This window comes from Bacteroides sp. AR29, from assembly GCF_900217715.1.
Classification (GTDB): Bacteria; Bacteroidota; Bacteroidia; order Bacteroidales; family Bacteroidaceae; genus Bacteroides; species Bacteroides uniformis.
Window position 1 is genome coordinate 1 of the sequence record NZ_OBMS01000016.1, and the last position, 57,671, is coordinate 57,671.

Consider the following 57,671-nt stretch of genomic DNA (forward strand, 5'->3'; position numbering starts at 1 on the left):
TGACCTCTTCCTTGTGAACCTTGATGCCAAGGAACGACCCATCCTGCTCGATATAATAGAGGACCGACATGGGCGCAAGTCCATCATCATCACCTCGCAACTGCCAACGGACAATTGGTATGATGCAATCGGAGACCCTACAGTAGCAGATGCCATTATGGATCGTATTATACATACGGCGCACCGGATTGAGCTGACAGGAGAAAGTGTCCGTAAAATGGCTGCATACAGAGGGAAATAAACTAAAATAATAATAACCCCATCGGTCAAGACTTTTTAAGGGGGCATTGTTGAATGTTTTAAGGGGGCAGAATCGCTTGGTTTTAGGGGGCAGCTTACACTGGATTTTCCACTTGTTTTTCTACTGTGTCGGATCAGTTTGAAGATAATTGGAATGCTTCTGTTTGTGAGATGGATGCAGAAAGCTTGGCTGCTGCCATTGAGGATTTGGCGATAAATGTGGAGAAGCGGCAAAAGTATATCTCTAACTTGAAAAAAGAGAAACGGGATAATTCAAATGCTATAAATGTTTTGTATGAAGCAATAAATTCTTCTTTATGATGATAACAATATTCACTCCAGTTTATAATAGGGCATATATCATAAGTGCTTTATATCAAAGTTTATGTAAACAAACATCTATGGCATTTGAATGGTTGGTTATCGATGATGGTAGTACTGATAATATAAAGACAGTTATCCAACAGTTTATCGATGAAGCTAAAATTGATATACGTTTCTTTTCACAACCTAATGGGGGAAAGCATCGGGCTATAAACAGAGGGGTGTCGTTGGCTCGTGGTAGTTTATTCTTTATTGTTGATAGTGATGATTATCTGGAGAATTTTGCAGTGGAGCGTATCATACTTTATGCTGCTTCCATAAATGAAGACTATATCGGTGGATTATGTTTTAGGAAGAAGTACTATAATACCGGCAAAATAGTAGGAACCCCATTTCCTAAGCAGACTATTTTGTCTGATTCACTAATGATGTCGTATAAGTATACTGCAACAGGAGATAAGGCTGAGGTTTTTAAGACAGAAGTATTGAGTAAATATCCTTTCCCCGAAATCGATGGTGAAAATTTTGTTCCGGAAGCATTGATTTGGAACAGATTGTCATTGAAGTACAAGTTGCTCTTTATTGATGAAGGTATATATTATTTGAATACTTAGATGATGGGCTGACACATAATTTTAAAAAAAACCTTAAACGTAATCCTATTGGCTTTCAATTATACTATCGTGAATTATTAGGATATGATGTCGTGCCAATATTAGGCAAACTAAAAGCATTGCTAAGATTATTGCAATGCTATGTATATTCCATACAGAAATCAAAGTTGTAGTGTTATGAATGTATTATATGTAATTACAGGACTTGGTGTCGGAGGTGCGGAAGTTGTCACAATTAATTTGGCCAATACGTTTCATTCTTTGGGCAATAAAGTAGGTATAGTGTATTTGTCTGGGAGCAATCAGCATAAAGAAAAAATCAATAGTGGCATAAAAGTCTGGGGGCTTGATATGACCAAAAGCTTTTGGGGATTTGTGAAAGCACAAATTCTCATGAGGAGGATTTTGAAAGAGTTCAGTCCTGATGTGGTTCATGCGCACATGTTTCATGCCAATGTCTTTATGAGGTGCTGTCGTATTCATTATGCTATAGCATATCTGATTACTACTGAGCATAATAAAAATATTGAAAGTCGGTTTCGGATGTGGTTGTATAGAGTTACTGATAGATTAACCAATCTGAATACAAATGTTTCGTTAGAAGCTACTGATTATTTTGTTAGACAAGGGGCGTTTAAACGAAAAAACAGTATTGTGATGTATAATGGAATTGATTTGAAAAAATACACATCTTTTGTAACGACAAAGGATTTAAGGAAACAAATGGATATGGAATCCGATTTTATTTTCTTGAATGTGGGACGGCTTACCCATGCAAAAGATCAAAGTAATCTGATTCAGGCTTTTAAACGATTGGAATCGGAACAGCCGAATGTAAAATTATTGATAGCTGGAGATGGTCCGTTGCGTGAACAACTAGAAACGGAAATAGAGAAATTGGGGCTTTTGGGTAAAGTGTTGCTGCTTGGTGTGAAAGAAAATATTGTAGAATATTATAATATCGCTGATTGTTTTGTACTATCTTCTGCGTGGGAGGGTTTTCCTATGGTTGTAATAGAGGCTATGGCCATGAGATTACCAATTGTCACAACCGAGTGTGGAAAAGAAGCTTTGAATGACGATCGTTATGTAGTACCTATACATAATTCGGAAATGTTGTTTTGCAAAATGAAAGAGATATATAAGCTCTCTGCTGAAGAACGTGAAATGTTAAGCCAGAAGAATTATCATGCGGTACTAAAGTATGATCTAAACAAGATTTGTTCTTCATGGAATAAAATTTATTTGAATAATAGTTAGTCCCTTATAGTAAATTGAGAGACGTTTCTGTAGATGAAGAATATACTTCACATTGTGAATACTTCCTTTGTTATCCCTTATCTTTTAGGTAAGTAGTTATCGTTTTTACTCATAGTGGATAAGGAATATATTATTTATAGTCCTTCAGAAGAACTGAAGACTCTTTCAAAAGGATATAATTTTGAATATCAGATAGTAGATGTTTTAAGGAAAATTTCCATTTGGAAAGATTTGTAAGCTGTATGGGTAACGATAAAGTATATATAGAGCTATCCATACACCTGCGACTAAACAATTAATTAAGTTATAGGCTCATTAGTGTCCCGTTAAAATCGGGTGAAGTTAAAACTCTTCATAATGAAAAATCACTCTTGAAAATGAGAGAATTCGGATTTCTACAGAATACTCATAATGAATCTGTAATTTCAAATCCATTTTCTCTAAATTACATTGTTAACTTCTGTATATCTGCATAATATAGGATGTTCTAAAAAAATAACGGAACACTGTGCTGTAGGATATTGAAAACTATTCTTCAAAGGGATATTCTTATTTTATACTGTTGCTTTTGCATTTGTATTTTAAAATGTAAAAAGAATTCTGTGCTAAAAAACAATCTTACATGTCAAAAAAAATATTATTTGTAGACAACTCAACACGTTGCTTCTGCATTTTTCGTCTATCGGTAGCAAAGGCATTTGTTACTCAAGGATATGAGGCCTATGTGATGTCTCCTGCACCATATGAAGAATATGTAGAAAGAATACAAGAAGTAGGAATTACTCATATTCCTTATGAGATGGGTGCTAAGTTTTCGGCATTAGGAGATTTGAAACTATTGTTTTTATACTGGAACGTTTATAAACAATTGCGACCAGATTATGTAGTTCACTACACAATCAAGCCTAATATTTATGGGTCTTTGGCGGCAAAAGTAAATAAGATTCCTTCTTTGGCGGTGGTCCCGGGAACTGGTTCTGTGTTTCAGAATAGTGGCATAATATCTCGTATTGTATGGCTGTTGTATAAGTGTGCTTTTAAATACCCCCAGAAAGTGTGGGTACTGAATGAAGATGATTATCGGGCATTTCTTTTGAAAAAGATAGTTAGTAAGGAAAGGTTGGTGATTCTTCCAGGTGAAGGAGTCGATATAAATTTCTTTAGCTATAAAGAGTATAGGCGCAATAACCCTTTTATCTTTTTGTATATGGGACGGATGCTTCGTGAGAAAGGGGTGGAACTTATAGCTAAAGCGGTAAAACTACTTCACCAGAAAGGAATATCTAATTTTGAAGTACGATTGCTTGGGTTGGTTGACGGATTAAGTAAAGATGTGATTTCAGAAGAAGAGATTAGAAAATGGGAGAAGGAAGGTCTTGTGCATTTTTTAGGTTCTGTATCTGATGTGCGTCCGAATATTGAGGAAGCTGACTGTATACTTTTGCCTACATTCTATGGAGAAGGGGTACCTCGTTCTTTAATGGAAGCTTGTGCCATGGGACGTATGGTACTTGCTACGGATAATGTTGGTTGCAGGGATGTTATACAAGATGGCTATAATGGGGTATTGTGCAAGCCGAAGGATATTGAACATTTAGCCTTTAAAATGGAAATGATTTTAAATATGCCGGAATGGAAAATAAAGGATATGGGATTGAATGGGCGTAAAAAGATGATAGCTGAATTTGCTGAAAGTAAAATAGTGAAACGTTATTTGGAGGAGATATCTGAAGTTTAATTAATTAGTTTATCCTCAATATGAATATTTTGATTACTGGTATCCACGGTTTTGTGGGCTCCAATCTTGTTGTTGCCCTAAAGGAATGTCATAACCTTTATGGATTAGATATCATTACTCCCGAAAAAGAGGGAGTAATAAAGACTTTCTCTTGGAAGGATATTGAGACTATTTCTTTCCCGATGCAGAATCTTCCCCATTTTGATGCCATTATCCATCTGGCAGGCAAGGCACATGATACGAAGAATCAGTCTGCCGCTCAGGTATATTTTGATATCAATACCGGATTGACCCAAAAAATATTCGATTTCTTTCTGGAATCGTCTGCAAAGAAATTTGTATTCTTCAGTTCGGTGAAAGCCGCTGCTGACAGTGTATTTGGAGACATACTGACGGAGGACGTAATACCGGCTCCGGTAGGGCCTTATGGAGAAAGCAAGATAAGGGCGGAAGAATACATTCTCTCGAAACTAAAAAGGAGGGAAGAATTGAAGGTGGCTGATGGCAAGCAGGTGTATATCTTGCGTCCCTGCATGATTCATGGTCCCGGCAATAAGGGAAACTTGAATCTGCTTTACAATGTAGTGAAGAAAGGTATTCCCTGGCCGTTGGGAAGTTTTGAGAACAGACGCTCATTTACTTCGATTGACAATCTTTGCTATGTGGTGGAAGGATTGCTGGTGAAAAACGCAGCGAGTGGTATTTATCATATGGGGGATGATGAAGCCTTGTCCACAAATGAGCTGATATCTTTGATGTGTGTGGTTTTGGGGCGCAAGCCACATATCTGGAGGATGAATAAGCGGATGATGGAGTTTTGTGCCCGCCTTGGAACTTTGCTTCATCTGCCTTTGAATACGGAACGCTTGCAGAAGTTGACGGAGAATTATGTGGTGAGTAATGCGAAGATAAAGGCTGCCCTTGGCATTGACAAAATGCCGGTGAAGGCGGAAGAGGGAATCGTGAAAACGATAAAGTCGTTTGTTACTCATGTTTAACTATTATATACTGTGTTTGTTGTATGTCCATAAAGAGAGTAGATGCTTCGCTATGCTCTGCATGACGGATGCTAATAACATGAACAGGTCCTAATTTCTTACTTAAGATGTATTATTTGACAGTCTTGGTTCTGCTATTTCTGGCAGAACTTTTTTATTTTAAGATAGCAGATAAGTGCAATATCATCGACAAACCTAATGAGCGGAGTTCTCATACTAAAGTGACTTTACGCGGTGGGGGAATTATCTTCTACTTCGGTACATTGGCTTATTTTCTGGCGAGTGGTTTTGAGTACTCTTGGTTTGTGCTGGCATTGACTTTGGTGACGTTCATCAGTTTTGCGGATGACATAAAACCCACCAAACAAATAACAAGACTGCTTTTTCATTTCTCGGCTATGGCGTTGATGTTTTATCAGTGGGGATTATTCTCCTTGTCGTGGTGGTGGATACTCATTGCATTGATCGTTTGTACGGGCATCATCAATGCCTACAACTTTATGGATGGCATTAACGGCATAACCGGCGGTTATTCTCTGGTTATTCTTGCTGCGTTGGCCTATATCAATAAGGAGGTGGTTACTTTTGTGGAAGCGGATTTCATTTATACTGTTATCTGTTCCGTTCTTGTCTTCTGCTTCTTCAATTTCCGCAAGCGTGCCAAATGCTTTGCGGGTGATGTGGGTTCGGTGAGCATTGCCTTCATCCTTCTTTTCTTGATAGGAAGACTTATCATTGGAACGGGTGATTTCAGCTGGATAGTTCTTTTATCCGTTTATGGTGTTGACAGTGTACTGACTATCATTCACCGTCTGATGCTTCATGAGAATATCGGCTTGCCGCATCGCAAACATCTGTATCAGATAATGGCGAATGAACTGAAAGTTCCTCATGTAATGGTTTCTTCTTTTTACATGGCAGTGCAGGCAATCATAATCGTAGGATATATAACGTGCTTGGGTTATGGTTATTGGTATTTGGCAGGTATAATTCTTTTGCTTTGTTTTCTTTATATCTGTTTTATGAAGAAATATTTCGGATTGCACCAGTCTACGTGAGTAATGCTGAAATGATGATTAGTAAAATAATGAAAGGCGATGGAGACTAAAATCTCCATCGCCTTTCGTCTTATTTTTGAAATATAAATCGTACCTTTGTCATACACCAATCAGGTTATAATAACATGGAACAGATGCGTAAACTACCGATAGGCATACAGACTTTTGATAAACTTCGTGAAGGGAATTTTCTTTATGTAGATAAGACGGCTATGATTTATCAAATAGCATCTACTTCTACTCCTTATTTCTTGAGCCGTCCCCGTCGTTTTGGCAAGAGCCTGCTTCTTTCTACCTTTGAAGCCTACTTTCAAGGACGCAAGGAGCTGTTTCAAGGTTTGGCCATCGAACAGCTGGAAAAGGAATGGGAAGAATACCCGGTTTTGCACTTGGATTTGAATGCCCGGAAATATGAAACTGCTGCTGACCTGACGGCTATGCTTAATCAGTATCTGGAGAAATGGGAGCTGCTCTATGGTCAGGAGAAGAAAGACCGTAGTCCGGAAGAGCGTTTTGCTTACGTGATAGAGCAGGCATGCACGCTGACGGGAAAGCAGGTTGTTGTGCTGATTGATGAGTATGACAAGCCATTGCTTCAAGCGGTCTTGGATGAGAACTTGCTGGATGAGTATCGGAAAACATTGAAAGCATTCTACGGTGTCTTGAAGAGCGCTGACCGTTATCTTCGTTTTGTTTTCCTGACCGGAGTGACCAAGTTTGCGCAAGTAAGTGTGTTCAGTGACTTGAATCAGCTGAATGATATCAGCATGAAGTCTCCTTACGCTGCTTTGTGTGGTATTACCAAAGAGGAGTTGGTGAAAACCTTTCTGCCGGAACTTGAGAGACTGGCTAAACGAAGAGGGATATCCTTACAAGAAGTGATTGATTTGATGGAACGTCAATATGATGGTTATCATTTTCATCCGGAAGGTGTAGGAATGTTCAATCCGTTCAGTGTATTGAATGCTTTTGATGCAGAAGAGATGGGATACTATTGGTTTCAGACCGGTACACCTACTTACTTGGTTGACTTGCTGAAGCAGAGTGATTACGATATACGTCTATTGATAGATGGAGTGGAAGTGCTGGCTTCCGCTTTCTCTGAATATCGTGCGGAAACAAATAATCCTCTTCCGATGATTTATCAAAGTGGTTATTTGACCATAAAAGGGTATGATGATGATGTGAAGCTATACACTTTAGGCTTTCCAAATGATGAGGTTCGTTACGGCTTTCTGAATTTTCTGGTACCCTATTATACCAATGTATCCAATGATGAGACTGGTTTCCACATCGCTAAATTCATGCGTGAATTGAAGAGTGGGGATGTGGAGGCGTTTATGGAGCGTCTTAAGATATTCTTCTCCGGTATTCCGTACGAGTTGAGTGATGATACGGAACGTCATTATCAGGTTATTTTTCATGTAGTGTTTACTTTGCTGGGACAGTTCATCCGGTCCGAGGTTCGCAGCAGCCGCGGCCGTGCGGACGCAGTAGTTCATACCCCTACCGCTATTTATGTTTTTGAGTTCAAACTGGACGGTACGGCCGACGCAGCTCTGAAACAAATAGATGAGAAGGGGTATCTGATTCCTTATACCTTGGATGGCAGGAAATTAGTGAAAGTAGGTGTGAACTTCAGTAAAGAAACACGGAATATTGATGAATATATTGTCGTGGAGGAATAGGAACGAACAATCCTATATACGGAAAAGGCGATGGAGAATCAAATCTTCATCGCCTTTTCCATATTATAGTATTTCATTTTATTTCTTCATCCTCAGCACCCGTATTCCCGTCCACTTATTATTGTCTTTCAGCATTTGGGACAAGGGGACTTTGGAGACGACCACTTTCTTGTCGGTAGAGGAAGCGTGTACCAGCAGGAGTTTGCCATCTGCATAGAAAGCGATTCCCATGTGGGCTACGTCCAGCCCCGGAGTGTTGGTGGTGATGGCTATGATATCGCCGTCTTTAATCCACGGGAGACCATCGGCGGGAAGTTTGGCTTTGGGAAGATAGTGAATTTCCTTGCCGGACAAGGATTGTTCAATCTTCTTCATTTTGGCTATGTTCTCCGGAGAATTTGCCAGCTGCTTGTAGAGTTGGGGGTGGGAAGACATGTAGGAGATGGACAACCGTTCGGTGTCGGGACTCATGGCGCCCGTTACATCTTGAAGGAAGCCGTTGCGTACGCCATTGTTTATCCAGTCGGCAATATAATGCAGGCGGGAAGTGTACCCGTCGATTTTACCGTCACGGTAACGGATTTTTTGCAGGTTATCGGCGAAAGCGCTTTCCGAGATGTCTCCGTCGGCCAATTTGGGGGTGAGTGTCTCTGCCAGCACATATTCCACCAGCGTGGTGCAGTCTACCTCATCGCAGTTGATGACGAGTTCTTCGGGACCATCAGCCTCCAGCGTATGGGCTACGTATGGCACATCCAGATACTTTATTCCATTGCTCAACATATCTTTCCCTCCCTGGGCAGAAACGGAAGTTACCATGGCTGCGGCGCAGAGGGCGCTGAACATAAATTTAGTCATTGTTTTCATTTTTCTTTCTTTTGATTATTATTGTTCTTGAACGTAAAAAGGATGCAGCAAATTTACTACATCCTTTTTATAAAAGCTTAATCCGGAGGGATTAAATTCAATATTGCCGGATTAAATATTTATAATCCTCCTTTTTATCGAACGGAACAAGGGAGAAACCGTATTCAATGGCGTTCTCTTTGCCCGGACGAATCAGATAGGGCTCATGGGCGGTTGCGCCCCAACTGTCGTCTCCACCGACACCCATCATGCGGTAATCAATGAACAAATCGACCATCTTTTCCGGCAGAGGGTCGGTGAGGTGGCGGTGATGGGTCTTTTCGGTACGCGGAGCGCTGTTGTCAATCGTATCGCCGCTGTCCATACTTTCCAGGGGATAGTTGGAGGTGTTCAGCTCAAAGGTGCGGTCGGCGATGAGCAGCAAACCACGTTGCGTCTTATCGGTAAGGGCGCACCAATAGATGTCCGTGCGATGGTTGTTCTCCTGTGGGCGGACATACGGCTCGTACATATCCTTGACCGGGATGGCGTACTCTCCGATGAACTGGGAGGTACGGCGGTCTCGGTAATTCTCTTTCGGACCGCGACCGTAGTAGGTCAAGTCTGTAAAGCTTTCCGGCAACTGCATCCGCAGGCCCACACGCGGTATCATCGGAGCTTGGTCTCCTTCGGCCACGAACCGGTTGTCTACCTTGATGACTCCGCTGGCATATATCTTATAGGTGATGTCCCAACGGGCATCTGTCTGTGGAAAACGGTAGGTCACCTTTATTGTCGTGGCATTGCTGCCCGGAGTCACTTGGAAACTTTCGGCTTTTGGTTCTTGATAGCTTGCCTCTTTCCAGGCTTTGAGGCGGACGGGGAGGTTGGCTCCATAATCATTGTCCGTCGGTGCACGCCAGAAGAATGGGCGGGGACCTTGACCGTTCAGTATGTACTCGTGCTTCTTGTATAAATAGGAGGTGAGCAGACCGCTTTGCTTGTCGAAGGTGGCTTTGAAGTCGGGACCGGAGAACGCCACCAAATTTCCCTCTTCCTTAGAAGTGGCGGGCTGCTGTGCCGTAGCCTCTTTCTTGTAGAAAGTATGGACGTAGGTCTGTTCGCGTGCGATGACCGTGCCGGCCGGGAGGAAAGGCTCTGCCGTCTTGATGGCTGCATAGAACTCGATACGCACATCTCCCGTTGTCTGTTTCTCTTTGGGTATGCCGTTCAGGAAGCCGGTGGTTACCGTCTTGCCCGGTGCGGCATGGATATTTTCAATCTTGCCACGGTAGACTTCCTTTCCGTGGTCGCGGATGATGTAGTAGAAGTCGTACTTGTCGAGATTGGTGAAGGAGAAATCATTGCGGATTTTCACGGTGGAAGTCTGCTTGTCGAAATCAAGGAACTTGATGTTCTGGTATACTTTTCCCATCTCTTCTGTCTGCGGCTTGACACTGCGGTCGGGGTATACCACGCCGTTGATGCAGAAATTGCCGTCGGAGGGCGTGCCGTTCTCGCCATAATCGCCGCCATAGGTCCAGTATTTACGGTCGTCGTCTGTCTTGGCGGCAAAGCCCTGGTCTACCCAGTCCCAGATACAGCCGCCCTGGAGGATAGGATATTTCTCGATGATGTCCCAGTAGTCCTGGAAGTTGCCGAGGCTGTTGCCCATGGCATGGGCATACTCGCAAAGAATGAGGGGACGCGTCATCTCCTTGTTCCGGGCATACTTTTCCAGATAGGAAGGGGAAGCGTACATCGGGCAGTAGATGTCCGTATTCCATTCCAACAGTGCGCGTTCATACTGGATGGGACGACTGTCGAGCGTCTTCAAGGTGTTGTAGGTAACGTAGAAATTCAATCCGTTTCCGGCTTCGTTGCCCAGCGACCAGATGATGACTGACGGATGGTTCTTGTCCCGTTCGTACATATTCATGGTACGGTCGAGGTGGGCATTCATGAAGAGCGGATTGTTTCCCAGCGTGCCGCCTACACGCAGGTCGTAACCCATGCCGTGGCTTTCTATATTGGCTTCGTCGATGACGTAGATACCATATTCGTCACAGAGTTCGTAGAAACGTTCCTGCTGGGGATAGTGACAGGTGCGGACGGTATTGACATTGTATCTCTTCCAAAGCTCGAAATCTTTCTTCATCAGTTCTTCGGAGACATAGTGACCGGTATTCTCGTTGTGTTCGTGATAGTTCACGCCTTTCACGAGGATAGGTTGTCCGTTTACCAACAGTTGCTTGTCCTTGATTTCCACTGTACGGAAACCTACTTTGCAGCTTGTCGCTTCAATCACATCTCCGTTCGGGCGCTTCAAGCTGACGACGAGGGTATAGAGGTTGGGCGTTTCGGCTGTCCATTGCAGGGGTTCCTGGATGGTCTTCTTGGTGAATTCCACTTCCGTTTGGTCACCGCTGACCTGAGTAGAGGACTGGGCTATCTGCTGGTCGTTCTTGTCCAGCAGGCGGTAACCAACGACAAATGGGGAATTTTGTCCGCTTTCATTGGTAAACTGCACCTTTACCTTGAGGATACCGTTCCGGTAGTTCTCATCCAAAGGAGACTCCACCTTGAAGTCCGTGAGATGGATTTGAGGCTGGGCATATAAGTAAATGTCCCGTTCGATACCACTGATGCGCCAGAAGTCCTGGCATTCCAGATAGTTGGCATCGGAAAAGCGGTGTATCTGAATGGCAATGACATTCTTCCCTTTCTTGGCAATGGCGCTGACGTTGAAACGCGCCGGAGTCTTTGCATCTTTACTCATGCCTACAAACTTGCCGTTGAGGTAGTAGAAGGCTGCCCCGCGTACGCCGTCGGCACTCAGGAAAATTTCCTTATCGTCCCAGTCTCCCGGAAGAGTGAACTCGCGGCGGTAGGTGCCGGTGGGATTCCATTCTTGGGGAACGTATGGAGGATTGGGCTTGTCCCAATAAGGAGGATAGCCCGAAGAACAGAATTCATAAGGCTGGTTCACATAGATGGGCGTACCGAATCCCTGCAACTCCCAGTTTCCGGGTACATTGATGTCCGGCCAGCGGCTGGCGTCCACACGGTCCATCATGAAGTCCGTGGGGCGGTCGGCGAAGGTTTCCACATAATGGAATTTCCATTTCCCGTTAAGGGACAAGCGGAATGTTCCGTTCTTGCGGTCATTGATGACGGCATCAGCCTCCGTGACGTAGGAGGTGAACGTGCTGCGGGCAGGCTCCCGGTTGATGCTTGTCAGCTTGGGGTTGGTAATCTCTTCGTAGCGATTGTTCTCCTGAGCAGTCAGGCCAAAGGGAAACGCTGCGAGGCAAGTGAGTAAAAAATACTTTTTATTCATAATTGCTTTTATTTCTTTGTGGTAGGTTCAGAGACCGGGAATACGAGCCCTTCACGCAACCACTTCTCCAGTTCTTCCGTCCATTGACGCTTGTAGGTGAAGTTGTCCCGGAATCCCCAGCCATGTCCGCCGGTGGGGTAGGCATGCAGGCTGGCAGGTACTTTATGGTCGCGCAGGGCAAGGAAGTAACCGATGCCGTTGATGGGCGGCACTGCGTCATCGTCCGAAGAAAGCATGATGAAAGCTTGCGGAGTGCGTGGGGACACTTGCCTTTCGAGGGAGTATTTTTGTTCCAGTTCCTGAGATGGATTTTCTCCGATAAGGTTCTTACGGGAACCTCCATGGGTAACGCCTTTCTGCATGGAAATCACCGGATAGAACAAGATCTGGAAGTCGGGACGGGTCTTGTCACTGCTGTATAGTGTGGCAAGCGAAGCTGCCAGATGGCCGCCGGCAGAAGCGCCCATGATGCCTACACGCTGAGGATTGACACCCCATTCGGCGGCATGTTCGCGTACCATGCGGATGGCTTGTTCGGCATCGGAAAGGGGCACTTCATGGTGCCCGTTGGGCATACGGTATTTCAGTACTGCATAGGTGATGCCTTGTGTGTTGAACCAGGGAGCCATGTCGTGTCCCTCGTGCTTCATGGCCAGCCCCCCGTAGCCGCCTCCCGGACACATGATGATGGCCATGCCGTTGGGGTGGGAGGCAGGGTACACCGTAAGGGTAGGGGTGGTGACATCGGACACCCATTCGTTGTTATGGTTCTGTCCGGAATTGGTCAGTTCGTTGTTATTGGGGGCACCGTTGGGCCATAGGGGCAGCTCAACGGGCTTTTGTGCAGATAACATGGTCGCTGCAAATAGAAAAGATAAAAGTAGAATCTTTTTCATGTTCTTGGTATTTAAAAGTTATTTGGTTTTCATGGAAGCTTTGATGAGGTAGAATATCAGAATGGCATAAGCACCCAGCGCCAGCACTTCGGACCAGGTGTTCTGCAACCATGCATCGTTTACGAGGTTGATTCCTCCGAAACGCATGGCAGCACTTGCCACGCCCATCAATGCACCGCCGGCAATGAAACCGGAGGCAAGCAGGGTACCTTTCTCCCCGCGTTCGGCATTGAGAGCGGCATCCTTGCTGCGGCTGGTCACGTACCAGTTGATGGCACCGCCCACTACCAACGGAACATTCAGTTCCAATGGGATGAACATACCCAATGCAAATGCCAGTGCGGGAATCTTGCAGAAATTGAGGATGACGGCCAGCACTGCACCGATACCGTAGAGCGGCCAGGGCGCACCCACACCGTTCATCAACGGTTCGATAACGGCCGCCATGGCATTGGCTTGCGGAGCGGCCAGCTGTCCGCTGGTGAAACCGTATGTCTTGTTTAGGATAATCATTACACCACCTACGGTAGCGGCAGAAACGATGGTTCCGAGGAACTTCCAGGTCTCCTGCTTGGCAGGCGTGCTACCCAGCCAGTAACCGATTTTCAAGTCTGTGATGAAGCCTCCCGCCATGGACAGTGCCGTACATACAACACCGCCCATCACCAGTGCCGCAACCATCCCTTCGGGACCTTTCAGCCCTACGGCTACCATGACTACGGATGCCAGGATTAATGTCATCAGCGTCATTCCGGATACGGGGTTTGTGCCCACAATCGCAATGGCATTGGCTGCCACGGTGGTGAACAGGAAAGCGATACCTGCAACAAGCAGGATAGCTACAATGGTATGTGTCAAGTTGCCCTGCATCACATCGAAGTAGAAGAAGAGAACAACCAGCAGCAGCGTGATGATGGAACCGATGGCGATAATCTTCATAGAGATGTCCCGCTGTGTGCGTTTCACACTGGCTTCCACGTTGGACTTACCTCCCATTTCCTTGGCAGCCAGTCCTACGGCACTCTTGATGATGCCCCAAGACTTGATAATGCCGATGATACCTGCCATGGCAATGCCACCGATACCGATGCTCTTGGCATAGTATTTGAAGATTTCTTCCGGAGCCATAGCGCCTATGGTTGCCGTGATTTCGGGGTTCCATTGGTTCAGTACGGAATCTCCCCAAATCATGGACATACCGGGGATGATAATCCACCATACGGCCAGTGAGCCGGCACAGATGATGGACGCGTATTTCAGTCCCACAATATAACCCAGACCGAGCACGGCAGCACCCGTATTAACCTTGAATACCAGCTTGGCTTTCTCGGCCAGCATTTCGCCGAAGCCGCATACGCGGGTAGTGAAATTCTCGTTCCACCAGCCGAAGGTTGCCACGATGAAGTCGTATAGACCTCCGATAATACCAGCCATGAGTAATGGTTTTGCCTGGCTGCCGCCCTTTTCACCGGAGACGAGCACTTGTGTGGTGGCTGTCGCCTCGGGGAAGGGATACTTGCCGTGCATGTCGCTCACGAAATATTTGCGGAAGGGGATAAGGAAGAGAATACCCAGCACACCTCCCAGCAGGGAACTGATAAAGACTTGTGCAAAGGTGACGGTGATTTCTTTCGGATAGGTCTCTTGGAGAATATAGAGTGCCGGAAGGGTGAAGATGGCACCTGCCACGATGACGCCCGAGCTGGCACCGATAGACTGGATAATGACGTTTTCGCCCAATGCGTTTTTGCGTTTGGCGGCACCCGATACGCCGACGGCAATGATGGCGATGGGGATGGCGGCTTCGAATACTTGTCCCACCTTCAGCCCCAGATAGGCGGCTGCGGCCGAAAAGAGGATGGCCATCAGAATACCCCATGTCACCGACCAGGCATTTACTTCTGAATACTTCTTATCCGGGCTCATCAGAGGGTTGTACACTTCTCCCGGTTTCAATTCACGGAACGCATTTTCCGGTAGTCCGGTAATAGGTTCTTCTTCTTGTTTCATAGGTTTTGTAGTTTTATGTTTTTCTTTAATAGACTTCAAAGAAAGTGCAAACCGAATGCTGGATAAAATGAGCAAGCTCATTATTATTCTGCTGAGGTGCAGCCTATCTTCGCATTTTAGGCAAAGAAAGCAAAAAAAAAGGAGATTTAAAAAAATCTCCTTAATTCTGTATGGTAAAATGCTTATTTGGCATCTTTAGCGGTCATGTCCCCTTCGATAAATAATCGCATGATTTCCGTTTTGGCATTGGTGCGCAGGGTAATGGATTTCTTGAAGTGTCCGGGGTATCTTCCGGTTCCATTATAAGTTACTTTCACTGTTCCAGTCTTTCCCGGTGCTATCGGTTCTTGTGAATATTCGGGAACGGTACATCCGCAGGAAGCTACAGCCTGATGGATGACAAGCGGAGCATCGCCTACGTTCGTAAACTTAAAGGTGTAGCTGACCACAGGACTGTTTTCGGAGAATGTGCCGAAGTTGTGGGTGGTCTGTTCGAATTTGATGTCTGCCTTTCCTTGTGCATAGGCATAACCGATGCTCATAACCAGCAGCATCATATAAAAAACGACTTTCTTCATGTTCTTATCTTTTTTATATTTCAACGGCGCAAAGGTAACCCATTTTCATTAAAATAATGCCTATGGCGTGCGAAATTGTATTAAATCGGGCTCAAAAGGTCTCTGTACGAATGATAAGCAGGGAAAAATAGGGGAAGCGGATGGTCGCTATCCGCTTGCTGTCATTGATATACTTCTCTTCCGGAGTGCCTACATTCTCAAAATAGTGATACCGGTATTCGGGATACAGGCGGATGCAGCGGTGAATCTCATCGGTGCATCTGGACAGCTTCATGATGACAACCGCACTGTTTTCGCTTGTCAGTTTCTCTATCTCTTCTGTCGTAGTAATGCCGGGTATCACCGTCAGCCGCTCTTCCTGGCTGGCCACATGGAGCCCGCCCAGTGCGCCGGCGGCAATGAAGGCGGGGATACCGGGGATGTGCTTCACGGGGATGCCGTCTGCCTGCAGTTTGTCATATACATAATGTATGGAAGAGTAGAATCCGGCATCTCCTTCGGCAACGATACAGACCTTCTTTCCTTGTTGCCGGAGGGTGGAGCTCTCCATATAGACCTCGTCGTAGGCGCTCAGGGCTTTTTCGCGCTGTTTGCTCATGGGGAGTGGAAAGCGGTGCACCGTGTTTTCCGGAATGTCGAGTTGCAATAGGATGTCGGCTGCGCGTGAAACTCTGTTTCCATCTTTGGCCAGTGTCTCGGGACAGAATATACAGTCGGCTGTCTGCAGGGCTTTCAAGCCTTTTACGGTAATCAGTTCCGGCTCGCCGGGACCGAGAGATACAAATATGACGGGGAACATTTGCATGAAGCATTAAAGGTTAAAAATTAAAGAACAGCAAAACGGCTACAAAAGTGGGGAAATAATCAGTAGCAAACAAGATATTCGCTATCTTTGTTATTTACTAAAACAATCTGTTTTTTATGGATTATCAACTGAACACCCGCTTGAATGGCAACATAGCCATGACTTCCAGCTACCATGAGCGTGCGTCGCTGCAACGTGACAAGACTCTGTATAAATTCATTTGGGTACAGAGCGGTACGCTGACTCTGGAAATAGACCATATCCCCATGCGCCTGGAAAAGGATGAAATCGTGACCTTGACCCCGTTGCATCACCTGGAGGTAAAAGAGGTGGACGGTGAATACCTGACGTTTGTATTCAACAGCAATTTTTATTGCATCTATGGACATGACAACGAGGTCTCTTGCAATGGATTCCTTTTTTATGGCTCTTCCAAGGTGATGAAACTGGCACTTTCTGCCGGGCAGTCTTCCAACCTGCATGACATAGTCCGCATTTTCCGGCAGGAATCGGTCATCCATGACAACCTGCAGGAGGAGATGCTGCGGATTGTCTTGAAACGTTTCATCATTACCTGCACACGCATTGCGCGCCAGCGTTTTGGGGTGGGGCAGGAGAAAGAAAAGACGTTTGACATCATCCGGCAGTATTACGTATTAGTGGACCGGCATTTCAAGGAGAAGAAGCAAGTGCAGGATTATGCCGATATTCTTTGCCGTTCTCCCAAGACACTTTCTAATCTGTTCTCGACCTGCGGGTTGCCTTCCCCTTTACGGGTGATTCATGACCGCATTGAGGCAGAAGCCATGAGATTGCTGCTGTATACCCACAAAAGCGCTAAGGAAATCAGCTCCATTCTGGGCTTCGAAGACTTGTCCGCGTTCAGCCGTTTTTTCAAGAAAATGACCGGCGAGAGTGTCTCGGACTACCGGAAAAGAGTGAAACGGGAAGAATTGCCAACTGTTGCGGAATAATTGCCATTTCGTACGTGGTGGAAAACAAGGAACTTTGCAAAAACAAAAATCAAGTCATATTACTGAAACCATTTAAAAAGTAGAACAAAGATGAAAACGAAATTGCAAAACTTGTTTATGGCTGCGTTGACGCTGGCCGCTTCCACTCAAAAGTTGGGTGTTAATTTGATTCGTGTAGCCATCCTGGTTATTTTCGTATGGATTGGTGGGTTGAAATTCTGGAATTATGAGGCTGAAGGGATTGTCCCTTTTGTGGCGAACAGCCCGTTCATGAGCTTCTTTTATACAAAGAGTGCCCCGGAGTACAAGGAGTATAAGCTGAAAGAGGGCGAGTTCAATGAGGCGAAACATCAGTGGCACGTGGAGAACAATACGTATGGTTTCTCCCACGGTCTGGGCATTCTGATTATGGCCATCGGCATCCTGACATTTCTGGGGATATTCTCTCCGAAAATCGGACTGGCGGGAGCTGCACTGGCCATTGTCATGACAATAGGTACCCTCTCTTTCCTGGTGACAACCCCTGAGGTGTGGGTGCCCGACTTGGGAAGCGAGGAGCACGGCTTTCCGTTGCTGACGGGGGCAGGGCGCTTGGTCATCAAGGATACGGCCATTCTTGCCGGTGCCATTGTCGTACTGTCTGACAGTGCAAAAAGAGTATTGAACCAATTAAGGAAATAGACGTATGAAACAGTATGATGCCATTATCATCGGATTCGGCAAAGGCGGAAAGACGCTGGCTGCCGAGTTGGCAAAACGGAAGCTGGACGTTGCCGTAGTGGAGCGTTCGGAAAAGATGTACGGAGGGACATGTATCAATATCGGTTGCATTCCCACAAAAACATTGGTGCATGCGGCAAAGCATGCGGACAAAGACGCTTCTTGGGAGGTCAAGAAGGCATACTATCGTCAGTCCATTGCAAGGAAGGAAGAGGTCGTCTCTTTCCTGCGTCAGAAGAATTATCACAATCTGGCCGACAATCCTCATATAACGGTCTATACGGGTATCGGCTCCTTTGCAGGTCCGGATGTGGTGGAAGTTGGGATGGTGGAAGGGACATTACAATTGCAAGCTCCCCGGATATTCATCAATACGGGTGCCGAAACCGTCATTCCACCGATAGAGGGGATACAAGGTAACCCACGGGTATATACCAGCACCTCCATTATGGAACTGACTGAGCTGCCGGCACAGCTCGTCATTGTAGGTGGGGGATACATCGGACTAGAATTTGCTTCCATGTATGCTTCGTTCGGTTCGCAAGTCACGGTGCTCGAGGGCTCTTCCGAACTGATATCCCGGGAGGACCGGGACATTGCGGACAGTGTCCGGGAGGTATTGGAACAGAAAGGAATCGTTTTCAGGCTGAATGCACGCGTGCAGTCCGTGAAAGACTCTGACGTCATTTACCGGGATGCGGTCACGGGAGAGGAACATCAGTTACACGCAGATGCCATCCTGCTGGCTACCGGCCGGCGTCCGAATACGGCTGGCTTGAATCTGGCGGCGGCAGGTGTAGAGGTGAATGAGCGCGGTGCCATTGTGGTGGACGACTATTTGCAGACTACCAACCCCAAGATACATGCTATCGGTGATGTAAAGGGCGGTTTGCAGTTTACCTACATTTCTTTGGATGATTACCGCATTCTGCGCGAAGACCTTTTCGGGGCGGGAGAACGCAAGGTGTCCGACCGTGACCCGGTGAGCTATTCGGTATTCATCGACCCGCCGCTTTCACGCATCGGGCTGAGCGAAGCGGAAGCACGCAAGAAGGGATTGAATATAAAGGTCAACAAGCTGCCGGTAGTCGCCATTCCGCGTGCCAGGACTTTGGGCGATACGAACGGACTCTTCAAGGTGGTGGTGGACGCCGATACGGACAAGATTTTGGGATGTACGCTGTTTGGCCCGGAATCGAGTGAGGTCATCAACCTGGTGGCAATGGCTATGAAGACCGGGCAGGAATATACCTTCCTCCGTGATTTTGTCTTTACACATCCCAGCATGAGTGAAGCACTGAATGACTTGATGGGCTTTTAAAGATTATTTAGGCACAATATCCGTCAATTTGCAGGAAGAGCATTTGCGTATCTCCCCAAAAATGACGAATATTGTGCCCGAATTCTATAAACCCCAATAGTCATGACCCGGATATCTGCCATAGGCATTGCACTGCTGTGCATTTTATGCGTAACCTCTTGCGGCTTAAAATCAAGACAGACTACTACCGAATCTTCTTCCGAAACGGGCTATTCTCCGGTTACGACAGACACGGCAGCTACCATTGTACCGTGCTATGCCAAAGGCTATACGGTGAAATATCTTCCGCACCATGTCCGTCTGGTGGATATACACGACCCTCAAAAAGAAAGCAGCAGCACTTTCCACTATGCGCTGGTACCGAAAGGCATAAAGCCTGTCGGCATACCGAGCGACTATACGGTGATTGAAACGCCGGTGGAGCACGTCATGTGTATGACATCCCTGCAACTTTCCAACTTCATCCGTCTGGATGCCTGCAATTATGTGGTGGGCATCACCAGTACGCGCCATCTCTTCAACAAGGAGATGAACGACCGTTTGAAGTCCGGCGAGACCGTGAAGATTGGTATCGAAGGGAACTTTGATAATGAATTGATAATGAGCATGAATCCGGATGTTATCTTTATCTCTCCTTTCAAGCGGGGTGGATATGATGCCATGCGGGAAATCGGTATTCCACTGGTTCCCCATTTGGGATATAAGGAGATGACCCCGTTGGGGCAGGCTGAATGGATAAAATTCATCGGCATGTTTATAGGCCAGGAAGTGGAGGCGAATGAAAAGTTTGCTGCGATAGAGAAGCGCTATAACGAATTGAAGGAGCTGGCTGCCAACGTGAAGAAGCGTCCGATGGTATTCAGCGGCGAGATACGGGGTGGCAACTGGTATGCAGTGGGAGGAAAGAGCTTTCTTGCCGAACTGTTCCGTGATGCCGGTGCGGATTATTTCTTGAAAGACGATCCCCGTTCGGGAGGTGTCACGCTGGATTTTGAAACCGTATATAGCCAGGCGGAGAGTGCCGACTATTGGCGCATTGTCAACAGCTATGACGGGACATTCACGTATGATGCCTTGAAGTCCCTCGACCCGCGTTATGCCGATTTCCGTGCGTTTCGTGAGAAGGGAGTGGTATACTGCAACATGCGTGAGAAACCCTTCTACGAAAGTATGCCCATGCAGCCCGAAATTGTATTGGAAGACTTGATACATGCTTTCCATCCCGATTTGTTGCCTGACTATAAACCGACTTACTACGAACTGCTGAAATGATAAAAAGACCCGTACTTCCGTTGATGTTGCTGACACTGGCATCTATCTTTCTTTTTTTCCTGCTGAACCTGCTTTTGGGGTCGGTTCACATTCCTCTGCGCTCCGTGTGGAACATATTGTGGGGAAATACGGATGAATCCGTTATTTGGCAGAATATTATCTGGAAGTCCCGCGTGCCCCAAGCGTTGACGGCATTGGTGGCGGGAGCAGGGCTGTCAGTCAGCGGTCTGCAGATGCAGACGGTGTTCCGCAATCCGCTGGCAGGGCCTTCGGTATTGGGCATCAGTTCAGGTGCCAGCCTGGGTGTGGCTTGTGTGGTATTGCTGTCCGGGGCGATGGGCGGTGTGGCATTGAGCCGTTTGGGGTATATGGGCGAGGTTGCCTTGTCGGTTGCCGCCATTATCGGTGCGCTGGCTGTGATGGCGCTCATTGTCTATGTCTCCCAGAAGGTGAAGGGCAACGTGACGCTGCTGATAATCGGTGTGATGATAGGCTATGTGGCAAGTGCCGTCATCGGCGTATTGAAATATTTCAGTGTGGAGGAAGATATACGTGCATATGTCATTTGGGGATTGGGTAGCTTTGCCCGTGTTTCGGGCGACCAGATGGTGCTGTTTGTCTGCATCATGGCTGTGCTGCTTCCGTTGTCCTTCCTGCTGATAAAGACGATGAATCTGTTGCTGCTGGGCGATGGCTATGCACGCAATCTGGGACTGAACATCAAGCGGGCACGCCTGCTGGTTATCTCATGCTCCGGTGTGCTGGTGGCTATTGTAACGGCCTATTGCGGTCCGATTATGTTTATCGGATTGGCGGTTCCCCATCTGTGCCGTGCCATCTTCCACTCTTCGGACCATCGGGTGTTGATGCCTGCCACATTGCTGGTAGGCGCTTCCCTGGCATTGGTCTGCAATCTGATAGCCCGTATGCCCGGCTTTGAGGGAGCTTTGCCGGTCAACTCGGTGACGGCACTGGTAGGTGCGCCGGTAGTGGCTTCTGTACTTTTTAGAAAACGGAAAGGAGAATTGAATGAATAAGGAAACCATACATATAGAGAATCTTTCCATCGGTTACCCCGGCAAGGGGGATGTGAAAGTGGTGGCAGACGGCATTTGCGCCGGAATCAACAGTGGTGAGCTGACTTGCTTGTTGGGAGCTAATGGAGTGGGGAAGTCCACGCTGCTTCGTACGTTGTCTGCCTTCCAGCCGAAACTTGGCGGAAACATATTTATTGAAGGAAAAGAGATTGGGAACTATACCGACAAGCAGCTTTCGCGCGTCATTAGTGTGGTGCTGACGGAGAAGTGCGATATACGCAATATGTCCGTCGTAGAACTGATAGGTCTGGGGCGTAGCCCCTACACCGGTTTCTGGGGAACTCTTTCGAAAGAGGACAAGACTGTGGTGGACAAATCCATCGCCCTGGTAGGCATTCCCCATCTGGCACACCGCATGGTGCATACGCTGAGTGACGGTGAACGGCAGAAGGTGATGATAGCCAAGGCGCTCGCCCAGGAAACTCCCGTCATCTATCTGGATGAACCGACAGCTTTCCTTGATTTTCCCAGTAAAGTAGAGATGATGCAACTGCTTCACCAGCTCAGCCGGCAAACGGACAAGACGATTTTCCTTTCTACTCACGACCTGGAACTGGCCCTGCAGATAGCGGACAAAATATGGCTGATGGACAAGGTGAACGGCGTAACTATCGGTACGCCCGAGGACCTTTCGTTGAACGGCAGCCTGAGCAACTTCTTTGCCCGTAAGGGTATTGCCTTTGATTTGGAAACGGGACTGTTCAGGGTAGCCAATGAATATACCTCCCAGATACGCTTGGCGGGCCACGGGCAGAAGTATGCCATGGTGCGCAAGGCACTCCAGAGAAACGGGATTCTGGCAAACCGGAATGTTGAATCGGAGATTTATATCGAAACCGGAGATTTGAAGGGAGACGGCAGCTTCGTATTCCATCGACCGGGCAAGGAGCCGGTAACAGTGTACTCCATTGAGAAATTGCTGCAAATAGTCTTGTCATTCCATTCCCTATGATGCACCATTCTGCAAAGGATAATTATGTCCACTTAACGACGACTCCGGTCCCCCGGCTGATTACGTCATTGGCTGTGCCGACCATCATCAGCATGCTGGTGACGTCCTTCTACAACATGGCAGATACCTATTTTGTGGGTAAAATAAATACCCAGTCTACGGCTGCCGTAGGTATCGTGTTTTCTGTGATGTCCATTATCCAGGCTGTGGGATTCTTCTTCGGTCATGGTTCGGGGAACTACATCTCCCGTAAGTTGGGGGCGCAGGAAACGGAGAGTGCCGAGAAGATGGCATCCACCGGCTTCTTTTTTGCCTTGTTTATCGGAGCGGCTCTGGCTGTGCTGGGATTGCTGTTCCTTACACCGCTTTCCCTTGCTTTGGGGTCGACGCCTACTATTCTTCCGTATACGGAGCGCTATTTGGGAATCATTCTGCTGGGTACTCCTTTTATGACCGCCTCATTGGTGCTGAATAACCAAATACGTTTTCAAGGTAATGCGGCGTATGCCATGGTGGGGATTGTGAGTGGGGCGGTCATCAACGTGGTGCTCGACCCTATCCTGATTTTTGTATGCGATATGGGCATATCCGGTGCCGCACTGGCCACAGTAGTCAGCCAGATATGTAGTTTCATCCTTTTGCTATATATGGGGCGCAGAGGAGGAAATATACGTATACGTTACAGAAACTTTACGCCTACACTGGCTTTCATCAAGGAAATTATTGGGGGTGGAACTCCGTCACTCACCCGGCAGGGACTGGCAAGCGTGGCAACCATTTTGCTGAACGTGGCGGCCGGTGCATATGGTGACGCAGCTATTGCAGGGATGTCCATTGTGACGCGTATCTCTATGTTTATCAATGCTTTCCTAATTGGTTTCGGGCAAGGCTTCCAACCGGTATGTGGATTCAATTATGGTGCCGGGCTGTATGCCAGAGTGCGCCAAGGATTCTGGTTCTGTGTGAAGGTAGGCTTTTTCTTTTTGCTGGTTTGTGCGGTGGCAGGTATGGGATATGCCGAGGAGATTGTCTCCATCTTCCGCAAGGGAGACCCTGCTGTTGTAGCTACCGGTGCGGCAGCATTGCGCTGGCAGTTCATCACCTATCCGTTGGGTGCATGGATTGTGGTCAGCAACATGATGCTGCAGACTATCCGCAAGCCCGTACGCGCTACGATACTTTCCTCTGCCCGTCAAGGGCTGTTCTTCATCCCCCTCATCTTCATTCTTCCTTATTTCTTAGGACTGAAAGGGGTGGAAATGTGCCAGGCGGCGTCGGACATGCTGACCTTCTTCCTCGCCATTCCATTGACCTGCGGGGTGCTGGCGGAGATGAAGAGGAAGGAGGCGGAACAACTGCAACAGCGGCAATCTTGAAGTTTCTGCGTCCCTATTCAATTTTCACGGGAACTATCGGTTGCCGCTTCACTTTATCGAGGGGAGCTGCATGGTACTCGATGCGCCCGAAGTCTATCTGTCTCAAATCAATGCTTCTGATTGTACTGTTGTACATGGTGCGATAGTAGATGATACCGTTTGTCATATCTGTGGCCGATGTCCATTGGGTGGCACTTGGAATATTGGCAGGAACCTGGCCGAGGGGAAACTCGATGCCTACGGGTATATCAAAGTTATTCAGTATCTGAAAACATTGGAGAACGGTTTCCTGTGCGGTATTCTGTGGTGGTGTAGAAGTCTGGTAGAAAGCGGCACGGATAAAGCGGGAAGGGGGAGTCACATCTCCCGGAATTCCCAAAAAGCCGCTTCCCGAACCGAAAGGGGCTATAGTCACATTGCCCAGCGATTTGCTTTCGGCACTGCCCGGGTAGAGGTTCACATAATTGTTTAAGTTGGTCATCTGCCAGTCAAAGCCGGGGGAGTTTGTCAATACTCCCAGTTTGTTTTCATAGAAACGGGGCTGTCCGTCGATGAACTCCAATACCAGTTGGCGGCCGGTCTTGTCTGCAATCCGCCAATGTACGGTGGAGGCGCGTGGGTCAATGGCTATGACCGTTACATTTTCAATAGCCTCCTTTACCTCGTCCACAGTAGAAAAGCTTCCCAACAGCCATGATACCAATTGTAAATCGGCTATGCTCGACGCTTTTCGTGTGGGGTCGTACTCCTCGTATTTGCCATATCCGGGAAAGTAGAACAGCCCGGCGGAGAGCCCGGCTTCATTCAGACCTTCGGCCACGAACTCCTTTTGCTCCACTGCCAGGCCTACGTAGCCATAGCGTGAGGTGAACTCCATGCCGGACAGACTGCCTCCGGGTGTCAGTGATTGTTGCGAATAACCGCGCGGTACGATGACGTACTGGCTGTTCAGCTCACTGCCTCCCCATTCGATGGTGCGGGCTACGACGTGCGCATTGTCTTTGGCCGTCAGGGTGATACCGGTACATGCCTCTGCTGTTTGAGGGGCGAAGGTGAGGGCTGTCATTGCAGCCAGCAGGATAGGAATTCTTTTTGCCATATTATTCAGTTTATATTGTTGAGTATCTGTTTGTATACTAAACAACTCTGTATGGCAAAATGTTCCCTTACCAGAACCGGTACCCCAGCGTAAAGAATGCGGCGAAGTTCTTGGGAAAATATCCTCCTTCTTCCGAATGACCTATCATCTGGTTTATCTGCTCATTGACTTTTACCAGTCCCACTTGTGTCTCTGCACCGATGATGAATCTTCTGTATTCAAAAGTAAGTCCCAGGGCAATACCTGCATCGAAACGGTTGTTACCCATTTTCCCGTCTACCATACTGCCGAAAGTGTCTATCTTGAACTGGTATCCTCCCTGCATACTGCTGCTGCTATAATCGTAGGTCTCGCCGGAGGTCTTGCCTGCCACGCCTATGGCCGCATAAGGGCCGACGCTCAGCGAGGCATGATAATCCCTGCCCAGATGGAGGCGGGCCGCTATCATGAGGGGGATTTGCAGATACAGTTCATGCATTTTGGCCTTGCCGATGTGGCTTATCTCGTCTTTACCGCCGATGGACACAAACTCCAATGCGGATTGCAGCACCCAGGTCTTGTTGAGGACATATTCTGTACCGACACCAGCTTTGTAAGCTATTTGGGTGTCACTACTGGAGTGTTTTCCATGAAAATGGGAGGTACCGATTCCTGCTTTTGCATGAAAGGACAGCGGGCTTTGTGCCAGACCGGTCAGTACGGTCATTGCCATACAGACGGTAATGATTATCTTCTTCTTCATGAGTAAATTTTTCCGTTTTCGGTTATGAGTAATATTGTTAGTTCGCCATTGGGCAGTAAGGGGGCACAGTGCCGGTGACAGAGCTCAATCAGTGCCTTGCCAAACTTTTCCAGCAGCTCTTCGGGAATGATGTCCCAGAGTTCGCGCGCCAGGTTCATCTGTCCGATGGCGGCAAGTGTTTCTTCGCTGCATCCCGTCTGGCGTGCCAGGTCTTGAATGAATTCCTTATTCATGGTCACTTTCTTGCTGTGGGTATCCAGATTGCCTTCGGCCAGTTTCACGGCCTTTCCCATCATCACGCCGAGGGTGACGTGCGGTACTTGCTCTTCGGCTGCTATTTTCAAGGTTTCGCCGATAAAGTTGCCGTAATGCACGAAAGCCTGGGGGGGGAGGTCGGGATAATACGCCTTGATGAAACGTTCGCTCTTTGCGCCGGAGCTGATGACGATACGAGGGTTCCGGGTTGCCTTTGCCACTTCCATGGACTTCCGGATGGAATTGATGAAGGCTTCCGAGGAGAATGGCTTCACGATGCCGGAGGTCCCGATAATGGAAATGCCTCCTTCGATACCGAGGCGGGGATTGAAGGTGCGTTTGGCTATTTCTTCTCCACCGGGGATGGAGATGGTAATGAGAATAGGATTGGGCTGTTTGGCAATATGGAGGCGTTCAAGCCATAGCTTGACGTTCTTCTTTATCATTTCGCGTGGGGTGTCGTTGATGGCAGAGCTACCGAGCTCAAGTCCCAGACCGGGCATGGTGACGACACCTACGCCTTCGCCGCCGCAGACGATGATGTTGTAGTCGTCCTGGGGAGTGTCTTCCGGCAGCGGGTCGTCTATGCGGAAAGGTATGGCTATATTGGCCACAACTTTCATTCCGTTGGTGATGTCCGGGTCGTCGCCGGCATCCTTGATGACGGTAGCGCTTGTCTCGAACATGCCGTCACCGTTTTCCAGAAGGTCGGAGTGGGGAATATGGTGCTGAGGCTCTACGGGAACCTGGATGGTTTCTCCGTTGGGAAGAACTACCGGAAATTCCGTAGGACGCTTTTTGAAGTAGATATTGAATACATCCCAGGTGGCGGCTACGGCGGCAGCGGCGGCACATGTTCCGGTGGTCAGTCCGCTGCGCAGGGGGAAGAAGTCGGGTAAATGTTTCTCGATTATGCGGCGCAGGCCATGCTCGCCGTTTACACAGATAAACTTGTCGGATGTCTTGGGGCGGCAGATGGCAAAGATGCGTATACCCAGTTGCCGGGCAGCTTCCACCTTTTCGCAGAATCCGCCCGATATCCCGCTTTCTTTGAGGAGGATGGCTTCGGGATGAAGCTGTTTCATCAGGACTTGCTCGTCTTCTCCGGGCGTGTAGTAGTAGAGGTTCTTCTCGGAGAAACCTTGTTCCCGGGCGAGCTTGCGCGAGCTGTCACGGTCGAGGATGCGGAAGTAACAGCAGGCATTCTGCCACAAAGGCTTCAGCTTACCTATGGTCTGTACGCCGGTCAGTGCAAGTAAGATGAAAATCTTTTCTTTCTGTATCTTCTCGATGGCATCGTCATAATCCCTGCACCAGGTGATGTGTTCTTCATCGCGTTTCGGGAAGATACGCTCGAAACGGATGACGGGGATATTCGATTCCACGGAGACTTGTTCCAGAGTCTCATGCAGCTGTGTGGCAAAGGGGTGCGCGGCGTCTATCAGCAGCTTTATGTGATGCTGTGCACAGAATGTTTCTATTTCTATTGCATCCATCGCGCCTTGCAGGCGGATGCCATTATGCAGAAGTACGTCCTGCTCATCCCCTTTGGTAGAATAGTAGAAAGTTTTTCCGGCTTCTTCAAGGGTTTGGATGGCTATGCGTCCTTCGGTGGTTCCGCCAAATATTAATATCATGTTTGAATGTTTATGGGTGATTAATCGTTGATTTATTTCCGGTACAGATGCTTGAACTCGTGTGCATAGAGCCGTGACAGACCTTCACGGTTGCCGATGGCTTCGCCTACGACAATCATGGTTGTCAAGGTGAGGTTATTTTCCTTCACTATTCTGGCAAGGTCTTTGAGTTCCCCCCTGAATATTTGTTCGTCTTTCCATGTCAAGTGGTAGCAGACAGCTACGGGGGTAGTTTCCGGATATTCCTGCAACAGTTCTTCCTGCACCTGCTTCGCAATGCTTGCACTGAGGAAGATGCACATGGTACTTTGTGAGCGTGCCATGAGATGTAGCTTTTCGCGTTCGGGCATGGGCGTACGTCCTTCGCCGCGTGTTAGGATGATGCTTTGCACTTTTTCCGGAATGGTGAACTGCGACTTCAAGGCAGCTGCTGCCGCCTGGAAGGAGGATATGCCGGGGGTGATGTGGTAGCTCATACCGTGCTGGTCAAAGTAGTTCATCTGTTCCTGAATGGCACCATAGATACATGGGTCACCCGTATGCAGGCGTACGATGAATTTTCCCTTGTCATAGAACTTCTTCATCACTTCAAATTGTTCCTCCAAATCCATGGAAGCGGAGCTGAGTACGGTAGCTCCGGCCTTGGCACAGAGAGTCAGCTCCCTGGGAACGAGACTGCCGGCATACAGAATGAGGTCGGCGCGTTCCAGCATTTGGCGTCCGCGTACGGAAACCAGGTCCGGGTCGCCCGGGCCGGCACCCACTATTTCGATGTGGCCCTGGCGCACAGTTCTTATGTCGAGGGCGGCGGCCACGGTATAGTTCTCTCCTTTCTTTTTGGGCACTAGCAGCCGGGAGTTGTTTGCACTCAGCAAGGCGGCGGCTTCGCTGACGCTGGGGGTGCCCATGTGCTTCATGACGGTTTTGCTGGGATGGGGCACCTCTATCTCTGCCAGTTCCTCGGCTGTATAGAAGTAGACTGGGAACTTCTTTTGGAGCGCTTTCACTACCGGTTCGTCACTTTTGGCTTTAATCGTGGAGATGGAGGCGATGCTTTGGGGCATGATGCCGTATTCCTTCAGCGTGTTCATAATCTCTTTCTCCACTTTCCGCACGGGACCTGCCAGCCGGGCAAGGCCGATGCCGAGGTGTACGACACAGGGCACGTAGCATATCATAGGCATTTCCGGGAAGTTGGGGACTTGGGGAGATACGCACAGAATCAGTTTGAAGCGTGAAGGTTTAATGTCCTGCACCCGGTAGAATACTTCTACATGAGGCGGCAGGTGCGCCTCCATCCAGTCCGTGCCTTCATTGCGCACCGTGAGCAGCAGGGCGGTGGGCTTGCCGGAAACGAAGAGGCTGATATGCTCGTTCATGCATACTCTTTTTTTCTCTTCGGGCGTCTTGGCAAGTTCTGCCAACAGGAGGGTGGAGGGCTCGGCGTTGATGACCGGAAACCACCCGAAACGTTGGGGCAGGGTATCGAGTCCCCATAGACCGGTGCAGTCGCTTTGCGTGGTGACTACCGGTTCGGCCCCGAGGATATTCGCTACCTGGTGGGTCAGTTCGTTGGCTCCTCCGATGTGTCCGGAAAGTACGGAGATGGCAAATTTACCGGTACTGTCCACGCAAACCACGGCAGGGTCGGTATATTTGTTCTTCACGCAAGGAGCGATGGTGCGGACACAGATTCCCATGGCGCCAATGAAGACAAAGGCATCATAGCGGTTGAAGTTTTCCGCTGTGAATTTGCCGGCGGATTCTATATGTGTGCATCCCTCTTCGTGCCTGAGGGTGAAGATTTCGGAGTCGGGAAGTTCGTTGAGCAGTGATTGGGCTATGCTCAAACCGGCTTCGGAGATTAGAATAATAGCTGTTTTCATAATGGGTATGTTTAAGAAAGCGTGGCTTTCATAATTTCAATGGGGTTATATTCGTTCAAGGCGATATGGGTGGAAGGGTGGAGCACCATTCCGTTCCGCTCGATTCCTCGGCAGAACGCCTCCTTGCTTTCTGCCGATACGGAGTTGAAGACGATGCAGCCTTCGGGGTGCAGCACTTGTTTCACTTTCTCTATCATTTCCTCCAGATGTCCGCCGTGTCCACCGATGAAGACGGCATCGGGGCGGGCAAAGGGAGTGAGGTCGGTGTGCAGGAAATCTCCGGTTACCGCCGTAATGCCCGGTGCGCCGAAGCGGCGGGAGTTGGTGTCCATCAGCTCTTTTCCTTCGGGGCGTATCTCGAAGGAGATGACGGCGAGATGAGGAAATTGCAGGCGGGCTTCGATGGAGACGGAACCGGTACAGAAACCGATGTCCCAGAAGACGCGGCGGCGGTTCAGTTTCAATGCCTGCAGGGTGAGCAGGCGGATGGGAGCCTTGGTTATCATGCGGGCGCGTCCGTCAAGATGTGCAAACTCTTCATCGGGGATGCCGAAGGGACGGACTGGAAAGTCTGGGGCTTCGCTACCGTGCAGGGAGTTTGTGCGGCATTGTCCGAGATGGCTGTCCAGCAGCAGGCAGTTGGGATGTTCGAAGTCACCGGAAACCGCTTCCTGGGGTGTCATCCGGCGTATGCGTTCCTTTTCGGGATTGCCGAGATGCTCGCCGATGTATAGTGTGTAGTGGGAGTACCCGTATTCCAGCATGCGGGCGGCAATGGTGGCCGGGGTATGTTCGCGGTCGGTGAGGATGCCTATTTTGGGGGCACGCTCTATGAGGGCACGGTCGAACTCCTGCCAGGGGCGTCCTGTCAGGGAGACGGTGCGCATGTCGTCATACGGCATGACGAGGCGGTGTGCCAATGTCTGCAAGGAATTGAAAGCGGGATAGAGCAGAATGTCTGCCCCGGGAAGCTTGCGCTTTATGGTATTGGCAAAACCGAAGAACAACGGGTCGCCGGAAGCGAATACAATGATGGAGTCGTCCGTCGCCGTCTCTTCGAAGCGGGCAAATATTTCTTCATAACGGGAAAAGACGCGGTCCAGCGGTACGGTGATGGAAATCCATTCGGCCCCGGCAGGCAGCAGAGGACCGACAATCTCCTTATGCCGTATGCCACCGGAGAAAACCTTCCCCTTCCGTATCTGCGCCAGTGCTTCCGGTGGAAAGAAGGGGGAACGGTTGTCATCCATTCCTATGATTATAAATCTGTGTTTCATTCAACGGGTAATCTTATGAAAATATCAAGTAATGTAAAGGGGCATAACAAGTAATGTTATCGGTCGTAACAAGTAATGTTATGGAATGTCTCTTTTCACTTACACATCCCTGCCCGGGCGCAACTGCTCCGCATCGTTGTAGCACAACACGGAGTTCACCAGCGTGGCAGCCAAGTTGCTGCCTCCCTTACGTCCTTCTACGATAATCTTGGGTATTTCCGTAAAGGGTTTCACCATGTGTTTGGACTCTTGCACATGCACAAAGCCTACCGGTGCGGCAACAATGCCCGCCGGATGTGCCTTGCCCTTACGTATCAGGTCGCAGAGTTCCATAAGTGCCGTAGGTGCATTGCCGAATACAAAGAAAGCATCGGGATGCTCCTCCACAGCCAGGCGGATGCCTGCCTGGGTACGGGTGATGCCTTTCTCTGCAGCCATCGTCGCCGTGTGCGGGTCGCCGAGGTAACATTTCACCTCTATGCCCAGCCGCTGCAAAGCTCCTTTGCGGATACCGCTGGCTGCCATCGTGACGTCTGTGACAATCGTCTTGATTCCGCCTTTCTCGATGGCTTGATACAAGGAAGCCACGGCACCTTCGTCCGTATGCAGCAGATGCTCCATTTCAAAATCGGCGGTGGTATGTATGGCATGGAGTAAAGCCCATTTATGGTCGAGGGGAATATGCTTGTTCTTCAGTTCCTTTTCGATGGTACGGAAACTACGAATCATGATGTCTTGCCCGATGCCCGTGGCTTCGGTATTCGTGTCCCGGTAATAGCCGCGCGGAGTGATGAAGGCTCCGTTCCATTCGTAGGACTGTGAGTTGCCTATCAATACGACTGTAAACATATCCACCTCTTCGGGATTGAAATCTCCCAGCGTGGTGATGTGTACCGCTTGTTCCGGGCGTCCTGCCTGGCGTACATATCCCACGGGCGTTTCCGGTGAGCGTCCTTCCTGCAGAAAGAGTTCTTTCAAGCGGTAAAGCTGCCAGTAGCGTCCTTCACTTTTGGGGTTGTAGACTGCCGTCACGAAGTCGGCGGCAGCGGCTGCGATGATACGCCTTTCAATACGCTCCCAGGGAGTCATCAGGTCTGAAAGGGAGATGACACAGAAGTCATGTCCTACGGGAGCTCCCAGCAGTGAGGCTGCCTTTTGGAAAGCGCTGATGCCCGGCAGCGAAACGATTTCCACGTCGCTGTTCCTTTCCCGCTTCATCTCATAGACAAGCGGCGTCATACCATAAATGCCCGCATCCCCGGAACTGATGACGCAGACCGTCTTTCCCTGCTCTGCCAGCTCGAAAGCCTGCTCGGCACGGGCGCGCTCACGCTTCATGCCGGTATCTATACATGCTGTTGAGGGGTGGAGATAAGGGATTACAAATTGGAAATAATACTTATATCCCACCACTACATCTGATTCTTGCAAAGCGGAAATTACGGCGGGAGTTATATCCGATTCATTGCCCGGTCCGATGCCGGCAACAATTATTTTGGGGTGTTTCATATCCATATGTTCTATTGGCATACAAAGATAGAACTTATATTTGATGAAACCGAAAAAACTCTGTGTTAATCCGCGTAATCTGTGGTGAATCCTTATTGTCTAAACCTGTAAGTGCCGGTATTCGCTCGGAGTATAGCCTACGTTCTTCTTGAACACGCGGTTGAAGTGCTGCGAATACTGGTATCCCAGCTCATAGGCAATCTGGCTGACTGTCTTCCCGCTTCCTATAATCATTTCTTTGGCCAGGTCGATGATTTTGTTCTGGATATATTCCTGCGCCGTCTTTCCGGTTTCCTTCTTCACCAAATCTCCGAAATAGTTGGAGGAGAGGAACACTTTGTCTGCGAAGTATTTCACGGAAGGCAGTCCTTCGGTCTGCGGTTTGTCGCTCTGGAAATAGTCGTCTATCAGTGCTTCGAATTTCATCAGGATATCTTTGTTGGCTGCCGAGCGGGTGATGAACTGGCGTTCGTAGAAACGCATGCAGTAGTCCAGCAGCAGTTCGATGTTGCGTGCAATCAGACCCTTGCTGTGCTTGTCGATGGGGCGTTGGATTTCCATCTTAATCTTCTTCAGACAGTCGAGGAAGATTTCTTTCTCGTCTTCGGACAAATGCAGTGCCTCGGTAGAGGAATAGGAAAAGAAGGAATACTGCTTTATTCCTTGTCCCAGCGAGGTGCCTTTTATCAGGTCGGGGTGGAACAGCAGGCCGGAGGCGCTGGGCTGCATACCTTCCAGCATGTTGACCTCGGTCACCTGGCCCGGGGCGAAGCTGGTTACCGTGCCTTCCTGGTAATCGTAAAACTGTTTTCCATAGCGTATATCTCCGCATTTGGTGTTTTTGAGGAAAAGGGCGTATACGCCATAGTTCAACGTGAAATGTCTGGGGTATCCGGTGGCTTCGGACAAGTCGACTACGCTGACCAGCGGGTGCAGGGTTTCGAGACCGAACATCTTGTTGTATTGGTCTACTGCATTGAGCTTGATTACTTCTTCCATAAACGTTCCTGTTAGTTTTGTACAAATGTAGAGAATAATCCGGAAAGTTCCATATCGCAGGAGGAGGAATCCGTAATATGGTTACAAATGTCCGTAATCTGTGTACATTGAAAAGAGTTACACCCTTTGTCCGAAATGGTGTAGCCATCCGGAGCAAAGGGTGTAGCCTTGGTATGTAAAAGGTGTAGCCCTTTTACGCTTGCTGGTTATCAATCTTTTAGCATAGCTTTGATGTGTTCCATATAGAGCTGGCGGATGGCTTTGTTTTCGCCCAGTCCCTGCATGCGTACATTCACTTGATAGCCTTGCTTTTCAAGTTCCGTCTTCCACACGCCGGCAATGTCTTCCTTGGTATGGTTGCCGCATACCAACAGCAACGGAACCAATGTCACGCTCTTGGGGCGTGTCTCTTTCAGTTGCAGCAGGGTTGCGTCCAGGGTAGGATATCCTTCAATGGTGCTGACGTGGAAGTTCTTCAGTCCATGGGCTTTCATCATGAAGTCGAGCATGGCGTAAGTAGCCGTGCTGGGTAGCTGGTTGCCGTGCCCCACATAGACAATGTCTTCTTTCTTTCCCAGCTGTTCGGCGGTCAGTATACCGATTACCTTCTCGCAGTCTTCGACGGAGTAGAGCAGGGGATTTCCCACTTTTATCTCCTTGAAGAAGGGACGGAGCTTGTCTGCATCCCTGCGGACGGAGGTCATCTCACTGCCTTCTATCAAGGTGGTGCTCTGGACGTAGATGGTCCGGTAGCCTTCGGCGCGAAGTTTCAGCAGTGCATCCGTAGGGCTGTCTTTGTACACACCCTCCTTGGCAAGTCTTTTTCGTACAATCGGCGAGATGTATGCTTCGCGCACTGTAAACTGCGGAAAGGCTTCTTGTGCCTCACGGGTCACGACGTCGAGCGTCAAGGCACGTGTCTGGGGGTCCGAACTGCCATAATGGGTGATGAGCAGAGCCGCCTTCTCCTCTTGTTGTGCGGAGGAGAAGAGGCTGATGCCGAGTAAATAGAGAGTGATGAAAAAATGTTTCATAATTGTTGTTGTTTCTAAATGCGTTATGGAGAGATTATTTTAGTCTGAGTGCCAGGCTGATTACTACCGAACGTCCCGGAGAATACAAGGCGAAGTTCTTGTTCAGCGGGCGGTTGTCCTTCTTGTTGAAGATATTGTCTATGCCGATGCCCGGTTCGATGATAAAGTTGCGGAAGCCGTCGAAGGTATGGCGGGTATTGAAGTTCCAGATGCCGTAGCCCGGAGCATTGCCGTCCGCGTCACCCGGATAATAGACTTTGCTTTGCAGACGACCGTTCAAGTTGAGGTTCAAGGTATAGTCGCTCCAGCTGTGTGTATAGTTTCCGGTGATGGTGGCTGTATGGCGTATGCTGCGTTCGATGTTTTGCCATTCGCCTCCTTCGTTCAGACCGCGTCCATAGGCGTAGGTATAGTTTCCGGCCAGGGTGAAGCCCGGGAACAGATTGCCGTTCAAGTTCACTTCAAAGCCTTTGACGGTAGCTTTCTCGAAATTGAAGTAGTTCTTGACACTTAGGTTTTTCGTGGATGAAAGGTCACCGATTTCGGGGAACTCTTCACGCAACTGGTTCTGCTCTGCTTCCGGTAGGTCATCGAATTTAGTGGATTTGGAAGTTACCATGTTCTTTACATAGTTCAGATAGCCGGTGACGGAAGCACTGAAACGGTTGGTGCGGTATTCCATGTTGATGGAGTAATAGTTGCTGCGTTCGGGGTCGAGGTTCTCGTCACCCAATGAGATGGTGGCTCGTGTACCCATTGTCTTCTTGAACATGTGGTAGTAGAGCTCGTCAATTCCCGGAGCGCGGAATCCGGCAGCATAGGTGGCACGTACATTGAAGTTGCCTATGTTGTACATGGCTGCCACTTTGGGGGTGAAGCGTCCGCCCGTCTGTTCGTGATGGTCGTAGCGTACACCCACAACACCGGTCAGATGGTTCCATAGCTTCACTTCATGCTGGCCGTAGGCTGATGTCGTATAGACACTTTTGTCCAAATCGGAGTCGGGACGGCGGAGTACTTCACGGCGATAGTCTACACCGAACACCGTAGTGCTGTTGGTTGTAAAACCGAAGATACCTTTCAACTCGGCATCATGGAATTTCTGAAGCTTGGTAAGCGCATACTGTCCGGGCAGGTATCCGCTGTTTTCTATCAGGTATTTGTAGCGTGATGCGTAATTGTTTCCTGAATAGTCGAACTGGATAACGTTGCGTTTACTCAGTTTGTATTTGGCGCCTGCCCCCCAGTTGTAACCTTCGTAGGTAGTGTTGTACTTGCTTCCGCCGGTGATATCCTCGCGTTCTACCGGACGTTCGAGTCCGCGGTTGTAGTATCCACCGTTGGCATAGAAGGAAAGCTGTTCCGTAGCATCATAGGTAAACTTCTGCGAAAAGTTATTCGAGCTGTAGCCCAGGGAGAGCGGGGCAATCGTTTCGATGATGTCTTCTCCGTCTTCTGTCAGACGGCTGTTTTGCCAACCGTCGGAGTGGTCGTATTTATAGGAAGTGTAGGACCCTATTTTTCCTTGGGCGATGTCCAGATTCAAGCCTTGGGAGAATTGATTCTTTCTCGTATAGCTGCTATTGCTGCTGAAGGCTACCACATCTTTAGGCTCGTTGGTAATGATATTGATTACACCGCCGATGGCATCCGAACCATAAAGGGAAGAAGCGGCTCCGTTCAGCACCTCGATGCGCTTGACGCGGGTCATGTCTATTTGGTTGAGGTCGATGTTACCGGTAATGTCTCCCGTGACCTTGCGTCCGTTTACCAATATCAGCACGTGCTTGTTGGAGAGTCCATTCATCATCAGATAGGACCCCATCGCGTTCGGACGGAAGGAGAGCGAGGGTACCATCATGGTCAAGGCCTGCTGGAAGTCGGTGATACCGGCACGCTTTATCTCGTTGGCAGTGATAACCGATACCGGAGACGGAGTGTTCTTCAGTCGCTGATGTGTACCCGTACCCGTTACTACAACCGGGTTCAACTCGTGAGTTTTCTTGGTCATATCGTCGCTGTCACCTTTTTCTGCTTGTGCATAGGCACCGGTGGCGATGATTCCTCCCATAAGGAGAACTGTGAGAAGTCTTTTCTTTATCATATATTGTTTTATTTTATATAACGCTGCAAAGGTACATACCATTATCGGAGGGTGAAATACTTAATAGTTGTTATACTGCGATGGCCAAATAGCTATTAATAGGTACTGTATTCCCTTATTCCGGCACATAGATAATCTCTCCATTTTCAAGCTGATAGGCAACTCCCACTTTCTTTCCTCTTTTACCGGAGGTCTTTGGGTCTTCGCTGGGAGTGTATTTCTTGATTTCCTGCCCTTCTTTGGTAATGATTTCCATATTTTCCTTTCCGGGATTCTTCACCATAGTGAAGTCTTCTTTGGAAAACATCTCCGTCATATTGAAGCGGGAGACGAGAGCCACCATCAAGGCTACGGCAAAGACCATTGCTACGTCAAAAAGATTGGCTACCGTACCCATGGGGTCGGAGTCCGAATCGCTGTGCAGTAATCTGTTTCTCTTACTCTTCATTGTTTTCGTATCGTTAGTCCGTTATTCCTTTTCGGCCGTTTGGCGGCTTATCACTTTGTACAGATATTCCAAGTCGTTCATTTCGCGGGCATACCAGCGTTGTTTCACTTGCAGGGTGATGATGCCGACAGCAGCAATGACCAGTCCTACCACTGTAGTGGCAAAAGCCACCTGCATATTGTAGGCCATGGAGGAGATGTCTCCTTGTGCCAAACCTACCAGTGCGGGACCCATCGGGATGAGGGTACCCATCAGTCCCAACATAGGACCCAGCTTGATGAAAGTACGCGAACGTCCCAACTCCTTCTCGGCTTCCACTTCATAATTGGCAAGCAGGTGTTCGCAGTAGGCGTCGTCGTCCCGGTGTGCGGACAGTTTGGACAAGCTGCGGAGGAGAGGGGAGTTACCTGCCGATGGGAGTTGCTGCAGCAGTCCGTCTATATTCTCTGGGATGATGTTCTCCAGTGTTTCAGTGAATTGCTTCTGTAATTTCATCCGCTGGTAGAACTCGCCGAAGAAACCTCCCGCAAGGATAATGGCACGTAGAAAGAATAGCAGCAGCAGGACTACGACGGGAACCAGCAGCCCGTTTGAAATCCAGAACAGTGTGTTTGAGATTGTTTCCATATATCTTTTTAGTTTTTAATTCTTTAATTTATTTCAATAGCCCGTAGCAATGATGCTCAATATAACAATGAAAATATTAACAATGAACAGTACTTCCAAGCGCAGTGGTTTATCACCGATAGCATGCCGCAGCAGAAGGCTCCCAGCACAAACTGCAAAGAAAGTAACACCGGCTGCTATCCATGAGAGACTGCCGAAATCTATTTCGGGAAAAGTGAAAAGCAGCAGTGCCAGGACATAGCATATTACTCCGCCTATCAGTATGCCGGGGTATAACTTCAGGAAGAGGGTGACCGCTTGTTTGAAGGCCGTGTTGCGGGTACGCATTTTTGCGAAACAGTCGAAACAGAAAGTTATCATTATGGCGGCTTCCAGAGTGACACATACCGACAAGTTCAACATCTGTGGACGGGAGGCAAAGAAAGCTGCCACCACGGTCTTGGACTGTTCCGTCATCCATGGAGTCACCAGCCACGCAAAAAAGGCACAGCCTGCGGCAACCGTCCACATTCCCCAGCGTGGATAGAACCCCACCTTTAATAGAAAATTGAGGGCGATGAATAGGGCTAACAGATGAATGACGTATTCCATAATACTCTGTTTCTATTTATTCTTTTTTTCTTTTCTTCAACAGTACGACCAGTCCGATGAAGGTGATGACGACAAGACTGCCTGCAACCACTCCGTTCACCCTGTTCTTACGTACCGTTTGTTCGGAAGTCAGTTTGTGTTCTTTCAGTACGACATCCTTGCCATCGGTTGCGGATGCTTCGTGTACCTCCTTCATGTTCTGGGTATAGGTCTGCTTCTCGCTATTATCCAACTGGTCGGCAACGAACGACTGTAGCTTGTCATTGTCGCAAACGAATTCGGTACAAGCGGCACCTTTTTCGCGTGTGATTTGTGCATGCAGGGAAGCAGTGGTTTTCAGTTGCTCATCAGATGCTTTCCAGTAACCTTTGCGGGCGCTTTCCAGCATGACGGCTGTCATAGCCTGGAATGCGGCGGGATTGACGCGGAGGAAGTACTCGTGAATGCCCAGCTTATTCTCATCCTTTATATACATTCTATACAAGTCATTGAACAGTTCTTTGTCCATGGCCGACGGACGCATGACGTGCCAGCCGAAGATGTTGCGGAAGATTTCGCCGAACATCTGCGCCGAACCTTCCCCGCCTTTCATCCGCTCTTGTATAAAGGTAGGGTTCAAGATGGTGGAACGTGTCTCTACGGCAATGGCCTCTTTGGCATCCTGCATGCGGCGGTTGGTCCGGTTGCGGTAGTCTGCCATATAGGCATCCGGTTCCTTGCTGGTCACGGTTTTGACGGTGAGCGAGAGTCCACCCGTAAATTCGTATACATGATCCAGGGAGATGGGGCCCCATGTGTTACTTTGACGGGGCTGGATGACAACATCCGTTTCGGACAGTGCCGAGGCAAACAAACCTTCCTGGACGTCTCCCCAATTTTCGTCGTCCCCATAAGAGGCACCCATATTGTTGAGGTATCCTTCGGCTATCTCCTTTTCGCTTTCCCACGAGCCGCTGTGCTCGGTATAGGCCATCATACCGGTACTGTATCCGCTGTTGACCGGTCCGAATACACGCATCACAGACATTTCACGGGCACGTTTGGGGGAAGTTCCCTTTTCTACCAGTAATTTTTCCTGCAACAGTGTACCCGATGCCACATAGTTGGGATAGGTCTCATCTCCGGCTTCCGATGTCAGACGTATAGCATCGGTCAGTAACTTCAAGCGGGAACCGGCTATGTCGCGTAGCTGTCCGGACACTTGTACCAGCACATTGATGCGCGGACGCCCCAGTTCTTCACTGGGCACCAGTTTCAGGTCAACCACTCTGCCTTGGGCGTCGCGTACGGGTTCTACTCCCAGCATCCAGAATACCTGGGCCAGCGTAGCTCCTTCCGTATTGATGAATTCGCCTGCCCAGAAGGTATAGCTTACTTTCCGGGGATATTCGCCGTGCTTGCTGATGTACTGTTTTAAAGTCGCTTCTGCCAATCGCTTTCCATCTTCCCAAGCCCTTGGGTTGGGAGTATTCTCGGCGTTGATGCTGTACATGTTGCGTCCGGTGGGCAGAACGTTCGGGTTCAGTACGGGGTCACCTCCCGGCGCAGGGAATACGGTTCCTCCGCTGAGTGCACGCACCATGGCATTCTGTTCGTTGACGGGGGAGGCAAGCAACTGTTCGCGATAGAGTAGGGCGGGGCGAAGCTCCGGTGCTACAGATGCAGTATCCTTGGGTGGATTCTGGAGTAAGGCGGTCAGCCTTTTCCTGGCGGCAGGCAAGTAGTGGTGGGCTATATAGGTGAAGTCTTGCAACTGTTCTGTGGTGATTTTACCTTTATCACGGTCCTTGCGGGCCGTTTCGTATGCCAGCGGGTCGGCAGCGACGGCGAGAGTGGTAGTCAGCAGGTCGCGGTCAGAATAAGGCTCGTTCATGGTGTAGTACGCACCCAGTATCTTTTCGTTGGCTATCTCTTCGGTGAAGGCATCCAGACGTTCCAACTCCTCGGCTGTATAGGGTTCGCCGGATATGGAATCCAGATTGAGGTCGCGGTGCAGCCCCAGGCGCATGGCCTCTTTTTTGATGTTCATTCCCAGAGCCCGGTGTTTGGCAGTCCCTTCGTCCAGCACTTTGTGAATATCTTCCAGCAAGGCCGAATAGCGTTGGCGCATACCGCTCTCCACGTAGGGCGGAGTGAGATGGGTGACCAGTACGGCATGTGTCCGGCGTTTGGCAATGATACCCTCGCCTACGTTTCCGGTGGTATAGAAATAGAAGTGGGGGAGGTTACCAATCAGTACATCCGACCAGTCGGCCTGCGACTGTGCCACATTCTTTCCGGGCGTGTATTCCAAGTTGCCGTGGGTGCCGAAGTGAATCACTGCATCTGCCTTGAATCCTTTTTGCATATACAGATAAGGAGCCAGGTAGCTGTGGGGCGGCGCTACCGGCATTCCATGCACCAGTTTGAACTCATCATCTCCCAATGCCGGGCGGGGCTGGGGGAAGAGTAGGATATTGCCGAATTGCAGGCAGGCAATGGCAATACTGTCCTCTGTTACCAGCAGATTGCCGGGCGCATCTCCATATCTGTCTGTCACTTCCTGATATTTCTCGGGAAGGAGTACTTCGTGTGCCCATTGTTCGTATTGCTCGGTAGAAAGCCATATCGGGTGTGCCGTTTTCAAAAACTGTTCTTGTGCTCCTTTGGCATACGAACCCATGACGGCACCGTCACGATGTATCCGCTTGCCGAACTCCTCTACAGTAGCAGGCAGTCCACTGACGTCGTACCCTTCCGAACGCAGGCGTTTCAAGAAGTTATAGAGTGAAGGAATCACTTCCATACCGCTTGCCAGCAGGGCGTCTTTTCCCGGAGTCTTGAAGTAACAGATAGCAACGCGCTTTTCTTTGTTGGACATGTCTCTCAAGGACATGTACTTGGTAATATGGTCCACTACGGCATCTATCCGTTCATTTTCAGCGGTGTACAGATAGTATCCGTGTTTGTTTTCGTTTTGGGTAGCGATGCAGAGGGGTAGCATGCCTCCATCTATCTCAGGCACCACTACACGGGCGGTCAGTGTGCCACCGCTGACGGGGGTATCCGGGTCCAGCCATTCCTCGTGGGGCTGAATCAGCGGGAAGGGCATGAATAAAGGAATGTTTTCCTGGTGCAGCCAGTTGATGAGTGAGTCATTGCCCAGCCGTCCCATAGGCAGGTAGACTACTGCATCGGGATGGAGGGTACGTATCATATCGGCACGCGGTTGACCTCCGGCTGTGAAAGGATAGACATTGAAGCCTGCTTGTGTCAAGCACGTGATGAGGGAATCTACGTGGGCACGGTTTCCTTCCATCGGAAAGTTGAGTCCGGAAATCAGGGCAAGGTTGCGTCCGTCCTCATGGTAGAGATTTTTTTCTTTCAGATAGGCGGTCACCTCTTGCGGAGTACTGAAGTAGCGGCCGTATTCGCGGTGGTAGAACATGTTCTCCAGCAATGGGATGGGAGGCTCGTAATCCTGGTGTCCCCACCGGTGGGGAGTGGCGATGTGGCGCAGGTAGAGTAAGGCATTCCGGTAGTTGTGCTTGTTGCCGTTCTTGAGATACTCCCGTAGCGTATGCTGTTGTTCATTGGTAACATTGTGATTGAGGGAGAGGGTGAAATTTCGTAACGTATTCGTAAAGACTGGTACTCCGCTGGCACCCACCCGTTCCACTTCGGCAATCTGGCCGTCGTCAAGGTATAGCCCTCTGCTGTACATCACGATGGCATCATAGCCGGAAAGGTCCTTCACCTCTTCTTTTTTTATGCAGGTGACTTCTATCCGGGCGCAGTCATTGTTCAGGGCAATGTCGGCAGCTTGTGCCAGGGTTGCGTTGATAATAAGTATACGTGTAGGAGCAAGCCAGTACTGATAGGCCGCAAAGCTGCAGACAATCAATAGGGCTATGCTGCCGAGGAATATTCCAAGTCTTTTCTTATTCATACAAGTTTATTCTCGTTAATAGCGTTTTTGTCTTTTACAACATTTTCTTCTTATATAATTCACACTTAACGCCACACCCGTGATGCAAACGGCTGTACCTCCAAGCAGCAATACCCAAAGCACAGTCTTGCGCAGGGTGGCATTGGAGTTCAGACCGGGCAGACGCATGCGGTGCAGGGCTGTATAGCTCCAGTATTTCCAGCGGGAGGAGGTGTCTACATGGCGGATGATTCCCGTTTCCGGGTGAATGTAATAGACGCTCCGGTCCGGGTCGTCCACCGTTATCTTCCAGACGGGAAGCTGGGGTCGTCCGCGATACATATTGCTCATGTCGCGATAGTAGGTCTCGAAATGTTCGAGCCGGGAGATACGTATGCCGGGGATATGTTGTGAAGAATCACGCTGGGAGGTATAAATGCTTTCCACGCCTTTCAGGATTTCTTCTTCGGAGAGTTGTAACGGACGCGGCAGGCTGTCGGCGGCATCGATGTAATACTCGTTTTTTCTATCTTTTACGATGTAGTAGGGATGTTCGCGGAAGTTGCGCCACTCTATCTGCAAAGCTTGGGGATAGGCAGCTATGACACGGCGGTAGTCCAAGGGGTAATCCTCCGGTTGTGGGGCACGGGCATGGAGCGTGCGTGTGGCGCTGCCTTTCTTCAGTGCCGGTTTATGAATCCATTCGGGAATGTCTGCCAGAGACATCATGCCGCTGAAGGTGAAGGTCAGTACGAAGATGCCGAAAAAGATTCCGCTGACGTAGTGCCAGTGATACCATCTTTTTCGGTAGGGGGAGAACTTGGGATGGCGGCTTCGGTGCGTCTTACGCCATACATCCACAGTTACCCAAATGCCGGCAATGACCATGAGACAACCCAGAGCTGTGAGCCAGATGACGGTCTTAGTCCAAAGGACGGTGTCCTGCCGCAGCCAGGTGAAGTATACCCAGTGGGGAATGGCACCCAGCCATGCCCAGAAGCGTTCGCTTCTGTTGGAGAACTGCAAGGCCTCACCGTTTTGTGAACTCAGATAGAGCTGTGTCCCGGCATCGTCGGCAAAGTATATTTTATAAATGGGCATTTCCTTTTTCAGTTCAGCGAAGGGAATCCATTGGTCCAGAGAGTGGAGGGTGTCGATACGGGTAATGGGAGAAGAACACCACAAAGCTGCTGTCCGGTGCAGGTGTTCACTGTCCAGAGAGGGTCGTGAGATGGTGGAATCGGCAAGGAAATGAAGCGTGCCTTTTGTGGTACTAAAGCTGAACTCGGGGTGTCCGGCATTGAGGTTCAGTATCGTAGACCTGACCTTTACGCCACGGGGCAGGCGGGCTGTGACGGAGGAGATGTCCGGAAGTGAGTCTCCGGTTTGGGAGAGCATATCCAGCTTTTGCATTTTCTCTTTGGCGCTGACACGGGGAAAGCGGTGGTACATCATCACGAAGGCGGAGAGGAACCACATGAGAAATAGGATACAGAGCAAAGTGCCCAGTATCCTATGAATAGAGTACATCAGTTTGGTGATAACATTCATTGTCGTTCGCGTTTTTCCTGCAAAAGTACAAGATGATTCAAGAACACTAAATACCCACTAATGGGTATATTATTCTGTGTCTTTTCCGGCAGCATAGGCCGCCTTCTTCGTCATGATGTCCAGCATGCGGTGCTTCAGTCCGAAACGGATATGGTCAATGAATATTTCTTGAATTTCCGGAATTTGTCCCAGTCCTTCCAGTTGTGCACTGACGGTGAAGCCTTCTTTCTCGAGCATCTCCTTCCACTCTCCGGCAATGTCGTTTTTGGCATGGTCTCCGGCAACAAACATGAAGGGTATGAGGGTCACACGTTTGGCTTTCCCGGCTTTCAGTTGTGCCAGCATGGTGTCAAAGGTTGGATAACCTTCGATGGTGCCCACATGGAAATTGGTCAGTCCGCCTGCTTTCAGCATATAGTCCATCTGACTGTAGATGGCGGTACTGGGGGTATAGGTGCCGTGGCCCACAAGGACGAAGTGTTCTTTGGTAGCTTTCTTGCTTTGTGCCGGGGCGTTGTAGCGGTTCCCCAGAATACTTGCCACTTTCTCTGCATCTTCGATAGAGTAGAGCAGGGGAGTACCTACACGTATTTCCTTGAAGAAGGGTAGTGCGTTTTCCACATCCCGGCGGAGGGATTCCATTTCTACTCCGTCAATGATGTTGGTACTCTGTACGATGAGGTGTGTGTAACCTTCGCTGCGCAGTTTCAGCATGGCATCCAGTGGAGTCAGCTTCGTGATGCCGCGCTCTTTCAAGCGGCGGATGATGATGCGCGACGTATAGGCTTCTTGGAACTTCAACTCCGGGAAGGCGGCTTGTGCCTTGGCGTTGATGGCATCAATGGTGAGGGCGCGGGTATCGTCGTGCGTAGTGCCGAAGTGCACCATGAGCAGGGCGGCTTTGTCGCCGGGTTTCATACTTGCAAGCATATCGCTGTGCTCGTAGTTGCCTCCCCCGTGCGCATGGCAGAGGAGGAGGAAATTACAAAGGAATAAAAAGACAAACAAATTCTTCATAAATACTGATGCTTGTTTTAATCGTTCTCTATGACACGTATCATATCGAAGTAGAAGCGTCCGTCCACTTCGGCTCCTTTCTCTACATTACCGGTCTTGATGTCATAGATGTAGATAACGGCGTTGGCATCTTCTTCAGTGTTTACACCAATGTATGCTTTGTTGTTGAAGATGACAGAACGCTGTGAGAAGCGACCGCCGCTGTAACCGATTTCCTTGCCATCATAGCTTAAGCGTGTCTTGGTTCCGGTGGTAAGATCGAGGATGGCGTAGTAGTGAGAGTAAGCGTCGATGCCGGGTTGCTTATCTGCAGCGGGTCTATCGGCATTGTCATTACGTGCATACACTAAGGCTTTGTTCCCTTCCAGATATTGAATGGTCAGCAATTTGCCGTCGGCATTGGGATAGCCGTTGTAGGAAGCGTCGAATTCTGTTTCGCCTTTGTTGATACGTAGCAGGATGCCTTTGAAAAAAGCGTTATCTTCTTCGTGGAAACAAGCTAGGTAGAGATTGTCTGCTTCGTCGTACATTACGCAGTTTTGCATCAGTTCTCCGTAAGCGCTTCCTGCCATTTCGCATTCGATGGGAGAGAGTACATCTTTTTCTACTTCCATGGTAGAGGGGTTGATAATGGCTGTATGGAAGTTAGGCTCTTGCTGGTCTATATTCGTCAAACCGTCTGTCTCTTTCCAATAGTAGAAGTAGTACAATCTGTTGTCTGATTTGCGGTAGGTGAGGATACCGGAGCTTGTCAGTTTGAGCCAGTTGGTGGGGGCTGGTATGTTGAGTTCACCTTCAGCAAGGATAGTCAAGTCCTCTGCGTTCAGTTTCGTATAAAGAATCTTGTCCTTCTTACCATTGGTAGACATGATGACGAGTGTGTTGTCATCAATCCAGGCATGTGTGTAGGAACGTACCTTATAGCTGTTGGCCTTGAAAGGACGTTCTGCAATAACCTGAACTGCATTGTTCTTGATTTGATATTTTACGAAACGGTCGTTGGTTGCGGGTATTTGGTAGTAATATTTTCCTTTTGAGATAGTCTCCATGGAATAATCTCCCAGTTCCGAACCTTCTCTTTTCACAGTGATGACACCCTGCTCTGTGGCCAATGAGTTGACGCTATGGACAATAGTGGTATTCTTGCTACTCATCCCACCGTGTTTGTCTACGGTGACAAATAGGTCGAAGTGATAGTTATCCTCATTGACTTCCGGGTCGGGATTAGGATTAGGTTCCGGGTCATCATCGGAACACGCTGTGAATGACAGTGCCATCATGGCAGCCATAAAGGCAATCAGTGTAAATTTGAATTTTCTCATTTTGAATGAATTATTAAATGATTAGTTAATGAATAGTCTGAATTTAGCAAAAAAAGCACGTCCGGGCTTCTGCAGCTTGTAGTTGTCATAGGCTGTCTTGTCGAGGAAGTTGGTACACTCCAAAGCCAGATTATAGCGTCCGCGTCTCCATGAGTAAGTGATGTCGGCATTACAGATGTGCTGGGCGGGAATGCGTGCCTTGTTATCATATGCGCCGTAAGCTTCCCAGGTCAGGAAGTACCAGTGTACCCATTGATAGGTACAACCCAGGCGCAATCTGCTTTCGGGCAGGGCAATGTTGCGGAAGGTATAATAAGCCTCTACGCTACCGAATAGCCACGGGCGGTTGGGCACACGGTTGTTATAGGTGGCAGAGGGCTTTCCGTCACCCTTGTACTTCTGCTGGTCGCGAGTGTCCTGGTAGCTGACGTTTGTGGCGAGTTGCAGTCTGCCTTGCCAGTCGTAGCGCATTTCCCCTTCCGCACCTTTTACATGGACAGCCGGGACGTTGGTATATTGCATTGTACCCTCTTTCTCGGCAATGCTGGTCTGAATGTAGTTGTCTACCTTACGGAAAAATCCGCTCATCTCATAATAGAATGTATGTCCATTGCCCGGGTGCCATGTGCCGAACAGAGAGGCATTGAAGTTGTTGCTGTTTTCCGGTTTCAGTGCCACGTTGGCATAGATGGTGGTACCGTTTCCCAACAGCTCGCGGGCGATGGGCAGTCTTACGCTATGCTCGTAGGATACTTTGATGGATAAAGGTTCCACGATGATATACCGGAGTCCGGCACCGTAACCCAGGTAGTTCTTGGTGGTGGAGCCTTGCACATCCTTCGAGCCGGTCACGCTGGATTGGTCGGTCTGCCGGATATTGGGATGGTTGATGTAGTCTTTTATGAAGAATACGTTTTCCATCTTGCCATCCAACAGAGACTGGTTGTAGGAGAGTCCCAGGATATGTTTGGTAACCACATCTTTTGACGGCTCGAAGCTGGTATCAAGGTCATCGAAGCGGTCGTTTCCGGTACGGCTCAAATGGTAGTTCAGATTAAAGCTGTGATGGGTATTCAGCTGATAGTCCAGGTTGGTGCGCATGATGGTGAGCGGACGCTTGTAGTGGCGCATGGATGGTTCTTTGCCCATAATCTCGTTGCGCTGGCTCACGATGTATCCTCCGTCCCAATAGTACTTCCGATAGGCAGTGTCCACGGTCAAGGAATGGTCCCAGGTGTGGGAGAGGGAGGCATTCAGTTGCATGTTCTTCAGGATGAAGTTGTACTTCTGATAGCGGGCAGAGATGTTCCAGGAATCGGAATTCCTTTCTGCCATTCCGTATACTTTGTTTTGAACAGACCCCGTCTGCAGTTCCTTGTCTGTTTTTGAATAGGAGGCGGAAACAAAGAAAGCATCAGCCCAGGATTTGTTGACAAATCCGGCTTCCACCTGTGCCAGTAGAGAGAAGTAGCCGTCATGAAAACGCTTGGGATTGCCATATATGAAGTTGTCCCCGCTTTCGTCGCGCATCTGTACATTCTTCATTCTATAATCGTTTTTGGAGTAGTTGATGCCAACGGTGGGCCGGACTATTAGTCCGGTTTTCTTTTCTACGAACTGTGCATTCAAGTCTGCCTTGTGGGTATGGAAGGAGCCGATGCCGTAAGATACATCCAGATAATCCTTTTTTTCCTGCTTTGTAATGATATTGATGGTGCCGCCCAGTGCATCTGTTCCCAAGCTGGCAGGGACTACTCCTTTGTATATCTCAATCCGGTCTATGATGTTAATGGGTAAGTTGGCGAGTGAAACACCGCTTCCTTTGGTGTCCAGTGGCATTCCGTCCAAAAAGTAGCGGACTGAATTTCCGGACAAGCCGTTGATGGAAAGGTCGAAGTCCGAGCCAACTCCGCCTTCCTCTCTCACCTTAATGCCCGTTGTACGGTTCACCAGGTCGTTGAGGTTATTCAGTGAGTTTACTATCGGCTTGATGTCGAGTGCATTGACAGCAAAGGCCCCTTCCTTCACTTTCTGCGTTCGGGTCTTTCCGTAAACCTCGACAGAGCTTAGCGTTACGGCACTTTCCTGCAATGTAAAGTTCTGTTTTTTATCCTGCCGGATGTCGAGGGATTGTTTCACGGTTTGGTAGCCCAGGAAGGAGACGACGAAGGTATGTTTACCCGGAGCGACTTGCAGTGAATACTTCCCCCGGTCGTCCGTATAGGTGCCGGAGGTGGTGTTTTCCACTGCGATGGTGGCTTGGGCTACCGGTGTCCCGTGCTGGTCTATGACTTTTCCGGATAAGGTGACCTTATTCTGTGCCATACTACCTGCAGGAAGCAGGCAGATAAATGTAAATAGCAGTCCTGTGATGAATCTCATTTCAGTTCCTTATAAGCGTTCGTAACTTGCCCTCAAGGAAAAAATGAACAAAGAGAAAGATTCCTTTATATGGATAAAGAATGCCCCGACTCGATGTTTTGTTGCTTTATTCCCCGAAAGCACTAAAACTATGTTGTCTTGGCAGGTCTTCTGACTTATCCCTCTTTGAATGCCTTCCCATCCGCCGGGCGGACAGTGGCTTGTAGAATATTCAAAGATTTTGGAAGGACTTACAGCAGCGGGTCTGTTCAGGATTTGCACCTGATTCCCTTTTTCATCACTCATCTCCAACAGAACCGGGAGAGGTGAAACCAAAACTGGGACAAAGATAACAAAAACTATTAGGTTTGCGAATACTCCTGATAATTTTTGTTATCTTTGCCCGCGAATTGGTTCCGGATGCATGTTTCCATCATCTGGATTAAAAGGGAATCGGGTGTAAATCCCGGACAGTCCCGCTGCTGTGAAGCTCCGTTTATATCATGAAAAACACCCTTGCCACTGATATGCATTGAAATATCGGGAAGGCTTCAGGATTAGGAGTCAGTCAGAAGACCTGCCATTCATTAAAGGCTGCCTTTGCTCGTGGGTTAGGAAGACAGTACGAAGATATTAGTTGAACATTTAAACAAGAAATGGAATGCCTTTGTTGAAGGTATGTCCGCATTGTGGTGTGACTATATATATCCTTTATATATTAAAGAAAAAGTAAAATGATTAAGAAAGTATTGATTGCTAACAGAGGTGAGATTGCCTTGCGCGTCATGCGTTCGTGCCGGGAGATGGGACTGCTTACGGTTGCCGTCTTTTCCGATGCCGACCGTACTTCTCATCATGTGGCATATGCCGATGAGGCTTATCCGATAGGACCGGCCGTGGCAAAAGAGAGTTATCTGAATATTGAAAAAGTGATTGCCACGGCAAAGCGATGCGGTGCCGATGCCATCCATCCGGGTTACGGCTTTTTGTCGGAGAACTCGGAGTTTGCACGCCGTTGCAAGGAGGAAGGGATTATCTTTATCGGTCCCGCTGCCGAGACGATGGAGGCGATGGGCGACAAGATAGCTGCCCGCAAGCGAATGATTGCGGCAGGCGTACCCGTGGTTCCCGGAACGGAACAACCTTTGCAGAGTGCCGAAGAAGCCGTGCGTATCTGCAACGAGATAGGTTACCCCGTGATGCTGAAGGCGTCTATGGGTGGCGGTGGTAAAGGTATGCGCCTTATCCATAACGAGAGCGAAGTGGTGGAAGCCTACAACACGGCACGCTCCGAGTCCATGTCCTCCTTTGGAGACGACACGGTCTATCTGGAGAAGTTCGTGGAAGAACCGCATCACATCGAGTTCCAGATATTGGGCGACAACCACGGCAACGTTATCCACCTTTTCGACCGCGAATGTTCCGTGCAGCGCCGCAACCAGAAGGTGGTAGAAGAAAGCCCGTCACCCTTCCTTACGCCGGAATTGCGCCGGGAAATGGGAGAGAAAGCGGTTGCCGCAGCAAAGGCAGTGAACTACTCCGGTGCAGGTACCATCGAGTTTCTGGTAGACAAGAACCGCCGTTTCTATTTCCTCGAAATGAATACGCGCCTGCAAGTGGAGCACCCCATCACGGAAGAGGTGGTAGGCGTAGACCTGGTGAAAGAGCAAATCCGTATTGCCAACGACGAGGTGTTGCACCTCAAGCAGGAGGACCTGTTCCAGCGCGGTCATGCCATAGAGTGCCGCATCTGTGCCGAAGATACGGAAAACAACTTCATGCCGTCTCCCGGTGTCATCAAGCAACTGACGGAGCCGAACGGAATCGGTGTGCGTATAGACAGCTATGTGTACGACGGCTATGAGATTCCCATCTACTACGACCCTATGATAGGTAAGCTCATCGTATGGGCAACCACCCGCCAGTATGCCATCGAGCGTATGCGCCGTGTGCTCTACGAGTACAAGATTACGGGCGTAAAGACCAACCTTGCCTATCTGAAGCGCATCATGCACGTGCCCGACTTTGTGAAGGGAGAGTACAACACCCTCTTTATCGAGAAGAACGCCCGCATGCTGGTACGCACCAATACCACCAACGAAGAGTTGGAGAACATTGCCATGATAGCCGCCTATATGGACTATCTGGTTAATCTGGAGGAGAACGTTTCGGCACAGCTGTCCGATGGCCGCCCCATCAGCCGTTGGAGGGAATTCGGCTTGCAGAAGGGAGTGCTTAGGATTTAAGGAATGGAAAATTGATAATGGAGATTTAATAATGGAAATACATATAGGAGACCGTATAGCAGACATTACCCTGGTGGGTAAGGAAGGAAATAAGGTTCAGCTTACCATTGACGGAAAGCCTTACGAAGTGGACATTGTGATGGCGGAGAACGGAAGTTGCTCCATCCTGCACAACGGAAACTCGTTCAACGCAGGCCTTGTGCGCGGCGAGGGAGGAAAGAGCTATGACATCAGCATGCTCCAGCGTTCCTTCCACGTAGACATTGTAGACACGCAAGCCAAGTATCTGCACATGAAGAAAGGAGCCGACGAGAAGCAGGGCGACAAGATTTTGGCTCCGATGCCGGGCAAGGTGGTAAGCATTCCCGTCAAGGTGGGCGACCGACTGGCTGCCGGAGACATTGCCGTGGTGCTGGAAGCCATGAAGATGCAGAGTAACTATAAGGTAAATGCCGACTGCATCGTCCGCAACATTCTCGTGAGCGAGGGCGAACCGGTGAATGCCAACCAGGTATTGATTGAATTGGAGTTGATAAAGGAGGAATAATCCCGAGTCGCATTCAGTCCGTATATTATAAATCACTAAATTGTAAATGCAGATATGAACAGAGAAGAAATATACCGCCAGTTTGAGGAACTGGACAAACGTGCCTCGCTGGGTGGGGGCGTAGACAAGATAGAGAAACAACACGCCTCCGGCCGCATGACTGCCCGCGAACGTATTGACATGCTGCTGGACAAAGGCTCGTTCAATGAGCTGGACAAGTTCGTGAACCATCGCTGCACCAACTTCGGCATGGAGAAGAAGCAGATTGCCGGAGACGGCATGGTGTCCGGTTACGGAAAGATAGACGGCCGCCTTGTATTTGTCTATGCCTACGACTTCACGGCGCATGGCGGTTCGCTCAGCGAGACGAATGCCGCAAAGATTGTGAAGGTGCAGCAGCTTGCCCTGAAGAACGGTGCTCCCGTCATTGCCCTCAACGATTCGGGCGGCGCACGCATCCAGGAAGGTGTGAACAGCTTGGCAGGCTATGCCTCCATCTTCTATCAGAACACCATTGCGTCGGGTGTCATTCCGCAGATATCTGCCATTCTGGGTCCGTGTGCCGGTGGGGCATGCTACTCTCCGGCGCTTACCGACTTTATCTTCATGGTAAAGGAGCAGAGCCACATGTTCATCACCGGTCCGGACGTGGTAAAGACCGTGACCCACGAGGAGGTGGACAAGGAGGAACTGGGCGGTGCCTATACGCATAGCAGCAAGAGCGGCGTTACTCACTTCATGTGCAATACGGAGGAGGAGACACTGATGAGCATCCGCGAGCTGCTGAGCTTCCTGCCGTCCAACAATATGGAAGATGCTCCCTTCACTCCCTGCTCCGACGATATCCATCGCCGGGTAGAGACGCTTCAGACCGTTATCCCCGAAGACCCGAACATGCCCTATGACATCAAGGATATTATAGAACCGGTGCTGGACAACCAGTACTTCTTCGAAGTGATGCCTCACTTTGCCAAGAACGTCGTTATCGGTTTCGGTCGTCTGAACGGGCGTTCGGTAGGTATCGTGGCAAACCAGCCTGCCTATTTGGCGGGTGTGCTCGATATTGATGCCAGCGACAAGGCGGCACGTTTCATTCGTTTCTGCGACTGCTTCAACATCCCGCTGATAACCTTCGAAGATGTTCCCGGCTTCTTGCCCGGAACGATGCAGGAGCACAACGGCATCATCCGCCACGGCGCCAAGATTGTCTATGCCTACGCTGAGGCTACCGTGCCCAAGATAACGCTGATTACCCGCAAGGCATACGGCGGCGCCTACATCGTGATGTCCAGCAAGCCGACGGGTGCCGACGTGAACCTGGCTTATCCGCAGGCGGAAATCGCCGTGATGGGTGCCGAGGGTGCAGTGAACATCCTCTACCGCAAGTCCTCTGCCGAAGAGAAGCAGGAGATTATCAAGGAGTATGAAGACAAGTTCTCCAACCCTTACCGCGCCGCCGAGCGTGGCCTCATAGATGAGGTCATCATGCCGCGCGATACCCGCTACAAGCTAGTGCAGGCATTGGAGATGGCGCACAACAAGAATCAGAGCAATCCACCGAAAAAGCACGGCAACATGCCTTTATAATAGTAGTTATTTTTTATGTGTGAAATGCGTATCCCCGGAGAAGTGATTTCTGTGGGGATACACTTTTTAAATAGAGAATTAAGAATTAAACAGTAAGGTTGAAAAGTAAAAACTAAAAACTAAAGATAGAAACTATGGAACTATTAAGAAACCTCTTTGAGGGTTATCCCAATCTTTGGGGCGGAGGAGTGGCACACTCTGTCCTGATTCTGTCCCTGGTCATCACCTTCGGTATCATGCTGGGCAAGTTGAAGGTGGCAGGCATCTCGCTGGGTGTCACCTGGATTTTGTTTGTGGGCATTGTCTTCGGACATTTCGACATGAACCTCGACGAACATCTGCTGCACTTCCTGAAGGAGTTCGGCTTGATACTGTTTGTCTATTCCATCGGTCTGCAAGTGGGACCGGGATTCTTCTCCGCTTTCAAAAAGGGCGGACTTACGCTGAACATGGTAGCAATGCTTTCCGTCTTCCTCAGCGTGGTTATCACCATTGTATTGCACTTTGCCACCGGAATTCCCATTACTACGATGGTGGGTATCTTGTCCGGAGCCGTGACCAATACCCCCGGTTTGGGTGCTGCCCAGCAGGCAAACAGTGACCTCAACGGGGTGGATGCTCCGGAAATCGCACTCGGATATGCCGTTGCCTATCCGCTGGGTGTGGTGGGCTGCATCCTGGCGCTGCTAGCCTTGAAGATTTTCATGCGGATTAACACCCAAAAAGAAGAGGAGGATGCCGAGCACGGGCTGGGCCATCTGCAGGAGCTGACCGTGCGTCCCATATCGGTAGAGATACGCAATGAGGCAATAGACGGCAAGCGGATCAGAGATGTGAAACCATTGTTGAACCGTGCGTTTGTCATCTCCCGCATCCGGCACACCGGCAGTCAGGAAACAGAACTGGCGAATGCCGATACAGTGCTGCACATGCAGGATGAAATTCTGTTCATTGCCAACCCGAAAGATGTGGAGGCCATTGTTGCCTTCTTCGGAAGAAAAATTTCGGTGGAGTGGGAACGGGAGGACAAGAACTTGATTTCACGCCGCATCCTCATCACCAAGCCGGAACTGAACGGCAAGTCTCTGTCTCAGCTCAAGATACGTAACAACTTCGGTGCCTGCATCACCCGTATCAACCGTTCGGGCGTGGACCTGGTGGCAACTCCCCACTTGCAGTTGCAGATGGGAGACCGTGTGACGATTGTAGGCAGCGAGCTTGCCGTGAGTCATGCGGAGAAGGTGCTGGGTAACTCGCTGAAGCGTCTCAACCATCCCAACTTGATTCCTATCTTCCTGGGTATTGCCCTGGGATGTATCTTGGGCAGTCTGCCGTTCATGTTCCCCGGCATTCCCCAACCCGTGAAACTGGGACTGGCCGGCGGACCGTTGGTGGTTTCCATCCTCATCAGCCGTTTCGGGCCTCAATATAAGCTGATAACCTACACGACGATGAGTGCCAATCTGATGATACGCGAAATCGGTATCGCCTTGTTCCTGGCCTGCGTGGGGTTGGGTGCAGGAAAGGGATTCATCGATACCATTATCTACGAAGGCGGCTATGTGTGGATTGGCTATGGGGCCATCATCACGGTTGTCCCGTTGCTGGTGACAGGATTCATGGGGCGCTATTTTTGGAAGCTGAACTACTATACGCTGATAGGTGTGCTGTCCGGAGCTAACACCAATCCACCTGCATTGGCCTATTCCTCGGACTTGACATCCTGCGATGCCCCTGCGGTGGGATACGCCACGGTCTATCCGCTGGCTATGTTCCTGCGGGTGCTGACGGCTCAGTTGCTGATACTGGCACTGGCGTAGTTTCACCATAGATAATCTATGGTACATAGGTTGATTTGATAACAAGTAATGTAAAGAGAGCTAACAAGTAATGTCAGGCTGCTTTACATTACTTGTTATTTTTGTTTGTAGTATTCCTCCGCTTGTGCCAGTGTCTCCGGTTTGCCGATGTCGAACCAGCGGAATTCTTGCAGCGGATAGCCTTGTATGTGCACCTTTGTGCAGGCGGACAAGTAGAAAGGAATGATGGAGAACTTGCCGTTCCACTGCCCATCGTCCATCAGGCGGAAGAGGGAGGGTGAGATGACATGGATTCCTCCGAAGGCGAGTTCCCGGTACTTCGTTTCCCGGTAGTCGAAGCCTGCCGGTTTCACCTCTCCGGTGGACTTGTTTATCCAGCCGTGCAGGTGGTAGTCGTCGTCAAAAAGGAGATAGCGGGAAGTCTTGCGCTCGCTCACAAGCAGGGTAGACTCCGCATCGCTCTCCAGATGGTGGCGGTAGAGACCTGCAAGGTCAATGTCCGTCAGAATATCCGCGTTGTGCACCAGAAAAGGTTCTTGTCCGTCCAGAAAGGGGCGTGCCTTTTTGATGCCTCCTCCGGTGTCGAGCAGCATGCCGCGTTCGTCGCTGATGTGAATCTCCGTGCCGAAGTTGTCGTGGGCACGGAGGAAGTCGATAATCTGCTCCCCGAAGTGGTGGATATTGACCGTTATCTCGTTGAATCCTGCTTCCTTCAACCGCAGTATCACCCGTTCCAGCATGGGCTTTCCTGCTACGGGAACGAGGGCCTTGGGCATGTGGTCCGTCAAGGGGCGCAACCGGGTGCCCAGGCCGGCGGCGAAAATCATGGCTTTCATATTGGCATATTCTCACATTAGCACATTAAACTTTGGCCTTAAACGTCTGTTCAATATTCTGTTCTCTATGTATCAGGTTCACTTGCACGCCGAACTTCTTGTGCAGATGTTCCGCCAGGTGTTGTGCCGAGTACACGGAGCGGTGCTGTCCGCCGGTGCAGCCGAAGCAGACAGACAGATTGGTGAAGCCGCGTTCCATGTAGCGCTTCACGGAAGCGTCGACAAGGGCGTAGGCATGCTCCAGGAATACGGCTATCTCGCCGTCGTCTTCCAGGAAGCGGATAACGGGTTCGTCCAGTCCCGTGAAGGGTTTGTAACGCTCGTACTTGCCGGGGTTGTTCACAGCGCGGCAGTCAAAGACGAAACCTCCTCCGTTGCCCGTGGAATCTTCGGGGATACCTTTTTTGTAGGCAAAGCTGGTGACTTTCACCACGAGGCGACGCTTTTGCAGGTCGTCTGTAAACTGTTTCAGATCGGTGAGTTCGCGCAGAATCCGGCAGAGGTAGGGATATTCTGGATAAGGTTCTTGGAGCAGTTGGCGAAGGTTCTCGATGGCGAAGGGGACACTTTGTATGAAGTGGGGCTTCTTCTCGAAGTAACCGCGGAAACCATAGGCACCCAGCACCTGCATGGTGCGGAACAATACGAAGTGGCGAAGCTGGGCATAGAAATAAGCCTCGTCCACGGGCTGGTACTTGCGCAGGGCGTCGATGTATTCCTTCAGCAACTCTTTGCGCAGGCTGTCGGGATAGTTTGCTTTGGCTTGCCACAAGAAGGAGGCAACGTCGTAGTAGACCGGACCTTTGCGTCCGCCCTGGAAGTCGATGAGCCACGGCTCGTCGTCCTTTATCATGACGTTACGGCTCTGGAAGTCGCGGTACATGAAGGTGGCGGAGCTGCTACGGAGCAACACGTCTGCCATCTTCTGGAAGTCATCCTCCAGCCGGTCTTCCTGGAAGTCCATTCCCGTAGCCTTGAGGAAGCAGTATTTAAAGTAGTTCAAGTCCCACAGAATGCTGCGGCTGTTGAACTCTGCCTGCGGGTAGCAGTAGGAGAAGTCCATGCCGTCGGCTCCGGCAAACTGTACGGCGGGCAGCAGACGGATGGTCTTGCGCAGCAACTGTTTCTCTTCCTCACCGAATACGCTGGTCTTGCGGCCTTTCTCGATGGCATTGAATAGGAGCGAGTCGCCCAGGTCTTCTTGCAGATAATAGATATCATCTTCGGAGCGGATGAACACTTGCGGTACGGGCAGTCCTTTCTGGCGGAAATGTTCTGCCATGTAGAGGAAGGCGCGGTTCTCCTCCACAGACTCTCCGCTGACGCCGATAAGTGTAGGACTTCCGATGAGGCGGAAGTAACGGCGGTTGGAGCCGGAGGAGGGGAGTTCGTCAATCTGTTCCGGTTCGTGTCCGGTATGTGCGATGTAGAGTTTCTTAAGTTCTTCGGTTATCATGGTGGTATGTTTTATTTTCGCAGCTAAGATAAAACTTTTGTCGGAGATATGCTTACCTTTGCAGGAGGAAAATATTTAATTTGATAGCTTCATAATGGATTCCATTCCTCAGTTTCTCATAGCCGCCCCTACATCGGGCAGTGGAAAGACCACCGTCAGTCGTGGACTGATGGCATTGTTTGTGAAGAAAGGTCTGAAGGTGCAGCCTTTCAAGTGCGGTCCCGATTATATAGATACTAAGTATCACGAGGCGGTATGCGGCCGTCCTTCCGTCAATCTGGATACTTTCATGGCATCTCAGGAGCACGTAAGCAGTCTGTATGCACGCTATTCGGCGGATGCGGATGTTGCCGTGGTCGAGGGGATGATGGGGATGTACGACGGGTACGACCGCGACCGGGGCTCGTCGGCAGAAGTGGCACGGCTCTTGGGTATTCCTGTGGTGCTGGTGGTTGATGCCAAGTCGGCTGCCTATTCCATGGCTCCTTTGTTGTCGGGGTTCATCAATTTCCGTCCGGATATACGTATTGCGGGAGTTATCTTCAATCGTGTCGGCTCGCTCCGCCACTACCGGATGCTGCAGGAGGTCTGTGAAGACTTGAACGTGACTTGTCTGGGCTATCTGCCCAAGCAGAAGGAACTGGAGCAGGAGTCACGCCATCTGGGGCTGGATTTCAGCCGTTCTAAGGAGACGGAGGGGCTGGAC

The 57,671-nt window shown here is 49.5% G+C and carries 44 protein-coding genes and 2 riboswitches (1 of these 46 running past the window's edge); of the genes, 19 read left to right on the forward strand and 25 right to left on the reverse strand.

Translation table 11 applies throughout. The annotated features are described in order from the left end of the window. The 7 genes from CSD97_RS11285 to CSD97_RS11320 form a co-directional block, all read left to right on the forward strand. The coding region (locus tag CSD97_RS11285) for an ATP-binding protein (RefSeq protein WP_008665689.1) at window positions 1-241 on the forward strand (241 nt) is incomplete at its 5' end. Window positions 242-557: 316 nt separating this feature from the next. Then, window positions 558-1,178: a glycosyltransferase family A protein gene (locus CSD97_RS11295; protein WP_098032399.1), complete on the forward strand. Its 621-nt coding sequence runs from the start codon at window positions 558-560 to the stop codon at window positions 1,176-1,178. 177 nt (window positions 1,179-1,355) lie between these two features. Beyond that, window positions 1,356-2,438, forward strand: coding sequence for a glycosyltransferase (locus tag CSD97_RS11300; protein ID WP_159461927.1), 1,083 nt, complete (start codon window positions 1,356-1,358; stop codon window positions 2,436-2,438). Between the two features lie 622 nt (window positions 2,439-3,060). Continuing rightward, window positions 3,061-4,176, forward strand: coding sequence for a glycosyltransferase family 4 protein (locus tag CSD97_RS11305; RefSeq protein ID WP_098032401.1), 1,116 nt, complete (start codon window positions 3,061-3,063; stop codon window positions 4,174-4,176). Window positions 4,177-4,196: 20 nt separating this feature from the next. Continuing rightward, on the forward strand, window positions 4,197-5,174 hold the full coding sequence (locus CSD97_RS11310) for an NAD-dependent epimerase/dehydratase family protein (RefSeq protein WP_098032402.1): 978 nt from the start codon (window positions 4,197-4,199) through the stop codon (window positions 5,172-5,174). 107 nt (window positions 5,175-5,281) lie between these two features. Further along, on the forward strand, window positions 5,282-6,232 hold the full coding sequence (locus CSD97_RS11315; RefSeq protein ID WP_098032403.1) for a glycosyltransferase family 4 protein: 951 nt from the start codon (window positions 5,282-5,284) through the stop codon (window positions 6,230-6,232). A 125-nt stretch (window positions 6,233-6,357) separates the two neighbouring features. After that, window positions 6,358-7,920, forward strand: a complete 1,563-nt coding sequence (locus CSD97_RS11320) for an ATP-binding protein (protein ID WP_098032404.1) — start codon at window positions 6,358-6,360, stop codon at window positions 7,918-7,920. 78 nt (window positions 7,921-7,998) lie between these two features. Here CSD97_RS11320 and CSD97_RS11325 read toward each other — a convergent pair whose 3' ends face one another. The 6 genes from CSD97_RS11325 to CSD97_RS11350 form a co-directional block, all read right to left on the reverse strand. After that, complete coding sequence (locus CSD97_RS11325) at window positions 7,999-8,787, reverse strand: N-acetylmuramoyl-L-alanine amidase-like domain-containing protein (RefSeq protein ID WP_057098063.1); 789 nt, start codon at window positions 8,785-8,787, stop codon at window positions 7,999-8,001. 97 nt (window positions 8,788-8,884) lie between these two features. Continuing rightward, window positions 8,885-12,106, reverse strand: coding sequence for a glycoside hydrolase family 2 TIM barrel-domain containing protein (locus CSD97_RS11330; protein ID WP_098032405.1), 3,222 nt, complete (start codon window positions 12,104-12,106; stop codon window positions 8,885-8,887). Window positions 12,107-12,114: 8 nt separating this feature from the next. Next, window positions 12,115-13,002, reverse strand: coding sequence for an alpha/beta hydrolase (locus tag CSD97_RS11335; protein ID WP_005836645.1), 888 nt, complete (start codon window positions 13,000-13,002; stop codon window positions 12,115-12,117). Window positions 13,003-13,020: 18 nt separating this feature from the next. After that, window positions 13,021-15,012 carry an oligopeptide transporter, OPT family gene (locus tag CSD97_RS11340; RefSeq protein WP_087332506.1) on the reverse strand — a complete coding sequence of 664 codons (1,992 nt, stop codon included), beginning with the start codon at window positions 15,010-15,012 and terminating at the stop codon, window positions 13,021-13,023. A 182-nt stretch (window positions 15,013-15,194) separates the two neighbouring features. Then, window positions 15,195-15,590, reverse strand: a complete 396-nt coding sequence (locus CSD97_RS11345) for a DUF1573 domain-containing protein (RefSeq protein ID WP_005836647.1) — start codon at window positions 15,588-15,590, stop codon at window positions 15,195-15,197. A 91-nt stretch (window positions 15,591-15,681) separates the two neighbouring features. Next, window positions 15,682-16,389 carry a precorrin-2 C(20)-methyltransferase gene (locus CSD97_RS11350; protein ID WP_005836650.1) on the reverse strand — a complete coding sequence of 236 codons (708 nt, stop codon included), beginning with the start codon at window positions 16,387-16,389 and terminating at the stop codon, window positions 15,682-15,684. A 122-nt stretch (window positions 16,390-16,511) separates the two neighbouring features. Between CSD97_RS11350 and CSD97_RS11355 the strand changes: the two genes are divergently transcribed. The 7 genes from CSD97_RS11355 to CSD97_RS11385 all read left to right on the forward strand — a co-directional run bounded on the left by CSD97_RS11355 (window position 16,512) and on the right by CSD97_RS11385 (window position 24,107). Beyond that, window positions 16,512-17,369 (forward strand): helix-turn-helix domain-containing protein, encoded by an 858-nt coding sequence (locus tag CSD97_RS11355; protein WP_005836651.1) that lies wholly within the window; start codon window positions 16,512-16,514, stop codon window positions 17,367-17,369. A gap of 90 nt (window positions 17,370-17,459) precedes the next feature. Next, window positions 17,460-18,050, forward strand: coding sequence for a DUF417 family protein (locus CSD97_RS11360; protein ID WP_005836652.1), 591 nt, complete (start codon window positions 17,460-17,462; stop codon window positions 18,048-18,050). Between the two features lie 4 nt (window positions 18,051-18,054). After that, window positions 18,055-19,410: an FAD-dependent oxidoreductase gene (locus tag CSD97_RS11365; RefSeq protein ID WP_098032406.1), complete on the forward strand. Its 1,356-nt coding sequence runs from the start codon at window positions 18,055-18,057 to the stop codon at window positions 19,408-19,410. A 102-nt stretch (window positions 19,411-19,512) separates the two neighbouring features. Then, window positions 19,513-20,682 (forward strand): ABC transporter substrate-binding protein, encoded by a 1,170-nt coding sequence (locus CSD97_RS11370; protein WP_098032407.1) that lies wholly within the window; start codon window positions 19,513-19,515, stop codon window positions 20,680-20,682. Continuing rightward, entirely contained in the window at window positions 20,682-21,719 is a 1,038-nt protein-coding gene (locus CSD97_RS11375) for an iron ABC transporter permease (RefSeq protein ID WP_034529853.1), read from the forward strand. The genes CSD97_RS11370 and CSD97_RS11375 overlap by 1 nt, the downstream gene beginning before the upstream one ends. After that, the gene (locus CSD97_RS11380; protein WP_098032408.1) at window positions 21,712-22,731 is read left to right on the forward strand and encodes an ABC transporter ATP-binding protein; all 1,020 of its coding nucleotides are present in this window, start codon (window positions 21,712-21,714) and stop codon (window positions 22,729-22,731) included. Before CSD97_RS11375 ends, CSD97_RS11380 begins: the two co-directional genes overlap by 8 nt. Beyond that, entirely contained in the window at window positions 22,728-24,107 is a 1,380-nt protein-coding gene (locus tag CSD97_RS11385) for an MATE family efflux transporter (RefSeq protein WP_005829402.1), read from the forward strand. The genes CSD97_RS11380 and CSD97_RS11385 overlap by 4 nt, the downstream gene beginning before the upstream one ends. A gap of 13 nt (window positions 24,108-24,120) precedes the next feature. Here the strand turns inward: CSD97_RS11385 and CSD97_RS11390 are convergent, their stop codons facing one another. From CSD97_RS11390 to CSD97_RS11470, 17 genes are all read right to left on the reverse strand, one after another. After that, the gene (locus CSD97_RS11390; RefSeq protein WP_022401027.1) at window positions 24,121-25,206 is read right to left on the reverse strand and encodes a choloylglycine hydrolase family protein; all 1,086 of its coding nucleotides are present in this window, start codon (window positions 25,204-25,206) and stop codon (window positions 24,121-24,123) included. A 67-nt stretch (window positions 25,207-25,273) separates the two neighbouring features. Then, entirely contained in the window at window positions 25,274-25,948 is a 675-nt protein-coding gene (locus CSD97_RS11395; protein WP_005836660.1) for an outer membrane beta-barrel protein, read from the reverse strand. Next, window positions 25,945-27,840, reverse strand: coding sequence for a cobalt-precorrin-5B (C(1))-methyltransferase CbiD (gene cbiD, locus CSD97_RS11400; protein WP_098032409.1), 1,896 nt, complete (start codon window positions 27,838-27,840; stop codon window positions 25,945-25,947). The genes CSD97_RS11395 and cbiD overlap by 4 nt, the downstream gene beginning before the upstream one ends. A gap of 32 nt (window positions 27,841-27,872) precedes the next feature. After that, a complete protein-coding gene (gene cobM / locus CSD97_RS11405; protein ID WP_009038551.1) occupies window positions 27,873-29,726 on the reverse strand; it encodes a precorrin-4 C(11)-methyltransferase in 1,854 nt (617 codons plus the stop codon). Window positions 29,727-29,737: 11 nt separating this feature from the next. After that, the gene (gene cbiE, locus CSD97_RS11410; RefSeq protein WP_098032410.1) at window positions 29,738-31,003 is read right to left on the reverse strand and encodes a precorrin-6y C5,15-methyltransferase (decarboxylating) subunit CbiE; all 1,266 of its coding nucleotides are present in this window, start codon (window positions 31,001-31,003) and stop codon (window positions 29,738-29,740) included. Between the two features lie 99 nt (window positions 31,004-31,102). Then, a complete protein-coding gene (gene cobJ / locus CSD97_RS11415; protein WP_057281299.1) occupies window positions 31,103-32,512 on the reverse strand; it encodes a precorrin-3B C(17)-methyltransferase in 1,410 nt (469 codons plus the stop codon). Window positions 32,513-32,611: 99 nt separating this feature from the next. Then, entirely contained in the window at window positions 32,612-33,511 is a 900-nt protein-coding gene (locus CSD97_RS11420; protein WP_005829381.1) for a helix-turn-helix domain-containing protein, read from the reverse strand. Between the two features lie 209 nt (window positions 33,512-33,720). Continuing rightward, window positions 33,721-34,545, reverse strand: coding sequence for a sirohydrochlorin cobaltochelatase (locus CSD97_RS11425; protein WP_098032411.1), 825 nt, complete (start codon window positions 34,543-34,545; stop codon window positions 33,721-33,723). A 34-nt stretch (window positions 34,546-34,579) separates the two neighbouring features. After that, entirely contained in the window at window positions 34,580-36,649 is a 2,070-nt protein-coding gene (locus CSD97_RS11430; RefSeq protein WP_173675111.1) for a TonB-dependent receptor, read from the reverse strand. 115 nt (window positions 36,650-36,764) lie between these two features. Beyond that, a complete protein-coding gene (locus tag CSD97_RS11435) occupies window positions 36,765-37,097 on the reverse strand; it encodes a DUF2149 domain-containing protein (RefSeq protein WP_005836672.1) in 333 nt (110 codons plus the stop codon). Between the two features lie 21 nt (window positions 37,098-37,118). After that, entirely contained in the window at window positions 37,119-37,724 is a 606-nt protein-coding gene (locus tag CSD97_RS11440; protein WP_098032413.1) for a MotA/TolQ/ExbB proton channel family protein, read from the reverse strand. A 33-nt stretch (window positions 37,725-37,757) separates the two neighbouring features. Continuing rightward, on the reverse strand, window positions 37,758-38,315 hold the full coding sequence (locus CSD97_RS11445; protein ID WP_098032414.1) for a hypothetical protein: 558 nt from the start codon (window positions 38,313-38,315) through the stop codon (window positions 37,758-37,760). Between the two features lie 16 nt (window positions 38,316-38,331). After that, entirely contained in the window at window positions 38,332-42,243 is a 3,912-nt protein-coding gene (locus CSD97_RS11450; protein ID WP_098032415.1) for a cobaltochelatase subunit CobN, read from the reverse strand. A gap of 15 nt (window positions 42,244-42,258) precedes the next feature. Beyond that, complete coding sequence (locus CSD97_RS11455) at window positions 42,259-43,773, reverse strand: PepSY domain-containing protein (RefSeq protein WP_005836677.1); 1,515 nt, start codon at window positions 43,771-43,773, stop codon at window positions 42,259-42,261. 69 nt (window positions 43,774-43,842) lie between these two features. Continuing rightward, entirely contained in the window at window positions 43,843-44,790 is a 948-nt protein-coding gene (locus tag CSD97_RS11460; protein ID WP_005829367.1) for a sirohydrochlorin cobaltochelatase, read from the reverse strand. Window positions 44,791-44,807: 17 nt separating this feature from the next. Continuing rightward, the gene (locus tag CSD97_RS11465) at window positions 44,808-46,112 is read right to left on the reverse strand and encodes a hypothetical protein (protein ID WP_005829365.1); all 1,305 of its coding nucleotides are present in this window, start codon (window positions 46,110-46,112) and stop codon (window positions 44,808-44,810) included. Window positions 46,113-46,133: 21 nt separating this feature from the next. After that, entirely contained in the window at window positions 46,134-48,494 is a 2,361-nt protein-coding gene (locus CSD97_RS11470) for a TonB-dependent receptor (protein ID WP_098032416.1), read from the reverse strand. Between the two features lie 122 nt (window positions 48,495-48,616). Continuing rightward, a riboswitch (cobalamin riboswitch) is annotated at window positions 48,617-48,825 on the reverse strand. A 42-nt stretch (window positions 48,826-48,867) separates the two neighbouring features. Then, a riboswitch (cobalamin riboswitch) is annotated at window positions 48,868-49,073 on the forward strand. Window positions 49,074-49,207: 134 nt separating this feature from the next. On the opposite strand from CSD97_RS11470, the gene accC reads away from it, so the two are divergent. The 4 genes from accC (at window position 49,208) to CSD97_RS11490 (ending at window position 54,673) form a co-directional block, all read left to right on the forward strand. Beyond that, window positions 49,208-50,719: an acetyl-CoA carboxylase biotin carboxylase subunit gene (gene accC, locus CSD97_RS11475; RefSeq protein ID WP_098032417.1), complete on the forward strand. Its 1,512-nt coding sequence runs from the start codon at window positions 49,208-49,210 to the stop codon at window positions 50,717-50,719. Window positions 50,720-50,750: 31 nt separating this feature from the next. Beyond that, window positions 50,751-51,266, forward strand: a complete 516-nt coding sequence (locus tag CSD97_RS11480; protein ID WP_005836686.1) for an acetyl-CoA carboxylase biotin carboxyl carrier protein subunit — start codon at window positions 50,751-50,753, stop codon at window positions 51,264-51,266. A gap of 54 nt (window positions 51,267-51,320) precedes the next feature. Further along, complete coding sequence (locus tag CSD97_RS11485; protein WP_022401007.1) at window positions 51,321-52,853, forward strand: acyl-CoA carboxylase subunit beta; 1,533 nt, start codon at window positions 51,321-51,323, stop codon at window positions 52,851-52,853. Between the two features lie 134 nt (window positions 52,854-52,987). Continuing rightward, window positions 52,988-54,673: a putative transporter gene (locus tag CSD97_RS11490; protein WP_009038541.1), complete on the forward strand. Its 1,686-nt coding sequence runs from the start codon at window positions 52,988-52,990 to the stop codon at window positions 54,671-54,673. A gap of 95 nt (window positions 54,674-54,768) precedes the next feature. Here the strand turns inward: CSD97_RS11490 and CSD97_RS11495 are convergent, their stop codons facing one another. Beyond that, window positions 54,769-55,509, reverse strand: a complete 741-nt coding sequence (locus CSD97_RS11495) for a nucleotidyltransferase family protein (RefSeq protein WP_098032418.1) — start codon at window positions 55,507-55,509, stop codon at window positions 54,769-54,771. A gap of 25 nt (window positions 55,510-55,534) precedes the next feature. Next, a complete protein-coding gene (locus CSD97_RS11500) occupies window positions 55,535-56,965 on the reverse strand; it encodes an RNase adapter RapZ (protein WP_098032419.1) in 1,431 nt (476 codons plus the stop codon). A gap of 94 nt (window positions 56,966-57,059) precedes the next feature. Here CSD97_RS11500 and CSD97_RS11505 point away from each other — a divergent pair, with 94 nt between their 5' ends. Then, window positions 57,060-57,671, forward strand: partial view of a cobyrinate a,c-diamide synthase gene (locus CSD97_RS11505; protein ID WP_098032420.1) — the start only. The gene runs 840 nt beyond the window's last position; 612 of the gene's 1,452 nt are visible here — the first part of the coding sequence; it begins with the start codon at window positions 57,060-57,062; the stop codon falls past the right edge of the window.

What these genes read in the sequence shown, in the direction of transcription:
- CSD97_RS11295 (WP_098032399.1), top strand. Translation starts at nt 558, where the DNA reads ATGATGATAACAATATTCACTCCAGTTTATAATAGGGCATATATCATA.
- CSD97_RS11300 (WP_159461927.1), top strand. Translation starts at nt 1,356, where the DNA reads ATGAATGTATTATATGTAATTACAGGACTTGGTGTCGGAGGTGCGGAA.
- CSD97_RS11305 (WP_098032401.1), top strand. Translation starts at nt 3,061, where the DNA reads ATGTCAAAAAAAATATTATTTGTAGACAACTCAACACGTTGCTTCTGC.
- CSD97_RS11310 (WP_098032402.1), top strand. Translation starts at nt 4,197, where the DNA reads ATGAATATTTTGATTACTGGTATCCACGGTTTTGTGGGCTCCAATCTT.
- CSD97_RS11315 (WP_098032403.1), top strand. Translation starts at nt 5,282, where the DNA reads ATGTATTATTTGACAGTCTTGGTTCTGCTATTTCTGGCAGAACTTTTT.
- CSD97_RS11320 (WP_098032404.1), top strand. Translation starts at nt 6,358, where the DNA reads ATGGAACAGATGCGTAAACTACCGATAGGCATACAGACTTTTGATAAA.
- CSD97_RS11325 (WP_057098063.1), bottom strand. Translation starts at nt 8,787, where the DNA reads ATGAAAACAATGACTAAATTTATGTTCAGCGCCCTCTGCGCCGCAGCC.
- CSD97_RS11330 (WP_098032405.1), bottom strand. Translation starts at nt 12,106, where the DNA reads ATGAATAAAAAGTATTTTTTACTCACTTGCCTCGCAGCGTTTCCCTTT.
- CSD97_RS11335 (WP_005836645.1), bottom strand. Translation starts at nt 13,002, where the DNA reads ATGAAAAAGATTCTACTTTTATCTTTTCTATTTGCAGCGACCATGTTA.
- CSD97_RS11340 (WP_087332506.1), bottom strand. Translation starts at nt 15,012, where the DNA reads ATGAAACAAGAAGAAGAACCTATTACCGGACTACCGGAAAATGCGTTC.
- CSD97_RS11345 (WP_005836647.1), bottom strand. Translation starts at nt 15,590, where the DNA reads ATGAAGAAAGTCGTTTTTTATATGATGCTGCTGGTTATGAGCATCGGT.
- CSD97_RS11350 (WP_005836650.1), bottom strand. Translation starts at nt 16,389, where the DNA reads ATGTTCCCCGTCATATTTGTATCTCTCGGTCCCGGCGAGCCGGAACTG.
- CSD97_RS11355 (WP_005836651.1), top strand. Translation starts at nt 16,512, where the DNA reads ATGGATTATCAACTGAACACCCGCTTGAATGGCAACATAGCCATGACT.
- CSD97_RS11360 (WP_005836652.1), top strand. Translation starts at nt 17,460, where the DNA reads ATGAAAACGAAATTGCAAAACTTGTTTATGGCTGCGTTGACGCTGGCC.
- CSD97_RS11365 (WP_098032406.1), top strand. Translation starts at nt 18,055, where the DNA reads ATGAAACAGTATGATGCCATTATCATCGGATTCGGCAAAGGCGGAAAG.
- CSD97_RS11370 (WP_098032407.1), top strand. Translation starts at nt 19,513, where the DNA reads ATGACCCGGATATCTGCCATAGGCATTGCACTGCTGTGCATTTTATGC.
- CSD97_RS11380 (WP_098032408.1), top strand. Translation starts at nt 21,712, where the DNA reads ATGAATAAGGAAACCATACATATAGAGAATCTTTCCATCGGTTACCCC.
- CSD97_RS11385 (WP_005829402.1), top strand. Translation starts at nt 22,728, where the DNA reads ATGATGCACCATTCTGCAAAGGATAATTATGTCCACTTAACGACGACT.
- CSD97_RS11390 (WP_022401027.1), bottom strand. Translation starts at nt 25,206, where the DNA reads ATGGCAAAAAGAATTCCTATCCTGCTGGCTGCAATGACAGCCCTCACC.
- CSD97_RS11395 (WP_005836660.1), bottom strand. Translation starts at nt 25,948, where the DNA reads ATGAAGAAGAAGATAATCATTACCGTCTGTATGGCAATGACCGTACTG.
- cbiD (WP_098032409.1), bottom strand. Translation starts at nt 27,840, where the DNA reads ATGATATTAATATTTGGCGGAACCACCGAAGGACGCATAGCCATCCAA.
- cobM (WP_009038551.1), bottom strand. Translation starts at nt 29,726, where the DNA reads ATGAAAACAGCTATTATTCTAATCTCCGAAGCCGGTTTGAGCATAGCC.
- cbiE (WP_098032410.1), bottom strand. Translation starts at nt 31,003, where the DNA reads ATGAAACACAGATTTATAATCATAGGAATGGATGACAACCGTTCCCCC.
- cobJ (WP_057281299.1), bottom strand. Translation starts at nt 32,512, where the DNA reads ATGAAACACCCCAAAATAATTGTTGCCGGCATCGGACCGGGCAATGAA.
- CSD97_RS11420 (WP_005829381.1), bottom strand. Translation starts at nt 33,511, where the DNA reads ATGGAAGAAGTAATCAAGCTCAATGCAGTAGACCAATACAACAAGATG.
- CSD97_RS11425 (WP_098032411.1), bottom strand. Translation starts at nt 34,545, where the DNA reads ATGAAACATTTTTTCATCACTCTCTATTTACTCGGCATCAGCCTCTTC.
- CSD97_RS11430 (WP_173675111.1), bottom strand. Translation starts at nt 36,649, where the DNA reads ATGATAAAGAAAAGACTTCTCACAGTTCTCCTTATGGGAGGAATCATC.
- CSD97_RS11435 (WP_005836672.1), bottom strand. Translation starts at nt 37,097, where the DNA reads ATGAAGAGTAAGAGAAACAGATTACTGCACAGCGATTCGGACTCCGAC.
- CSD97_RS11440 (WP_098032413.1), bottom strand. Translation starts at nt 37,724, where the DNA reads ATGGAAACAATCTCAAACACACTGTTCTGGATTTCAAACGGGCTGCTG.
- CSD97_RS11445 (WP_098032414.1), bottom strand. Translation starts at nt 38,315, where the DNA reads ATGGAATACGTCATTCATCTGTTAGCCCTATTCATCGCCCTCAATTTT.
- CSD97_RS11450 (WP_098032415.1), bottom strand. Translation starts at nt 42,243, where the DNA reads ATGAATAAGAAAAGACTTGGAATATTCCTCGGCAGCATAGCCCTATTG.
- CSD97_RS11455 (WP_005836677.1), bottom strand. Translation starts at nt 43,773, where the DNA reads ATGAATGTTATCACCAAACTGATGTACTCTATTCATAGGATACTGGGC.
- CSD97_RS11460 (WP_005829367.1), bottom strand. Translation starts at nt 44,790, where the DNA reads ATGAAGAATTTGTTTGTCTTTTTATTCCTTTGTAATTTCCTCCTCCTC.
- CSD97_RS11465 (WP_005829365.1), bottom strand. Translation starts at nt 46,112, where the DNA reads ATGAGAAAATTCAAATTTACACTGATTGCCTTTATGGCTGCCATGATG.
- CSD97_RS11470 (WP_098032416.1), bottom strand. Translation starts at nt 48,494, where the DNA reads ATGAGATTCATCACAGGACTGCTATTTACATTTATCTGCCTGCTTCCT.
- accC (WP_098032417.1), top strand. Translation starts at nt 49,208, where the DNA reads ATGATTAAGAAAGTATTGATTGCTAACAGAGGTGAGATTGCCTTGCGC.
- CSD97_RS11480 (WP_005836686.1), top strand. Translation starts at nt 50,751, where the DNA reads ATGGAAATACATATAGGAGACCGTATAGCAGACATTACCCTGGTGGGT.
- CSD97_RS11485 (WP_022401007.1), top strand. Translation starts at nt 51,321, where the DNA reads ATGAACAGAGAAGAAATATACCGCCAGTTTGAGGAACTGGACAAACGT.
- CSD97_RS11490 (WP_009038541.1), top strand. Translation starts at nt 52,988, where the DNA reads ATGGAACTATTAAGAAACCTCTTTGAGGGTTATCCCAATCTTTGGGGC.
- CSD97_RS11495 (WP_098032418.1), bottom strand. Translation starts at nt 55,509, where the DNA reads ATGAAAGCCATGATTTTCGCCGCCGGCCTGGGCACCCGGTTGCGCCCC.
- CSD97_RS11500 (WP_098032419.1), bottom strand. Translation starts at nt 56,965, where the DNA reads ATGATAACCGAAGAACTTAAGAAACTCTACATCGCACATACCGGACAC.